This window comes from Bacillus cereus group sp. MYBK220-1 (assembly GCF_051916445.1).
Taxonomy (GTDB): Bacteria; Bacillota; Bacilli; order Bacillales; family Bacillaceae_G; genus Bacillus_A; species Bacillus_A cereus.
This window is the reverse complement of record NZ_JBQAGQ010000002.1, coordinates 518,222-575,892: the sequence shown is the minus strand read 5'-3', so window position 1 is coordinate 575,892 and position 57,671 is coordinate 518,222. Positions and strand designations below refer to the sequence as shown.

The following is a 57,671-nucleotide window of genomic DNA, read 5'->3' as shown; positions in this document are numbered from 1 at the left end:
AATGTACTTTACTGTAGCAACTTTAAGAAAAGAAACAACGATTTCTGATACACTACGTAACTGGGTTGCTTGTTATGCAGGTAACTTAGCCGGCGCGTTATTCTTTGCCTTACTATTTTACGCAACTGGAATTTTTGAAGCAATTGATCACGGTCACTTAATGAGTAAAGTCGTTGAAGGAAAGATGAACACACCTACAATGCAGTTATTCTTTAAAGCCATTTTATGTAACTGGCTCGTATGTCTTGCTTGTTTCTTACCTTCTCAGGTTAAAGGTGACACAGCAAAAATAATAGTCATGATGCTACTTGTTTTCACATTCTTCTTATCTGGTTACGAACATAGTATTGCAAACTTATCACTCTTTGCTTTATCTTTAGTTTCACCGCATCCTGAGACAATTTCTTTTTCAGGTGCTATTCATAACTTAATTCCTGTTACAATCGGTAACATTATTGGCGGATCAGTATTTGTCGGTATGGTATACCACTACTTAACAAAGAAAACACCTGAAGTTCAACAGGAAGAAACTGAAATCGCAGCAGCTCAACAAGAAGAGATTATTCCTTTACAAGCACATATGAAACATTAAAAACTCCAAAGTTTTACTTTGGAGTTTTTAGCTTCCCACGTATTTAACAACAAGGTGAGGATTAATTTCTCCTTCTTCTTTTCCCTTATCCATTCTCTGTTTCATCTTGTGCATACCGATGACATCATTCGTATGAAGGTGAATTTCATTCACATATAATCCCTCTGTACAAAAAGCTTCTACAAAATCTAGTCCATTTTTTGCTCTCCACCCCATATTAAAATCAAGGGAAAGAATATTCACATCATAATTCCGAACCATTTGCAAGGCACATTCTACCGTAGTTGCGGACACATACCCGAACGGGCAACTTCTTTGATCATCCATATATACGTTCATTTTTGACTCCCTCTCTAATTTGAATATGCGGCCAATACATAACACATTGCCCCAAGACTAATAAAAGGACCAAATGGAATTGGCTTTCCTACTTCTATACGTTTTAATACGATACCAATCCCGAAAAAACAAAGACTAAAACAAGATGCTAAAAATAAAACGATAAAAACTCCCTTCACTCCTACTATAAAACCAAGTAACGAAAGTAGTTTTATATCTCCTCCGCCAAGCCCTTCTGGATATATCTTTTGCATGCAATATAACAAAAGGAATATAACACCACTACCAACTATACTATCTGTCCAAGTAACTAATTGTACAAAAATACTTTCGAGAATGAGTAAAACGGCAAACGAAATTAAAATACAATCAGGAATTAACATATATAAGTAATCTGTAACTGAAATAATAAGAAGTAGCGAAAAAAGGGATAAAATGATAATAAGTTCTCGTTCTATTCCAATCATATACACGGTAAGAAGAAATATACTTCCTGTTATACATTCAAATGCTACATATATAATTGGAATTTTCCTCTTACAATTCGTACAACAGCCTCTTTGTATATAAAATGAAATGATGGGGATTAGTTCTTTTGGCCTTAGCACATATTTGCAATAATAACAATGTGAACGCGGGGTAATAATAGACGCACCTAATGGAACCCTCACCGCAACTAACATAAAAAAAGAACCAAACACCATCCCTGCTAACAGTGCATATAAATAAGTGAACATCCCTTCCTCTCCTTTCCAAAAAAACATAGCAAAAAAAGGAGAGAACTTCTACTTCATATTATCCTTTATTCTACTAAAAAAGCAGGCCATTTTCCGGCCTGCTTTCCCCTCTTTTATACGATGAAATATACTGCTTTTAATGGTCCATGTACTCCGACAACAAGATTCATCTCAATGTCAGCCGAGTTACTTGGCCCTGTAATAAAGTTAATACAAGATGCCGCTGTCTCCCCATTTTCTACGCGTGAGTTCATATCCTGAACTGCTTGTGTAATACGAGGCACAAGTGTTTCACGTGGAATAATAGCAAAATATACAGTCGGTAAAAAGTGTAAAGAACGTCCCTGCCCTTTATGACTTTGTACAACAATTGTACCAGATTCGGCTAATGTATAATCACTAAATGCAATACCAATATTCGCTTTTTCAGCTAAACGCATATTTTCGTCTTTTCTCTCTGGATCCCATACGTTTACTTCAACGTCTCGCTTTGGAAGTTCTTCTTTAAATAAAGATGTTAAACCATATGCATCAAAACGATCATCTGCTGATAATAAAATAGGTCCCCCGCCGTTTTCCATGATTACTTTTTGAAGGTCTTCACCTAAACGGTCATTTGTCGTTTCTACTACAGTTGTATGAATGTTTGTACATTGCTTTTTAAACACTTCTAGTAATTCTTCTTGTGAATAATCTTTTAACGTTTCTATATTCACATTACTTTTCCATACTGGACGCTCTACACCTTCTGTTTTACGTGCGCGCCCAAGTTCTTTTGCAATGTTATCTAGAAAGGCATCACGGTTTTGAATTAATCCTGTCATTATTTATCCCCGCCTTTCTTATGATCTTTATACCAATCACGGAATCGTTCTTTACTTGGAGCTGGGAATTCACGAATATCCGTCCAGTTTTTAAGTGGTCCAACACCTTTTGATACACGATTACCAGATGTAAATGGACTCATTGCCGCTGGTGCCATTTTTGAACCCATTTTATATAAAGCAGCTGAAGAAGCACCCATACTAAACATTTTCATCGCTAGTTTTTCTGCAAGTGGTGCACGACCTTCTTGCTCAACGATGACTTGACGATGTTTTAATAATAAATCATGCAATGGAATTTTTACTGGACAAGCTTCTGTACATGCTCCGCATAAACTAGATGCATAAGGAAGCTCTTTGTAATCATCATATCCACCTAGAAGCGGTGTTAATACCGCACCGATTGGTCCTGAGTAAATCGATCCATATGAATGTCCACCAACGTGACGATATACAGGACATACGTTAACACAAGCAGCGCAACGAATACATTGTAATACGGAGCGGAATTCAGATCCAAGAATTTGAGAGCGACCATTATCAACAACCACTAAATGGAATTCTTCAGGTCCATCAACTTCCTCTTCTTGAATTGGTCCTGCTACTGTTACATAACTTGTTAATTTTTGACCTACTGCACTACGACATAGTAAACCAACTAAAACATCTAATTCTTCCATTGTCGGAACCATACGTTCCATACCCATTACCGCAATTTGTGTTTTAGGAATTGACATAACAAGATCTGCATTACCTTCATTCGTTACTAAACAAAGAGATCCAGTATTTGCAACAGCAAAGTTACAACCAGTTACACCAATTTCTGCATCCATAAATTTCTCACGAAGTTGTTTACGAACAAACTTTGTCATTTCATATGGGTCATCAGAATTTTCATAGCCTAGCTTTTCTTTAAATACATCGCGAATTTGCGTTCTATTTTTATGAAGTGCAGGTGCAATAATATGTGAAGGTGGATCGTTATCTACTTGCAAGATATACTCTCCTAAGTCACTCTCTAACACTTCACAGCCAATCTCTTCAAGCGCATGGTTCATACTAATTTCTTCTGTTACCATCGACTTTGATTTTACTACTTTTTTCGCTTGTTTCTTTTTGGCAACGTCTTGAATATACTTTGCAGCTTCCTCTTTCGTCTTCGCAAAGTACACGTGTCCGCCTCTTTTTGATACATTTTCACTTAACTGCATTAAGTAATAATCCAGATTTTCTAACGTATGTTGACGAATTTGTTCACCTAGTTCACGCCACTCTTCCCAGTTTCCTAATTCATCTGCAGCTTTTAAGCGATTCGTATATAAACGCGTTTGTGCAGAAGATACTGCTCCGCGCATAAACGAATCTTGAATTCCATCACCAACGCGATCATTAAATTTTTTCTCACTGATTTTCATAGACATAGCTTATGTTCCCCCTTCATGAGCGACTATTCAGTACCTCAGCAATATGCATTACTTTTACTTCTTTTCCTAAACGCTCAATACGTCCGCCAATGTTTAACAAACACCCACAATCTGCACCGATTAAATAATCTGCACCTGTTTCCATGACACTATCTACTTTTTCGTCTACCATTTGCTCAGAAATTGGAGTCATCTTAACTGAAAACGTTCCCCCAAACCCGCAACAATTTTGCACGTTTGGCAAATCTCTCACAGTTAATCCTTTTACATTTGATAATAAAATTCCTGGTGCTTCTTTTACTCCAAGCATACGCGTCATATGACATGATTTATGAATAGTAGCTATCCCTGGTAAACTTGCACCAACATCTGTAACTTTTAAAACATCTACAATAAACTGTGTAAATTCATAAGTTTTATCAGCAACTTTTTGTGCACGTTTAGCCCACTTTGGATCATCTTTGAAAACATGCGGATACTCATGAAACATTGTCGCACAAGAACCAGATGGCGTAACAATATATTCTGCATCTTCGAAAGTTTCAATCATATGTTTCATCGCTTCTTTTGCTGCTTCTACATGGCCGCTATTATAAGCAGGCTGACCACAACAAACTTGTGCTTCTGGAAATTCAATTTCACAACCTAAACGCTCCAACACTTCAACTGTTGCTTTGCCGACATTTGTTTCAAACATATCGACTAAACAAGTAACAAATAAAGTAACTTTCATAACTATTACTCCCCCTTTTTACAACTTCACCAACAAACATATGGTCATCAGATGACTTAGTAGAGAAGAAATAGGCTCAACCATGGCCTATCCTCTCCCTCTTCTAAAGAAAACGCTTACTTAATCTTTCTCTATTTTATCAGAAAATTAAATTTTTAAAAGATTAAATTACGAATTTATATCGTTTTTACCTGTGACAATATGTTCTACATTTGTTAAATGATCTAGCATTGCTTGCTGCGCTAATTCTACATCTTGTTTTAACACCGCATCATATATAACTTGATGCTCTTCTATAAGTCGTTCTGATGTCGTTTGTTCACCATATAAAATAATGCGTCTTGATTCACCAATTGTTTCAGCAATCATCTCTGAAACATGATTCATGAGTTCAAGCAAAATGTTATTATGCGAAGACTCTGCAATTCCCATATGAAATTGAAAATCGGCTTTTTCGCCAGCCTTTTCATCTCCAATGCTCTTTGCCATTTCATCTAACCAATGTTTCATATTTTGTAAATTATCTTCCGTACGTTTTGCCGCCGCTACTCGAACTGCCCCCACTTCAAGCACCTTTCGTACTTCTAATAAATTCAAAATATCTTCTTTCTTCATTAATAATCTATTGTTTAATGATTTCGTTAATGAAGAAGAATCGAAGTTCTTCACATATGTACCTTCTCCTTGTTTCATCTCAATTAAGCCCATCGCTCTTAGCGCACTTAGCGCTTCACGAACAGCAGATCTGCCAACTTGAAACTGCTCAGCTAATTGATGCACAGGGAGTAGTTTGTCACCAGGTTTTAACGTACCATTTTTAATCATTGTTAAAATAGCTTCAGATACTTCTTCGTAAATTTTTTTCGGTTTAATAGATTTGTACTCCAGTTAAATCACCTCAGTATCTTCCAAACAACAATTGAAACGATTTATAAGAACTTTGCATCATAACTATTTTAGACCGAATTGATAAGAAGTACAAATGTTTTGTTCATAAAATAGTCAAATTTTCGATATTTATTACATATTAATTTATATTTTTACGTATAAAGTGAAACTTTAATCAGTGGGGGTTTTGTTCATCGCCCACTGATTATTAGCCCTCACGAATCGGACTTTTACGGGCAGCAGGGCCTCCACCTAACTTCTTTGCTTCCGTTGAATTTTGAGGTGAGGGTCTTACTGCCCGGCGAATAGCGGGATAAATATTTTCTTCAATATAAAGAACATGTCCTAAAAATTAGAACATGCTCCCCTCATCCTGTACATTCAGTTTAATAATAACCGTTGTTCCCTTATCTTTTTCACTTTCAATTTTCCACTGTCCACCATGTATATGAACAATTTGTTTCACAATAGCAAGGCCTAAACCTGTTCCACCATGTTGACGACTTCTCGCTTTATCAACTCGGTAAAAGCGTTCTCCAAGATTCTCCAAATGTTCTATATCAATACCAATTCCTGTATCTTTTATTTTTAATTCACAGTAATCATCGATTTGCTCTAAAGTTATAACGATATTTCCTTTTTGATTTGTATACCGTATCGCATTATCTAACACATTATGAAGCACTTGTTGCATACGATCTTCATCAATCATGACAATGACCTCTGGATTTAAATTAGTTGAAATATGAATTTCCTTTTCTATAAACTTAATCTCATACGTATCTAATACGTCTTCAATCAGCTGTGAAAAAACGATAGGTTGCTTCTTTAACGGAAAGTGCTCACCTTCTAATTGTGCTAAGTCTAACAAGTCATGAACGAGACGCTGCATACGACCTGCTTCTTTATGAATTAGCTGCGTTACTTTTTCCTGCTGCGGTCCCTTTGCAACACCATCTAAAATAGCCTCGCTATACCCTTTTATATAACTAAGTGGTGTTCTAAGTTCATGCGAAACATTTGCTAAAAATTCCTTACGCTTTACATCTTCTGTTTCTAATGAATTTGCCATTTTATTAAATGCTTTTCCTAATCGTCCAATTTCATCCTCTGAAGAAACTGTAATCCGCTCCGAAAAATCTCCCGTAGCCAAATGATTTGCAACCCGCTCCATTTGCGAAAGTGGCTTCGTAATTGCAATTATAATTTTCCTTCCAACCCATATCGTAATTAAAATCATAGCAATTGCTAACGGTGCTAAAATAAGACCCATATCATAGATTAAATCTTTTATACTTTTTAAAGGAATATACGAATAGACAATTCCGACTAATTTTTTATTTTCCAATACAGGGATGACAACCCCCATAATATTACGGTCAAAATGTTCTTCATATCCTATTTTTGTCACAGTTTTCCCGTCTAATAGCGTTTGCCTATCTCCTTCACTTATAAGAGAATGATGATGCACATCAAAAGGCAAACATGCGCTTAAATCACGCGGATTAGACACGAAAATAACGTCTGAACTAGATATTTGATCAAACGATCTTACTTTCTCTTCAAAAGTTGATATTCCTTCACGCTTATCATATTGAGCAGCAAGACTTTTTCCTTCCATTACTAACGAAGCTTTTAAATTATCAACGTATAATTTTTCATACGAGTATAAAGATACGAAATAAAGAAAGGACACTGTTACACATACTGCACATACTACTGTAAGCCAAAGTTTTTGTACCATCGTAAACATACGTTACACCTCAAATTTATAGCCTACACCCCAAACAGTTTGAATGTAGTTTCCACTTTCTCCAAGCTTCAAGCGCATCGTTTTCACATGCGTATCTACCGTTCTTGTACTTCCGGCATAATCATATCCCCATACCTTTTCAAGTAATTGCTCCCGGCTAAATACTTGTCCTGTATGTTGGCAAAGAAAATATAATAAATCAAACTCTTTTACAGTAAGAGAAATCGACTCACCATCCGCCTCTATTCGTCTACTTTTTTCATTGATAAGAATTGGTCCAAATTGAATCTCTTCTTGCTGTTCTTGCTTTGTATATCTTCTTAGCACAGCTTCCATACGGGCAACCAATTCACCAGGACTAAACGGTTTTACAATATAGTCATCTGCTCCCATACGTAAGCCGTTCACCCTATTCCACTCTTCACCTTTTGCCGTTAAAAATATAATCGGCACATCTGACGTTTTTCTAATTTCTTTACAAACTGAAAGTCCATCCATTTCTGGCATCATTATATCTAATACAACGAAATCATAATGATCCGTTTCTAGTTTTTTAAGAGCCTCTTTTCCATTCTCAGCTTCTCCCCACTCATATCCAAAGTTATCCAAATACATTCCAACAAGCTGTCTCATATCACTTTCATCATCTACAACTAGCACTCTATATTTATTCATTGTCCTTCCCTTCCCTCTCTATGAGTTGAAACGGTCCTTTTCCGACTTTAATTGTTTGTTTTATTTTCAAATTCTTCATATCTATAACGCACACTTCATCACTATCATAACTGGCTACATACCCTTCTGCTCCGCTCTCAAAAAATGCAAATGGATTCGACCCTACTTCTACAGAAGCTATTTCTTTATATGTTCTAATATCAAACTTTCTAAGTGTATTCGACCCATGACTGAGTGCATATACGTACTTACTATCCCTCGTTATATTCACAGGCATAAATGGAGCGTGTAAAGAACGCACCATTTCTCCACTCTGTAAAGAATACACTAACACTTTCTCATTTACTTGATTTCCATCACCATGTCCGCCAATCCATATTTCTTTCCCATCAGGACTAATCGTCGCTCCTGTTGATGCTGGCGGAATCATAAAGGATTGAATAACTTCTTTTTTCTTCGTATCAATTGTCGTTAGTTTCGTATCATAAAAGTTTAGTACAGATAACCGATTCTGATACTCTACCATCGTTATAGGCCCTTTTCCTGTTGAAACATTTCCTGTCTCTTTCCCATTTATCGTAAAGAACCTTACCTTTTGAACATTTTGATCAGCAGCAAATAATTGTTTTTTATCTGCTGATACGACCACATTTACAATGCCCTTTCCAGTTTTATATTTTCCCACTTGCCTTCCTTCCGCTAGTGAATATACATACATATATTCTAATTGCTTACCGTATACAAGTATTTCATCGCCATTTGGAAGCAGTGTGATTCCGGCCATTGGCTCATTTAGTTCCCATGTCGTAATTAACTTTTTATCTTTTTTATCAATAAAACTAATGCTGCCTTCTTTTATATTCGTAGTTATAATAACATTTTTATCTTTAGCAATTGGTGTATATGAACTTCCTTGACACCCTACTAGTAGAAATAAAAAACAGAGAAGAAAAACATACTTTCTCAAAAGATTCCCTCCATCTTCGGATGATTTCGTTATAATTGTAAAATAACAAATAAATGTGTGGAAAGTGTGAAATTTCCCTTTCTTACTCAATTTACATATATAATGTACAACAAATAGAATTTGAGGTGTGTCAATTATGCTATTTCCTGATTTAGCGAATAAAATTGTACGAGAAGTACGCAGACTAATTACAGAAAATATTATTATCATTAATATGGAAGGCGTTATTATCGCAAGTACAGATACAGAAAGAATTGGTCAATTTCATGAAGGTGCACTCCGCTGTGCCAAACAAAAGAAAACCGTCATCATTACAAAAGAAGATGAAAGGCGATTGCAAGGTGTAAAGGCTGGGATGAATCTTCCTTTATTATTTCATGATGAAGTAATTGGTGTCATTGGAATTACAGGAGAACCTGAAAATATTTCACGCTACGGAGAAATATTGCGTAAGATGACCGAATTATTAATTCATGAAAACTACTTTTTAGAGCAACTAGAACTTGAGCACCGTTCTTATGAAGCTTTTGTCTTTGATTGGCTTCAAAATACAGAGTGGTCTCCAAGTTTTCTTGATCGCGCCAAAACACTTGGCATTGATTTATATAAGAAAAAACAACTTATTTTGTTTTCTATTGGCAAAAATGACACGATGCTCCAGCGTAAAATATGGCAACACATACGTAATATTTTAACAAAAGAGCATCTATTTGTTCGCTGGGGAAATGATCGTTTTATTTTATTTACAGCGATGAGCTCCAAAGAACAAACTTATCAATTTTTAAAACGGTTAAAACAAGACTGCGAAACTTTATTTTCTATTCCTTTATATATAGGGATTGGACAAACAGTTACCCCAAACAATATGAGCATATGTTACGAACAAGCATTACGCGCTCTTTCTGTATCATTGGAGACGAAAAAAATTGTATTTAATGAAGATTTACGTTTAGAAATGTGTTTACAAGATATTTCTGTCGAAACGCGTGAACAATTTCTAGAGCGTACCATCGAAAACTTATTATCATTTCCTGAGCTTATGCAAACTTTACGCTTATTTATCGATTATAACCAATCTTATAAACAGACGGCTAAACAATTACATATACACATTAACACATTACATTACAGGCTAAAAAAGATTGAAGAACATACAGGACTTGATCCAAAACAATTCAAAGACTTAAACGTTTTGTACTTCGCACTTCTCCTATTAGATAATTACACAAAAAAGAATGATAAAACAGATTAATCTTTAGATGATTATACATAGAAAGAATCCCTCGACTTTTTTATCATTATAATGAAAGCACTGTTACCACGTTGTTTATTATAACTAAACACGTTAACAGTTTGAGGGGGATTTCCAATGTTAGAAAAACAAATTATTCATTCATTCGTATCTATTGTTGGCGAAGATAATGTAGATACATCCAATATGGGGCGTTTAACTTATAGTTATGATGCCACTCCAAACTTCCAAGCAATGCCTGATGCAGTCATTGCTCCTCGTAATACAAATGAAGTAGCTGAAGTGTTAAAAGTATGTAACACTCACAAAATCCCTGTGTATGTGCGCGGGTCTGGAACAAACCTTTGCGCAGGAACATGTCCACTTGAAGGCGGTATCGTCCTTATTTTCCGCCATATGAACAATATTTTAGAAATTGATGAAGAAAACTTAACAATTACTGTACAAGCTGGTGTCATTACACTTGATATTATTAAAGCGGTAGAAGAAAAAGGTTTATTTTATCCACCAGATCCAAGCTCGATGAAAATTTCTACAATCGGCGGTAATATTAATGAAAACTCAGGTGGATTACGCGGTTTGAAATATGGCGTAACACGTGATTATGTAATGGGGCTTGAACTTGTCTTACCAAATGGCGATATTATTCGCACTGGTGGTAAATTAGCAAAAGATGTAGCTGGTTACGATTTAACTCGTTTATTTATCGGTTCTGAAGGAACACTTGGCGTGGTAACAGAAGCTATATTAAAACTTGTTCCTATGCCTGAAACAAAGAAAACAATGCTTGCACTATATGAAGATATTAATGAAGCTGCACGTGCTGTTTCTTCTATTATTGCAAATAAAATCATTCCAGCAACACTGGAGTTTTTAGACCAACCGACAATTGAAGTAGTAGAAGCGTTTGCACAAATCGGTTTACCTACAGATGTAAAAGCAATTTTATTAATCGAACAAGACGGTCCGCCCGAAGTAGTCAATCGAGATATTGAAAAAATGGCTAACGTTTGTCACTCTATGAATGCGGTTGATGTTCGCGTTGCAAAAGGTGAAACAGAAGCAGGTGCGCTTCGTACCGCTCGCCGTAGTGCTCTATCAGCGCTCGCACGATTAAAACCTACTACAATATTAGAAGATGCGACTGTACCACGTTCACAAATCGCTCCGATGGTTGAAGCTATTAATGCCATTGCAAAAAAATATAATATTCCTATTTGTACGTTTGGACATGCTGGTGATGGTAATTTACATCCAACTTGTATGACAGACGCTCGTAATGCAGAAGAGATGCACCGAGCTGAGCAAGCTTTTGCTGAAATATTTGCGAAAGCAATTGAACTTGGTGGCACAATTACTGGTGAACATGGTGTTGGTGCAATGAAAGCTCCATATTTAGAAATGAAATTAGGTAAAGAAGGTATTGCAGCTATGCAAGGAATAAAGCAAGCTTTCGATCCAAATAACATTATGAATCCTGGAAAAATGTTCGCGAAAGACACTCGAAAAAGAGTGGTGGTTGAGCGATGACCACATTAAATAAAGAAAATATTCAAAAAGAATTTAAAGAACGATTAAGTGAAGATGAATTACTAAACTGTATGCGATGCGGTTTTTGTTTACCTACTTGTCCTACCTACATTCAATCCGGATATAAAGAGTCACATTCACCGCGCGGACGTATTGCATTAATGAAAGCAGTCGTTGATGGTTTAATCGAACCAGATGAAGATGTTGAAAATACATTAAACGTTTGTCTTGGTTGCCGTGCTTGTGAGCCTGTTTGTCCATCTGGTGTAAATTATGGACATTTATTAGAAGAAGCTCGTGATATTATTAATCAAAATAAAAAATTCTCAGTGCCAGTGAAAGCTGTTCGAAAAGTCGTTTTTGAAGGATTATTCCCCCATCAAAATCGAATGAGAACATTAACTGGACTAATCGGATTTTATCAACGTTCTGGTTTACAAACGCTAACACATAAAACAGGGATTATGAAGTTATTCCCTGAAACCCTTGCAACGATGGATCTCGTTTTACCAAAAGTCCCTAAAATGAAAGCGATGAAAGATCGTCCTTCATTTTTACCTGCAGAAAGTACAAAGAAAAAACAAGTTGCATTCTTTACAGGCTGCTTAATGGATACGATGTTTTTAGAAACAAATAATGCAACGATGAAACTTCTTCAATTAGCTGGTTGTGATATCGTTATTCCGAAAACACAAAGTTGCTGCGGTGCATTGCATGGACATGCTGGTGAAAAGAGTGGAGCAAAAGAATTAGCAAAGCGAAATATAAAAGCATTCGAAAATTTAAACATCGACTATATTATTACGAATGCAGGTGGTTGCGGGGCTTATCTTGTAGACTATGATTATCTTTTAAAGGATGATCCGGATTGGGCTGAACGTGCTAAGCAGTTTGTTTCTAAAATTAAAGATATTACTGCTATACTAGTAGAACTAGACTTCCATAAGCGAACTGACTTACGACTCACGCCGCAGGTTATTACGTATCAAGACTCTTGTCATTTACGCAATGTTATGCGCACATCTTCTGAACCTCGTATGTTACTAGAGGCTATCCAAGGTGCAACATATCGAGAAATGAAAGATGCCGACCGCTGCTGTGGCTCTGCTGGTATTTACAATATTGTTCATTCAGAGTTATCAATGGAATTTCTAGATTACAAAATGGACCGTGTGCATGAAACAGAAGCAGCAACCATTGTTACTGCAAATCCAGGTTGTTTATTACAAATGAAATTGGGCATTGAGCGAGAAGGGCTTTCTCATAAAATGAGAGGAATTCACATTGTGGATTTATTATTAGAAGCAATTGAAACTAACTCGTAATAACTCGTAACATACGTAATAATAGGAAAACGGCTATCTCCTTCGTCTATGTAAAGAGATAGCCGCTTTTTTGTCTGCTACAACATTAAAAATATGTTACTTTATTATAAAAAAGAACAACAGAAACATTACAGTTTTGTAAAAATCAATCCATTATATTCCTCGAAAAATCGTTCAAACCATTGATACAATAGGATTCTTCATTTTCTATTTAGGTAACTTTATCCAAAAATCCCCTCTTAAAACCAAGTATAAAAACACTATAAATTCCTTTTATACTCTATATTTCTCTTATTTTTACCCCCTTCTTCTCTTAGGATAAATTAGGTAATTTTAAAGTCTATGAATTTTTTTCCATCTTTTTTCTCGCAAATTGTATGCTACGATGAATTTGTCAGTCAGACAGGCTGTCAAAAACAAATCGTGTGAAAACAAATTAAAACTTTATATAGGGGGACACACATCATGAAAAAGCGTGTTTTATTATCTGTAGCTGCTGCAACAGCTCTTACTTTAGGAGTATCTTCTCTAGATGCACAAGCTGCAACAGTACAACCATCTAACGTAAAGGTTCAAAATATTCAGCATTCAAAAGTGATGATGAAACAAATGAGCCAACAAGAATTACAAGCATTCTTACAATCTATGGGAGTTGAATCATTAGCACAATGGCAACAAGGAAACTTCCAACCAAACTGCTTCATTCCTGGTCAACAACCTACTGAAAATGTTGTAACTGAGCAACCAACAGCTAAGCCAGAAACTCAAAAGCCAGTTGAGCAAAAACCTGCCGAGCAAAAGCCTGCTGAAGAAGTTCAAAAACCAGAAGCTCAAAAGCCTGCTGAAAACAACAATACTCAAAAACCAGCTGAGCAAAAACCAGCTGAGCAAAAGCCTGCTGAAGAAGCAAAATCTTTAAGCGAGTTTGAACAACGTGTTGTTGAATTAACAAACGCTGAGCGTGCAAAACAAGGCTTACCAGCACTAAAAATCGATACTGAATTAAGCAAAGTAGCACGTATTAAGTCTGAAGATATGCAAAAAAACAACTACTTTGATCATAACAGCCCTACATACGGGTCTCCGTTTGACATGATGAAGAAATTTGGTATTTCTTATACATCTGCAGGTGAAAACATCGCTCAAGGTCAACGTACACCTGAAGAAGTAGTACAAGCTTGGATGAACAGCGCTGGACACCGTGCAAACATCTTAAATAACGGCTTCACTCACATCGGTGTTGGTTATGTAGAAAGCGGCAACTACTGGACACAACAATTTATTACGAAGTAAATAGATTAAAAGAGTCTTCTCATAATGAGAAGACTCTTTTTTAAGTTTCATAGCTTTCTATTATGTATGAATAGAAAATATATAACATAAACAACATAGATCCACAGCTTATTACACTAAGCAATACATAAAATCCCCACTCTAAGTTCAAAAACAATGAAAACAATATGCCACATGCCATCACTTGAAAAATCCGTCTACTCACTAAACAAATTTTTTGTAATTTAATTGGATCTTTTTCTTTTTCTTTGCCTTTTATTTTCTTAAATTCTTTACTCAGCATAAAAAGAAACATACTAATCCCAATCGTTAATCCTGTTTGAAAGGATATCAAATCCCCAAAATTAATAAAGAGGATAAGCGTATGAATAAACAACATAAATAACGTAATTTTCTTTATAAATCCGCCTATAATACCATGCTCTCTTTCATTAAACTTAAATATATTATGTGAAATAATATACAAAAATCCATATGAAAAAATAATAAAACAGGGAATAAATGCTACAACGACTTGTTTACTCATAAACTCGTTTGGCTGACCATTTACATTCCAATGTACTGCCATACGATTTGGTAAATAGGGATAGAGAAATAGAGTAAGTAAAAGACAAGCGAAAAATATTCCCAGTACATACTTATATTTAATCAAGTGATTCTCACCTCTCTTTTCTCTTAACGGCTTCGCTTCTTTTAGAGAAATCCCTGCAAAAATCTACTTTTTTCAAGTTAAAACTTATACTTTACGCATTTTCTTTTTGAAATTCTTTTATTTTATTATTTAACTTTGTAGGAAACGGCACATCAACTTCAATCGCTTCTTTCGTAATTGGATGCAAGAAATTTATCTTCATCGCATGCAATGCCTGACTGGACATATATTTTGTTTGTCCACCATATAATACATCCCCAACTAATGGATTACCATTATGACTCATATGAACACGAATTTGATGTGTTCTACCCGTTTCTAATTGTAACGTTACGAAAGTCGTGTTTTGCTTCTTAAAATACTTTTCTACTTTATAATATGTGATAGCTTGGTCACCTTTTGGAGAAATACGACGCCTTGTAGCATGATGGCGATCCCTTCCGATAGCAGCATCAATCTTTCCTTTTTTCTTCTTTACTTTCCCTTCAACGAGCGCTGCGTACGTTCTTTTAATTTTTCTTTCCATTAATAAGCGATCCATAATTGAACCAGCAATTCTATGCTTAGCAAACACGACACCACCTGTCGTATCTTTATCTAAACGATGAATATGACGCACCTTCGTCTCTAAACCTTGCATTTGAAAATGAAAAGCAACAAGATTTGCAAGCGTCCCGGTTCCACCTTTTTCAGCAGGGTGCGTGTCCATTTGCTCTGGTTTATTTACGATAAGTACGTGATCATCTTCGTATACTACATGTAATTCACCATATTCTGGATCTACACCGTACTCTTCCTCCGCAAACATATGGACTTGTAACTTATCGTTCTCTTTTAAAAGCTCATTCCATCTTCTTTGTTCCCCGTTAACCGTAACACCTTTTTCCATACGAAGCTGATGTAATAGCTTTTTCGGTATTTCCCATTCTACTTTTAATACCGATTCAATACTTATACCATTCCATTTAGCTGGAACGGTAATTTCACACCATTCACCCTTTTTCTTTGTTTCCATACTGTTTATCACCTTATTTCTATTGATTCTCTCATTGTAACGGAAAACACACTTTGATGCACCGTCAAAAATAGAGGACAGTCTTATAATAGACTGCCCCTCAAGCTCTAAGTCTTTTCATTTCTAACAATACTTCTTCAGCTTTTTGTTCATACGATAAATCTTTAAAGAAATCCGCCAACCTTTTATAATCATTGTAAGCATCTAATAAATCGTCCATCTTTTCTATTTTCATCACTTGTTGTTTTTGTTTCATTTTTACTGGATAGCGATAACCTGATACTTCTTGTATTTTGTAATACTCATCCTCTACTTGAACGACCTTTACAAGTTCTTCCTCTTCTGCATCCATCGTATACCCGTCAAATTCTCTAAGTAGTTCATAAATGATATGAGTCCATTCATCTTTTGGATAAAACCCTTTTTCTAACCGATAACCGACAATGCGATACATATGCCCATCGTTCTCGGCAAACTGTACTGTATCATTTAACTTAAACTTAAAATAACGAAACATTGCCTTCACCTACTTATTATGTAATGTTCTTATCACATACTATTTGCAAAATGTAGGCTTTGCTATTCATAAAAAATGCTCATCATATTGATGAGCATTTTTTATGATGCTTTTTCTCTTTTTTTTCGAAATGGTAACCACCAGTTCCAGTCTCCAAATAACTTCATTAAGCTTGGTACGAGCATAAGACGAATAATTGTTGCATCAAGAAATATTGCTAATGCAACGCCAAGACCCATCTGCTTTACTGGTAAAATATCAGTAAATGCGAATGCACCAGTTACAACAATCATTATTAAAGCAGCTGATGTAATAATTCTACTTGTTGAAACGAGCCCTTCTAACGTTGCTTGATCGTTATCTCCTGTTTCTTCATAGAGCTCATGAATACGTGAAATAAGAAATACTTCATAATCCATACTAAGCCCAAATACGAGGCCAAAAATGAAGATTGGTAAGACAAACAGAACCGGACTTGCTTCTAAACCGAAATGACCACCTTCAAATAACCAAACAACAATTCCAATGGTTGCACTTAAACTAAGTATATTCATAACAATTGCCTTAATTGGAATGAGTATAGATCGGAATGCAAATAATAATATAACAAAGGTCGATCCAAATATAACAGACATACCAATTACAACTTTATCTTTAATTTCATCTTCTAATTCTTGTTGAAACGTCGTCATTCCGCCTAGATAATACGTAACATCCGTTTCTTTATAGTTCTTTTTAAAGTCACGTACCCACTGTTTTGCAGTCTCTGTACGTGGTTTTGTTTTCAAAAAGATTTCTATCGTCGTCTTATTCCCTTGCGTGTATGCTTCAAATACAGGAGTTAGTTTCGCTGATTCTGGCGACTGCAACATTCCAACAACTTGATCTGCTTTCATTCCAGTTAACCCGTCGTATAAACTTCTTACTTCATGTACTTTCTTATCATCTTTTAACTTTTGAACGACTTCTTCTATCTTTTGTAGACTTTCTTTTTCTTTCATATCTTTTTTCGTCTCTACAACTAATGTAACATCAGCGTGTGTTTTGACAGTTTCATTAAATGCTTCTTCATACTTTTCATATGCAATCCTTGTATCACTCTTTTCAGGTAAAGCTTCAACACCAGGGAACTGCAAATTAGCTGTACGTAACGGTAATAAGCAAATAACAATAAATGTTGTAACAACAATAATCATTGCAATTGGATGTTTCATCACAAATTGTGCAAATTTACGCCATGCTTTTGCCGGCGTATGTGCTACTTGATTCTTTTTTAATATTCTTTTACCGATTAACGATAATAGTGCTGGAAGAAGTGTGAGTGAGAATAAAATACTCATAATGACAACAATCATTCCGCTAATCGCGACAGATTGAATATAATCTATCTTAAAGAAAAACAAACCGGATAACCCAACAAATACGCATAATCCTGAAAATACAATCGCACGTCCTGCCGTTTGATATGTAATTGCTATCGCTTCTTTTACCGTTCGTTTAGCAACTTCCTCTCGAAAACGGTTCACAAATAATAGCGCAAAATCAATAGATAATGCAAGTCCAATCATCGGTGCAACGTTTAACACGAAAATAGATAGTTCTTTATCAACACCGATGAAATACAATATACCCATCGTACTAATAACACTAAGCGCCCCATTCAAAATCGGTAAAATTGATGCCAAAAGACTACCAAACGAAAATAGTAATACAAGAAACGCAATTGGTAATCCAATCATCTCTGCTACTTTTAAATCATTTTGCGTTCTTTCATTAATCTCTTTATTAATTTTCGGAAACCCTGTAGGTGTTACTTTTAATGCTATATTACTTTCTTTCTCAATCTCATCAGCAAATTGTAATGTCTTTTCCATTCGTTCCTTATTTGTTTTCCCGGAAAATAAAATTGTCGCATAGCCGATGTCATCTTGTAGCATTTCTTTATTTTGGATTGGGTGATGGAAAGATTCATAGTTCTCTTTCTCTTGAACATTCTTTACAATTTCATTTATTCGCTTTTTAAATTCCTCATGCGAAGCATCTTTATTTTTCTCAAAAACGAGCAGCAGCGTATCTTGAGACTTCTTAAAATCTTTATCTAAAATTTCTTTCGTTTTTTGATAGTCGCCTTCCGTTTGGAAACCGTCACCACCTAATACTCCCGGTAGCTTTGGAGCAAAAATCCCAAGTGCGATTGCGAGCAACAGTAACGCTACAATTACTGTATAACGAAACTGATACAAAAAGGCTCCTAACTTCCCCCACTTATCAACTTTATGTACATTTGTCTTCACACATTTTCACCTACTTTACATAATTCAATTGTCACTTATACTGTATCACATCTTGATATAAACAAAAAACGTCTGGAAAAACTATAATAATAGTTTTTCCAGACGTTTTTCTATCTCTCTTTATTAAGCCCTAATCTCTCAGTAAGTAAACGATGGTAGTAAATCGCGATAATTAACAAAATACCACCTACGCAGTAACCAGCTAAAATATCAGTTGGGTAATGTACATTTAAAATGACTCTACTTAATCCAATCGATAGAATTACTATACCCATCAAAATCGTTGTGACACATTTCCCAGCTACGCTTTTCAAATTAGCAGCAATGATATAAGTAAGAAATCCAAATGTCATAATCGATAACATTGCATGTCCACTAGGAAAACTATACCCAAGTGCATCTAGCGCTTCATTTAATGACGGACGTTCTCTCTTTACAATCTCTTTTATCCCTTTATTCACAAGATGTGTTATTAAAATTCCCATTGGATATACAATCATCGCAGCATAATAACGCTTCTTCCAAAAAACAAGCAAACTTATAACGAGCGTAGCGACTATCCCAATTGCTGATCCCAATTTTGTAAAGTACGAGAAAAATGTAAGCGAACTTTCCGTTTGTAGCCCTCTTACTAATCCACGGACATATGTATCCATCACTGTAACGCCACCTGCATGTACGCGCCAAGCAACAATACCAAATACAGCAAATAACAAACCGATACACATTACCTCATACTGATGTAACTTCTTCTTCAAACGATTTCCTCCTACTATGAAAAAATGCGATTTCTACTTTAGAAACCGCATTTCCTTGCTTATTTACCTTTTGTTTTTAGCTCTGTCCAGTAACGATCATAGTCTTTTAACTTATCGTCTACATCAACAAGCCATTCTGTACGATCTAACTCTTCTTTCGTTAAGAAAATCATGTGATTATCACGGTATTCTTTACTATGAAGAGGATGAGCTTTTTCATTTGGATTACTGTAACCAATTGACTCGTAGTTTTTCACACTTACTTTTTCATCTAGTAAGTAGTTCATAAATTTCTCAGCAAGCTCTTTATGTTTTGCACCTTTTGGAATTGCTAACGTATCAGCCCAAATTGTGCCGCCTTCTTTTGGTACAACATATTCTACATCTTTATTATCTTTTGCGATAAATGCTGCATCTCCAGACCAAACTGTTCCGATCCAAGCATCTTCTGTAATGAATTTTTGTTTAATGTTATCTGTATCAAATGCTAATAAGTTTGGAAGCAGCTTCTTTAAATCATCTGCTGCTGTCTTTAATTGTGCATCGTCTTTCGTACTGTTTGAGAACCCGTGCTTCTTAAGACCCACTCCTAATACTTCACGAGAATCGTTCAGTAACGTTACATGTCCTTTATATTTCTCATTCCATAAGTCCGCCCAGCTTGTAGGTGCTTCTTTCACATACTTTTTATTGTATGCAATCCCTGTTACACCCCAAGTGTACACTAAAGAATATTTATTCTCTGGATCAAACGCAGGTGTTTTAAAATTAGAAACCATATTTTCGATATTCGGGATATTCTTTTTATCTAACGGCGCTAATAAGTCCATTTTCGCCATTGTTTTAACCATGTAATCCGACGGCTGAATTAAGTCATACTTTGCGCCACCAGCTTGTAATTTCGCAAGCATTTCTTCATTACTTGCGTACTTGTCATAGTTAATTTTCACATTATACTTCTTTTCAAAATCTTTTAGCACTTGCTCATCAAAATTGTCAGCCCAACTATAAATATTTAATTCTTCTTTCTTTTCACCACAACCAGCAAGCACACCAGCAACAAGGCTAAAGCTAATTGCTGCGCCAGCTATTCTTTTCATTAATTTCATCGGTTTATTACCCCCTTGTACTTTCTATATCGTTCGTATTATAAAGGAAGGTGTCCTCCAGAGTTTTCTTCACCATCTGCACCTTTGTTCCGGAAGATTTCAGATAGAACCATTAATCCTACGATAGCAACAATTAAAATTGTAGAAAGAGCATTAATTTCTGGTGATACTCCGCGCTTAACCATACTGTAAATGTATAGTGGCAATGTTGTTGATCCTGGTCCTGATACGAAGAAACTAATTACAAAATCATCAATTGATAATGTGAATGTTAATAATGCTGCCGAAATAACTCCCGGTGCAATTGCTGGGAACGTTACATAACGAAACGTTTGCCAAGGTGTTGCTCCTAGATCATTTGCAGCTTCTTCTAAGTCACGTCCCATACTTGAAAGACGCGCAGCTAAAATAACAACAACAAACGAAATACTAAATGTAATATGTGCAATAATAATCGTTGTTTGTCCAAGTTCCATTCCTAACTGACTGAAAAGAATTAGTAAAGATAATCCCATTAAAATATCAGGAATTAAAATTGGTAAATATACAAGGCCATTAATAGCCCCTTCGAAACGATATTTATAACGATGTAAAGCAATTGCAAAGAATACACCAAGTACCGTTGTCACAATCGTTGTTATAACTGCAATCGTAATACTATTTACAAATGCATCAATAACATCTTGTTTTTGAAATAAATCTGTATACCAATGGAATGTAAAACCTTCCCACTCCGCATTAATGCGAGAGTCGTTGAAAGAATAGACCATTAAAACCATCATTGGAAAATACAAGAATAACAAAATTAACCAAGAATAAGAAACTAAAAACTTCTTCATCTTTGCCTATTCCCCTCCGTTCTCATTATATTTATATACTTTCGTTGCACGATAATATAAGTAAATTAACAGAACAGAGAATAGAACAACGATAATCGATAACGCAGATCCAAACGGCCAGTCACGTGCACCTAAGAATTGATTTTGAATAACGTTTCCGATTAATGCTACTTTCGATCCGCCCATCACGTCTGATACAACAAACATTCCGATAGAAGAAACGAATACTAAAATAGAACCAGTCGCAATTCCTGACATCGTCATCGGCACTGTTATATTCCAAAATGCCTTTATTGGTGTTGCTCCTAAATCATAAGCCGCTTCTAGCTTACGCTTATCCAGCTGCTCAATTGCTGCATACACTGGTAAAATCATAAATGGTAATAAAGAATAGACCATTCCGAGTATTACAGAAGGAGTATTATATAATAAATTTAACGGTTCACTAATAATGCCAAGCTTTAATAACAACGTATTCACAAGACCTTGTGAACGTAAAATAACAATCCATGCGTATGAACGAACAAGAAAGTTAATCCAAAACGGGATCGTTGCCAATAATAAAAGAATAGAGCGGTATTTGCGGTCAACAATTGTAATTGTATACGCAAACGGATAACCAATTAATAAACATATTACTGTTGTAATAACTGCGATCTTAACAGTTTCCCATAACGTTCCTAAGTACAATGGATCAAATACACGGGATATATTCTCCAGCGTAAATTGCATTTCTACTGTCCCGTAAGCTCCGCGCTGCATGAAGGCGAATCCTAATACGAATACGAGCGGGATTAGGAAGAAAATTAACAGCCACGCGACTGTAGGTAGTGCGAGTAATTTCCCTTTTTTCAATTTAAGGTCACCTCGTCCTCTTGCTCCCAGCCTACATATACATTATCTCCAATGCTCCACTGCGCTGCCTCTTCAGCAGTTTGATATGCCATTAGTAATTCTGATGTTTTCTCATCACGTACATAAAGCTTCTCCATATTTCCGACAAACTCAATATCTTCAATATGTCCAAGATGGTATTCTTTTAAAATTGGTTCTTCAACCGAACGTACTTTTACATTTTCAGGGCGAATTGCTACATAGCCTTCCCCGTTCTTCACAATATTATTTTCACCGATGAATGTCGCAACGAACAATGTTTTCGGCTTATTATAAATTTCTTTCGGCGTTCCGATTTGTTCGATATGTCCTTTATTCATAACGACAATACGATCGCTCATGCTCATTGCTTCTTCTTGATCGTGCGTTACGTATATGAACGTAATTCCTAAATTACGTTGTAAGTTTTTCAATTCACGTTGCAAGTCTTTTCGTAACTTAAAGTCAAGCGCTCCAAGTGGCTCATCTAATAGTAATACACGCGGATTATTTACAATCGCTCTTGCAATTGCAACACGCTGCTGTTGTCCACCAGAAAGCTTCGCAGGTTTACGATTACGGAACTCAAGTAACTGCGTTAAACGCATTGCCTCTTCAGCACGCTCTTTCTGCTCTGCTGCTGATACTTTCTGCATTTTCATACCAAAACAAATATTCTTCTCTACTGTCATATGTGGGAATAGTGCGTAATGTTGGAACACTAGGTTCATATGACGCTTATATGGCGGCAAATCGTTAATTCTTTCATCATCTAATAAAAGATTCCCTTTAGTTGGAGTTTCAAATCCTGCGATCATACGAAGTAAAGTCGTTTTCCCGCAGCCACTCGGCCCTAAAATTGTTAAAAACTCTCCCTCTTTAATATCTAAAGAAAGAGGTGGGATAATCACTTGATTTCCAAAATGTTTTTCAACTGCTTCAACTTTAATAATCTTTTTCATTTTCCCGTCCTATCTACCTTAAATTTTAAATTTTTATATTCATGAATAAATATTTATGTTCTATAGACTATTTTTTTGTTTCGATCCAAACAAAAATGGTTATTTAACAAGCGTTCGTTTCTATTCTTTATGTAGTATGTTTGATTCATTTTCGCATGATACATAACGTCGAACAGAAAAACCCCTTCCATTGCGAAGGGGCTATTATCATACGGCTACGCCTACTGATAAACACCATCATCATTTTAACAACTTTCGTATGAATTTTAAAGCACTTTTTGTAGAAGAGTAACGAATTTTCATGTCGAATGCTGTAGATTGGGCTAAAATGCTTTTATAATGTGAAAAAGTCCGAAAACTTTCTTTCCCATGATAACCCCCTAATCCACTACTTCCAACACCCCCAAAAGGTAAATATGGCGTGGCAAGATGATAGACAACATCATTAATACAGCCTCCACCATATGAAATATTACTCGTCACTTTCTTTTGTACTTCTTTATCTTCAGAAAATACATATAACGCTAACGGCTTCGGATGTTGCTGGATTGTGCCAATTACATCTTCTATGTTGTCGTACTCTATGATTGGTAAAATCGGACCAAAAATTTCATCTTCCATAACAGTATCTTTCCATGTAATATCCGCTAGTACTGTCGGTTCAATATGTAATGTATCTTTCTTATAGTTTCCACCAATTACGACTTGACCATCTTGTAAAAATCCACATAATCGTTCGAAATGGCGCTCACTTACAATACGCACATAATTTTCATTTTGCAAAGGTTCTTTACTATACTGCTCTATAATTTCATGTCGCAGTGCCTCAATTAGCTTTTCTTTCACGGAAGAATGCACATACATATAATCAGGCGCTACACACGTCTGCCCCGCATTTAAAAACTTACCCCAAACAATTCTTCTTGCTGTCATCTCTATCTTTGCATCTTTATGTACAATACAAGGACTTTTCCCGCCAAGTTCTAAAGTGAGCGGCGTCAACTGCTTCGCTGCTGCTTCCATTACAACTTTTCCAACGCCAACACTACCAGTAAAGAAAATATAATCAAACGGTTCCCTCAGCAAAGATGTACTCTCTTCAACGCCACCTTCTACTACCGCTACAAGCTCTTCTGGGAATAATTCATCTAACATTCTCTTAAGCACTTTTGAAACGCTTGGTGTTAACTCTGACGGCTTTAAAACGATTGTATTTCCAGCTGCCAGTGCTCCTACAAGTGGTGCAATTGCTAATTGAAAAGGATAGTTCCACGGTGCAATAATAAGCGTCACACCATACGGTTCTGGCACTACTTTTCCTTTTGATCCCAAATGAGTAAGTGCTGTTCGAACTCGTTTCGGTTTACTCCACGATGAAATATGTTTCAATTGAAAGGAAATTTCTTTTAATACATATCCAACTTCCGTTGTAAACGACTCGTGAACTGACTTATTTAAATCTAATTTCAATGCCTGAAATATTTCTTCTTCAAAATGCTGAATGCCTTCATAAAGCTTCTTCAAATTATTCTTTCGCATTTCGATGCTTCTCGTATGCCCTTTTAAAAAATATTCCTTTTGCCTACTTACAATAGAGGAAATACTCATTCACTCACCTTCTCCCACTATTTTTATCCAATTCTTTCATTATTTATATAGACTTCATATATAACAAATTTCTATTCTTAAGGTTACATTATATATGACTTTTTCAGCTATATAAAATTCATTGCTCACAAAAAAACTACCGAAAGAAAATCTCTCGGTAGTTTTACAGTATTAACGATATAAACGAACAGCACCTGCAGAATTATCATCAGCTTGTCCTACTACTTCAAACTTCAGACCAAGCTTCGGTAAAATACGTCCTGCATCTGGAATCTGTTGATTAATATACGTTTTAGAATCATCAAACTTCGGTACACCTGCTAAACCATCATACGTATACGTTCCACGCGTTGGAGATACAACTTTCCAAGCTGGCGTTTTATCGAATGAGAACGCCGCATCTGCGATTTGGAATCGCGTACTACTTTCCACTGTCGGTTTACCATTTAAAGTTCCTACAATTGCTTCTGGATGAGAATCAACTACACCTAGGAAACCGTGTCCTGGATGTACACCTACCCAGTTATCTGTGTAAGCTGAATCTGCATACCATACAACCATACCAGCGTTATATACTGGACCACGTGCAAATTTTAACGCGTTATCTGAACCAGCATAGTTTCTCCACTCAACATAGTAGTTATGGCTTTTCTTCTCTGTTCCGTTAGAAACAGCAAAACCATCTAATTTGAATTGTGGCGTACCTTCTGCGTCATCAGAGAATACTACTTTATCATCTACTGTTAATGAAGCATTATCAAGTAAGAAACCATTTAATGCTAAACCACCATCAGTAATGTAATCAAATGTTAATTTTACTTTCTTACCTTTGAACTGGCTTAAATCATATGATTTGTCAATCCATTTTCCATTTGTCGAATCTGCATTTCCACTATTTGCTTTCTCACCAAGTCTTTCAATTAACGTTTGTTGACCATCTTCCGTTACAGCGTGTACTTCAAGGAAATCATACTCTGCTTCAATTTCATATAATGATTTGAAGTCAAATTTTGCAGTCGTTGCATTTGTTAAATCGAACAGTGGTGTTTCCATCTTCGTATGAAGATCATCACCTTTTGTGCTGTAGTAATACTGTTTTCCGAATGCCGGCTCAATTGTTTTTATATCTTTGTCTGGTAAGTTAACACGAATCATACCTGGACGGTTAGATTTCGTAACACTTTGGTCTAAATATGTTGCTAGGCCGATACCTTTATTTAATTTCTCGTAATCTACTTCTACGATATTTGCCCAGTTACCACCGATTGTTTTTTGGAAAAACTCTTTATTTTGTGGTGATAAGCTCGTTGGTGTTGTACCTGCAATTTTACCAGCCCAGCTTCCGCCACTCATGATAGACCAAGCTTGAATTGGCTCACCAGCACCGCTATATTGTGTATCATACTCATCTGGTAAACCTAAATCATGACCATATTCATGCGCGAATACACCAACTGCTCCATCTTCTGGTTCAATTGTGTAGTCGAACGCTGCCATCTTTCCACCCCAATATGGAACTTTCGCTTGTGTACCTTCAATTGCGAATGGTTTTGGTCCAACTGTCCAGCGATGTGACCAAATTGCATCATCACCTAATTTACCACCACCTGCTTCTTGTCCAACACCTGCATGAATAATCATTAAGTGATCAATTAAACCATCCGGTTGATTTTTATTTCCATCACCATTTACATCATATTGATCAAATTGATCAAACTCTGATAGATCAAGACCGCTATCTACAGCTGCTTTTAATGCATCTTTTACTAAATCACGTGGGCCTTTTGGTCCTTTATTATCATGACCGCCGCTAGCAGCATCTGCACCGTAATCAGCAGCTTTACCAGGAACTGTTAACCATTTTGTAACTGTTCCGTCCACTGTGTAACTACCACCAGATTGCTCTTCGTAATATTGTTTAAACGTTTCAATTTTACTTCCATCATCTAATGTAAACGGCTCGTTGCCGAATAACATTTTTTCATAATGTTCTTTATTAAAATCGTTAGAATACATATATCCAGGCTCTTTGTCGATATTATTATGTTTAAAGTCAGCGTACTCTACAAGTAAAACGAGTACTTTATCTTTACGTACATCACCGTTATAGTCTTTTTGTTTCGCTGGAGAAGTTGGTACTTTACCATTTAGACCGCCTTTAACTGGGCCTGTCGCTGCAGGTGTTCCTGTTGCAGGGTTATCTAATTTTTCTTTCGTGTCTGCTTTCGCATCTTTCACTTTCTTTAAAAAATCAGATGCTTCTTTCGTAAGTTGATCCCCATTTGGTACTTCTTTCCCAGGATTTTCACCCTTTTTGTTCTCTACATACTTTTCGACAGCTTTCTTTGTTTCTTTCTCTGAAGCTGACGAATCAATTACCCCACGTTTTTTTAGCGCATCTGCTAAACGTTCTTCCGGAATTAAGTGATCATCAACTGGGCTCGTAGCTGTTTTATTCGCAGGCGTTTCAGCATATGCAGATTGAGTGCCAGCTCCGAATGAAAGGCCTAATACAGCTGTTAAAGCGATTGATGACAAAACTTTGAACGGTTTCTTGTTCATCCCTTATTTCCTCCCCTAATAAATAATATGTATTACAAATTGAATTTTATTAAAAATTCAATATTTTTTCAATATTTAGTCATATTATGTAATATTTTTAATATATTTGTAAAAATTTCATAGTTAGCATACGAATATATCACAATTCAACAATGTTTTCTGAAAATATTGAAAGTTTTTATCGAACAATTTATAATTTCCATAGAGGGAGTTTAATGGGGATTTTATCTTTGTTTCATCTACACAATATTTGATAATTCACTATATAAAACACAAAATCCGATTGCATTATCATGTATTCTGTAGCAGCAATTATGACCGATAATTAGGGAGGAATTACATTTGTACAAAGATAAGACAGACGCACTGGATCAAGAATGGATTGATTTAATACTTGAAGCTCTAGATGCCGGTATCGCCATGCAAGACATCGAGCAATTTTTCCAACGTATGAAGCCATCCAGTCAGGCTCAATAGGTTTGTTCTTTTTAACGAAGTTTATGTTATAATAATGACATCATAAGACAACTACATATTGATAGAAAGGTGCGCAAATATGATTGGAGAACGTATAAAACGCCTTCGTTTACAAAAAGGGATTTCATTAACTGAACTTGCCGAAAAAGCTGGCGTTGCTAAATCTTACATTAGTTCTATAGAACGAAATTTACAAAAAAACCCTTCCATTCAGTTTCTTGAAAAGATCGCAGCAGTTCTACAAATTCCAGTTGATACTTTACTTCATGATGAAACAACAAAGGAAACTAACCTAGACTCCGAATGGACACAACTCGTTAAAGATGCAATGAACTCTGGTGTCTCCAAAGAACAATTTCGTGAATTTCTTGAATTTACAAAGTGGAAGCAAAATAATAAATAGAAAGAAGTGCTTACAAGTAGCACTTCTTTTTCTTTATAAAAAAAGCGGGGGATACCCGCTTTTTTATTATTTTTCTTCCCCAGCTTCTTGGTTAGCATTGAATGTCCATTCTAAATTCAATGTATCACCTTGGAAGATATTTTGATCTTTTCCATTATCTACAAATTCAAATTGTACCCATAGATAATCCTCTGTACCAGCTGCTAATCCACCCTTTTCTCCCCACTCAGGAGCAAAGATGTCTTTAGCTAAAAGATCTGGATCAACTTTTTGTAAGTCTGCTAAAGTTGTTTCGTATACAGGCTCACTTTGTTTATCCCAGTTCCAAAGGAATTTTACTTTAACGTGCTTACCAAAGTCTTCACCAGCATTATCACCTTTTGCATCTTTAACAGTATACTTTGTTGCTAATTTAACATCTTTAATAGTTAACGAACCGCTGTTTTGTAATAAGAACTCTTTCTTAACAGAATCCCCTGGTTTTAAATCTTTAATATCTACAAGCGTCTTAGGGTTTAATGTAAGGTCTAACGTCCCAGCTGCAAATGTATTGTTTGATACTTCTTTATCGCTAAAGAATGCAAATGTTCCTCCACCAATTAAAGCTAACCCCAATGCTGCTGATGCAACTCCCATACCTAATTTCTTTTTCAGACTCACAATCAATTCCCCCTAGCTTTTTTTTATATTTTTATCACTTATTTTTCAATAAGAGATGTAAAGAAAACTATATTAGCTTAGCTAATATGTGTTCTTTTTTAAAAACCTTATGTTCATTATAACGAACAACCCTATATAAACACAACACATATTTATTAATATTTTCAGTTATTTTTATTTCTCAATATTATTTAGACTTTTCAGAAAAAAATGATGATAATTTATAACTTTTTTCACACTCAAATCATTTAATACTATAAGAAAAAAGAAAAACAAAGAGGTGAGGGCTAACGTTCCCTCACACTCGTATAAATATTACTAGTCTTGCTTATTCGTTCACTCTCTCTTACACCACATTCTTGTTTTCTAGCTGTTTCACTAAAGCAGTTCCTCCGCTTTCTTTTGCTCTTCTACTTTTTTCTGTTCTTCTACTTTTTTCTGTTCTTCTACTTTTTTCTGTTCTTCTACTTTCTTCTGTTCTTCTACTTTCTTCTGTTCTTCTACTTTCTTCTGTTCTTCGGCTTTCTTTTGTTCTTCTACTTTCTTTTGTTCTTCGGCTTTCTTTTGTTCTTCTACTTTCTTTTGTTCTTCGGCTTTCTTTTGTTCTTCTACTTTCTTTTGTCCTTCCGCTTCAATTGCAACGTTTAATTGTTGCTGAAGAGCCTGAATTTGCTCATCAATAGCTTTCAAGCTAATTTCTTTCTCAATATAGTCACGCTTCTCTTTGATACTGCGAAAGCCTTCATTTACATATATGGACACTTGCTGCATCGACTCATCTTTATTTACCTTTAATTCTTCTTGTATTTGATTGTAAGGAGCTTCTATTTCAGTATATACATTTTGCAGAGCTTCCTTCTCAGCAACAATTTTCTCACGCCCTTGTTGCCATACAGAAATCGCCTGTTTTATTTCTTCAATAGAAGTTGCTTTCAATTTCCCCTTCATCGTTCCATACTCACGCTCAATAAACTGTTTATGTTTCTCAGATTGCTCTTTTAACGTATTAACTGTTTTCGGAAATATAATTGCTGTAGAAAGCGTCGCTTCTACTTTCGTTTCATGAATGAACGCCGCTTCTGTATGCGTCATAATTTGAGATCCTAAATAAAACGTAATAGAACACATACACGGCAATATAAGCATCTTTTTAAAATTACGCGGTCTTTTCAGCATCTTAATCTCTCCCATCGAACATTACGTTCTTTATACAGAACATTATCTATATTATAGTAAAGAACTATTAAAATTGATAGACAAATACTAGAAAAATAGAAAAAGGGCTATCCATGTGATAGCCCTTTTTATTATTATCTTTCTTCACCTGCTGTTTGTTGTGCATCAAACGTCCAATTTAATTGTAACTTATCGCCTTGGAATTGATTTTGATCTTTTCCATTATCAACGAACTCAAATTTCACTTTGAATTTATCAGATTTACCTGCTGAAATACCTTTTTCATCCCAGAACCAAGCCGATAAATCATTATCTACAGCTGTAAGTGTGTCACCTTTTAATTTATCTAAAGTAGTTTGTTTCACAATTGTCTCATGCTTATCTACATTTTTTAAGAATGTTACTTTAATATGTTTACCAAAATCATCTTTATTATCTTTCTTTACATCTTCTACATTATAATCTGTTTTCAGTAGAACCTTTTTAATATCTAAAGAACCTTTATTTTCTAGTTTAAATTCTTTTTCAATTGTATCCCCAGGTTTTAAATTCGATACGTTAACAACTGTTGATGGATTTAATGCTAAATCCAGTGTTCCAGCCGCAAATGTATTGTTTGACACTTCTTTATCACTGAAAAATGCAAATGTTCCTCCACCAACTAAAGCTGCTCCTAATACTGCTGATGTAATACCCATTCCTAATTTTTTCTTTAAAGTCATGTCCATATCCCCTTAATATATATTTGTTAACTTCCTAAACGGAAAGTATAACCAAACGAACTAGACGGATTGTTCTACTTTTTTATCTTTCTTTTCTCCGTCAATGCTACGAATAGCACCAAAAATAGAAATAGCGGAATAACCAAGCAAAAAGACTCCTGGAATAATAAGAAGCAATGCTGCTCCCGCTTTTGAATTCGCATAATTCAGTAAATAACCAACATACGGAACTGTAATATCTGCATACTTTCCAACTACATTTTCTGCAAGTACTGGCTCTAAATCTGGTCCATTGTTGTTATCCCCTTTTGTTTCATACATTACTTTTCCATTTGTATCTTTCACACCGATAATACGGTGAGTGATAATTTTTTGATCTTTCTCTTTAAAGGTAATAACATCACCTTTTTGATATTTAGAACCATCTTTGTTTGGTTCTATTGCAATGATTGATCCTGTTAAAAACGTCGGCTCCATTGATCCTGAAAGAACGCTCTTAAATTGATATCCCATCACTGTCGGATCACCACCGCTTGCTTTTGAAGAAATAACTACAAAAGCTAAAAAAACCATCAATGCAAATAAAACAAATGAGATCGCGTTGCTAATTATCTTCCATATTAATTTCATCGTCTCTCTCCCTCTCCGTTGTTTTATATTATTTGAAGTATGCAATATCCACTTTGTTCTTTAACAAGAACACAAGTAAATGATATAACGAACTTTAAGTTATTGCAATAAGAAAATTTACAATTATTAGTTATTTAAGATATATAAAAAAGACTGTGCCAAAATTTTACACAGTCTTTTTATTAGTAATTTATTTACCTTCTGATTTCATTCCTTTTGTATTTCGGCGCAACACTACATATAAAATTGCTCCAAATAATATAATCGCACCTATCCCAACACTTATTACTTTCACATTTGAGTCTTTTACTTCAGGCATAGTTGTATCTTTTTTAGGCATCGTAAAAGTGACATCTTCTGTTGAAAGAACATTTACCGTCGCAATTGTTTGATTATTTTTCGTAATATCAACTGCACCAACTACCTCACCACGATGTATTCCTTTATGATATAAAGATTCTTTATCTAATGAAGCCGCCCGGAAAATAGTTTTCACATTTTTCCCTTCATCTTTCTTAAGCATAAGCTCCGCACTTTGTTCCAACTCAGAATTAACATCTTTATTTAAATATGTTGTTTTTTGATGCCAATTATGTTTATCAAGCACCATTTGCTTCGTAAATTGACCGAAAGAATATTCCGCCATCTGCTTCAAATCTTCATAAATTTCAGGTCTTTGAGAAGCCATTACTACGCTTATAATACGATTTCCATCTTTCTCATTTAATAAAACAAGTGTATTACGTGCTTCATTCGTAAACCCTGTCTTACCGCCAATGCTATATGGATTTTCAAAAAAATTAGATTTATTAAAAATAGACACCGTCTGCCTAGACGTCGTAACTGTCGTTCTTTTCGTATTCATCGCTTGTAAAATTTCAGGATACTTTTGCACACCCTTCGTAATCATAGCCATATCATACGGCGTCGTATAATGGTTCGGATCATGCAATCCATTCGGTGTTACAAAGTGGCTATCTTTCGCTCCTAATTGCTTCGCTTTCTCATTCATCATATTAGCGAAATTCTCAACACTCCCGCCAATCCGCTCCGCAATCGCATACGACACATCATTCGCACTCAGCACCATTAAAATCATAAGCGCAGTATTTCTATTAATTGTCTCTCCAGGTTGAAACTCAATTTGATAATTACTCTTCTCTTGATCTAATGCTAATTGTGAAAATGTAAATTGATCCTCTGGCTTTGTATGCTCCATGAGTAAAATCGCTGTTAACACCTTCGTCGTACTAGCAGGATATGCTCGGTGATATGCGTTTTTATCATACAAAACATCTCCTGTTTTCGCATCAATTGTCGTTGCAAACTGACTAAAAACATTCGGTCCTTCCGCAGGTGGTGGTGCAACTTGTTCTGGATTTACTCCAATATTCGTCTCAGCACGCAATGTTATGGGCGTCAAAAAAAACGAACAAATAACTGTAATAAAAACCAAAATTTTCTTAAAATTTACCATATGACTCTCCCTTTTCCATTTACTCCTTAACAAAATAATAAATCTACCAATCATATGTAATTTGTATTATATTGGAAGAAATTTCACTATTTTTTACTATATCATACTTTTACGATAAAGAACATAAATATACAATAAAAATAAGAAGGAATTACTCTTTCTTATCCTTCTCATCAATCAACGAATCTATTAACTTTTGACTAGCTTCCTCGGGCGTAATCTCATCTGTTATTCCCATAAACGACCAACCTTTAGAATCGACCCACTCAACAAACTCTTGTAAAAATTCATCATGTGTAACATCCACATCAAGAATCGATCCATTAATCGAAATCGTTCTATTTTTAGACACGCGCATCTTGAACGTTTTTCTTACCATTACAACTTTTCTCCCTCTACTTCTGAATATTTATAAAGTGAAACTTTCATCAACCCTCACGAATCGGACTTTTACGGGCATTCCGACCCGAACCTAACTTCTTTACTTTTGCTGAATTTCGAGGTAAGGGATCTTACTGCCCGCAAATAGCGAGATAAAATAATCATGTATCTCTGTTATACATGATTTTCAGTAAATTGTAAAAAGGATATATTGGCCAATTTAAATAGCAAAAATGAAAATCTCTTACCTACGTAAACGTAATACGACATACAATCGCTCATAAATTATTAAATAAATCCATAAAAATATACACTTTAAAACATAATTGAGTAAGCCATTCTAGTCTTTTGGAAGATATTATCTAAAATAGTATACTAAACGGATAAAGGATATTTGAATAAAGAAACTGAGGCCCTCTATTTAGCTGGATTCTTAAGTTGTAGACTTAAAGACTGATGCCTGAATTCATATTTAATTTCTATTTCTGTACATCATATCGTAAGAAAGAAGGTAGTACTGTGAAAACAACAGAAAATTTTACTGACAGGGCCGATATATATGCAAAATATCGCCCTAGTTATCCTAATGAATATATTGATTACTTGCTTTCAGCTAACCAACTGAAAGGGAATCGGATTGTGGCTGATATTGGTTCAGGTACGGGGATATTTAGCCACCAGCTGCTTGAAAGTGGTTTACATGTTATTGGAGTTGAGCCAAATGATGATATGAGAAAGATGGCTGAGCAATCATTAAAACTATATTCTCGTTTTCAATCCATAAAAGCAACTGCTGAAAATACCACTTTAAAAGAAAATAGTGTAGATTTAGTAACTGTTGCCCAAGCATTTCATTGGTTTGATAAAGAGGCTTTCAAAATCGAATGCCAACGAATTTTAAAACAAAAAGCAAATGTTGCACTTGTTTGGAATAGTAGAGATTTAACTAGTCCACTTATTAAAGAGAATGCAGAAATTTGCCAGAAAACCTGTCCAAACTTTAAAGGCTTTAGCGGTGGAATAGATGAAACTCCAGAAGTATTTAACAACTTTTTTAAAGATGGAAAGTATGATTTTAAAGAATATCAAAATGATTTACTTTTTGATTATGAAGGGTTTTTGGGAAGGAATTTATCAGCATCTTATGCTCCGAAAGAAAATGACGAACAGTATAAAAACTTTATTTTTCTCCTATCAGAGCTATTCGAAAAATACAGTAAAGATGGAAAAATTATTCTCCCGAATTTAACACGAAGCTATCTAGGCAATGTATAAACAGCCTGATACAAAGAGACATTGAACGGAATTAAAACAAGCTTAACCCCTCCCTGAATGTAGAACGAGGTTAGGCTTGTTTTGCATTTTACCACATCAAATTCAAATGACTTTCGTACAATAAAGTAGAATATATTAGAAAACACCTTAAACTGAGGAGGAACTCAATGGCGCGTTGTACGTATTGTAAAACGAAGTGGAAAGTAAAAGATGTATGGTCAATACTCGTGACATTTGAAAAAGATTGTCCGTATTGTTTTGGGAGGCAATATATGTCTAATGATACTTTTCATCAAGCTAACGCCGCTTTACCACTGTTATTTTTATGCCCTTTAATTGTTGATTTAAGCGATGAAAATCCTTTAGATAAATACCGGAAATAATATAACAGCTACATTCAAAAACTACTTTTTACTGAATTTTCTTCTTATCATTATCCCTCCATTACTAGCATAATCGCTTATACTTTCCCTTTTGAAGATTCTGTAGCTCAGCAGGAAGAGCGTCCCCTGGACAAGGTTTATCAATTATGACTTTAATAAACGATGATATATGTATACTGTTAAGCATAAAAAATTAGCATTAAGTTCCACTCAAATATTAATTGAAACCCAACACTACTTGTATTCTGTAATTCAGAATACAAGTAGTGTTTTTTATTATGCATTTTTGCATACAGTATTGTTTTCTCTTGTAAATAGATAATAATGGTATATAATAAAATCAACGTTTTACCAATAAAAGGTAATAAAGAGTAGTGGGATAAGCAAATAACCAAAACGTATTAACAGATTTGCTCTATGTAAATCATGATACATATATGGAATCAAAACTATGAAATTATATGTAGAGGTTAGATTACTACAAGATGAAAGATTCATAGCGAATACACTCGAGAAAAAAAGCGTTCGATTAGATTAATGTTATAAAACTACTTAATGTGATATCTATGGAACGAATTGAGAATATACTTAGGGGGAATTTCAAGTGAAAACATTTAGTAAAGTATTATTAACAGGAGCTTTAGCTTTAGGCGGTTTAACGGTTATGAACATTGAAACACCAAAAGCACATGCTGACGAATGGGATGGTTGTCATTACATTTGTGGTCCTGGTGAAACGGTGAACGGTGTTACAGTTCAGGTACACTCTACACAAGTTACTTTTGGTAACAGCGTAATTGCAAGAATTACAAATGACCGAGCTGAAGAAATTCATTACAATGTCAGCCTTGAAAAGAAATATGGCGATAGATGGGGAGAATTTGAAACCAACTTCCGTTGGCAAAATCAATGGGTCCCAGCTGGAAGCAATGATGAAATTGCAACTTTCACAGGATATGGCGATGATATTTATGAGGATGGAACATATCGTTATAAAGTCGAAATAAAAGGCGCTGACGGTTCTATTGATACAATTTACACAGCAGGAATGACAGTTACAGGACGATAGCTTATGAACAAGCTCCATTATTTATGATTGTATTTTTGAAAATATCATTGATAATTGCGTTGATATTATTATTAAAATAAGCTCTTCGGGGCTTATTTTTTTATACAAAAATTAGAATATAAATATTCAGAAAATTACATCTTTACACCATTAAAGTTTGTTGCTATTATAGGAATACATCAAATGTTACAATACCCAACAAATTGTACAAATCCTCCGATTACACGAATGAAATGAAAATACATTGCTGATGGTAACATTTATAGTTGGGATCCCGTAGCTCAGCAGGGAGAGCGCCACCTTGACAGGGTGGAGGTCGTGAGTTCGAGCCTCTCCGGGGTCATATAAAAAAGAGACACCATATCAACCTTCTACGTGATATAGTGTCTCTTTTTTATCTCATTCAATTACTTCCCACCAAACATCTTCTCCAAAGACTTTGCATTGGCAAACAATACTTCTTTCAAGTTATCGTCAGCAACGATTTTATAGTCGCCATCTTTGTCTTTCTTTAAGTTCAATGTAACTTCGCGAGTTGCCATTGCTGCATCTTTATCCGTTAAGTTTTTGATGATAGTTGAGGTCATTGTTTTTTCGATCGCTTTTTCAGATTGTTCTTTGTCTTCGCTAAATGCGCTAGCGAAGGCCATTGGCATAACTTCTCCCACTGCTTTTGTTACAGCAACGGATAGATCAGCAGATGTAATTTTCACTTTCACTTCTGCTTTGTCATCCTTTTTCGATACTTCTTCTAGCTTTTCAAATTTAAAGTTCTTTGTAATTGCACTTAGCATTGCTTTTGCCTCAGCATCATCTGTTTTTTCATTTAGTTTATTAAATTCCTTGTCACTCTCAACAAATGTACGAGCTTTTTCTATATCACCTTTTTGTATCGCTGTTAAAAATTCTTCTGTAGTATCTTTCGGATTTGCACACCCTGCTAAAACACCTGCTGTTAATCCTACTACCATCATTAATAGCAATAATTTCTTTATCTTTTGCACGCTCATTCTCCTCTTATCTTTTCTAGTAAGTCAGCATCATACAATATTATGAAACTGACATTACAAACATTTTTTAGTATAGCATTTATATGATTCGTTTTCTATTAATTCCCAAAAGATAAAGGGCCTTGCAGCATTCCTACAAGGCCCTCTTCTATCAATCTGTATCCGTAGCACAAATGAACCACATTTTCTGTTCCCTACTATCTAACACCATCCAAGTAACATCCCACGCAACATCGTAAAACCAATCTGTCCAAGGGCGATAGCTTTCGAACACTTTAATATCTTCGTATCGATCTTGGAACATATATTGACATACATTGACTGCTAATTGTTTTGCGATAACTGGTCGTTCCTTAAACCCTTCATATGCTCCGCCCCACAAAATTTGCGCAGCAATGCTACCATCAAGCATAACTGCCAGCTGCTCTTTAAAACGAAACTTATATTTGTCTGATGTATGTATTTTTAACTCTTCTAAGTTATTGATTATGTCTAAAGAGTTGAAGATTCTTCTAAAGAAGTGCTCATGTCCATCTTTCGAATGTGGTATTTCTTTAAAAAAATTTTCGTTATGCACTTTAAAACAGCTTATTATTGTTCCACCAATTAAGTTTTGTTCCTTAAACGTGTTTATAAGTTGCTCAACAGATGAGTCATTCGTGTCTATTTTTTCAAACGTTCCCTCTTTCCATCTCATAACGCCCACTACTCTCTATTAAAAATTTGTTTCTTCATTATAAATAGCAAAATAAAAACCAGCAACTTTAAGGTTGCTGGCTTAGCTCTTATTCATATTCGAAAAAACAATAACAACTGCTCCAAACAAATAATGCCCTACTACCATCCACATACTCCAATCAAAAATCATAAACGATAACCAAAGCGATATATTAATAGCAGTAAATAATAAATATAAAATGAAATCTCTCTTTTGCATTGCTCCTCTATTCATCAAAATGTAAACGGCACCGATAGGAGGAAAAGACAAATATTTTTCTTAACGACCACGAATACTAAATTACTGTCTACAAAAGATTCTCCTTTTCATCACAATACCTGCTTCGACATCGGCCTCACTACCCTATATTCATCACTATAAGCTTCCTTTATGATTAAAGGCGGATATTCACTTTTTTCTTCCTCAATCATTGTGAATACTTCTGTTTTCTCTTGTAATGTATTAGATTCTCTATTTTTAGTAGGTTTTTTACTTGTTTTAATTTCCCTTGTTACTTCGCCAAGTTTTCGCCCAACTTCTTCTACTTTGGCAGGTTCATTCGTAACATAATATTCTTGTTCGTCCCATACTAATATAGGTGGCACTTGTTCTCTTTTGTTACATATTATATAAGGAGTACTAGCTACAAGTAGTAGACAAGTTAATAAATAGAAGATAGTTTTTTTATTCATATACTACACTCCTTATCTATCATTTCATTGGATTATATAACATAAGTTATTTACAACAAATGGATTTAATGGTATTTTTTAGGTTGAATAATAAAGAAAAACCTTACCGAAGTAAGGTTCCGTTTTTACATTCTATAGTGACTGACTTATTAAAACGATCATTACAATAATCGCTATAAGCATAACAACTAAACAGGCGATTAATTTATAAAATCCTCGTTTCGTTAACGTCCCGCCTTGAACGTCTTTACGAATAAATAAGAATACAGCTAAAAATAATACAAGCCCAATGCCAAAAGCATACATCATTTGCATATGTTAATCTTCCTTTCTCTCTTCCATCTTAATATCTTTTTGATAAAACAACAAATGAGATAAAAACTGTACTCATTGTAAGTGCCATAAGTATATTTAATAATTCAGTAGCAGAAAGTGTAAGTATTTTTAAGTTTAAGCCGATAGAGAAAAGAAGATAATATGCCGTTAATGCAAAAAAGGTTACAAACATTCCCTTATAACGAATAAGTTTCATTCGCTCGTCTTTTTCTTTAAATTGCGGGTGCAAGTAGCTTAGACAGAAACTCATAATCATAATCCCAAGCAATGGATACGTTATGGTTGGCGGTGCAGAATGCGTCATTATACCTGTTAATATCATAAATCCACTCATAAATAGAAAAATAATCCCCATAATTACAAAGTACTTTTGTGAATAATTCATCCCTATTCCCCCTCTTCTTTTCCTTCATAAATAAATACATGTTCTATCGTTGTCTGAAATGTTTTCGCTATTTCAAATGCTAGCGGAAGTGATGGATCGTATTTCCCTTTTTCAATTGAGATAATGGTTTGTCTGGAAACTCCAAGTTTCTCAGCCAACTTTTCTTGAGATAGTCCAAATTTTTTTCGGTATTCGACCATTTTATTTTCCAAGGAAATTTCTCCCTCCTTCCATATACCGAGTATATATGTAAAGGAAACTTTACGTCAAGTTCCCTTTACATATATTTTGATTATTATTCACGCTATTTATATAGAAGAAACTTTTTTCAATTTCAGCACGTCTATTTTGAAGCGAAACACGGAACACTGTAAATAACTGTTACTATATCTCCTCACTTCTTTTTTTAAAATTTAATATCTCCATATTTGTTTTATCCTTTTAAAATATTTCATTTATTTCTTTATTTCACGAAATACGTTATTTGTTTTACGGTGTTTTTCGTCATATTTATAGAAACTAACTGTTTATGGAGCATTTTTTATGTTTAGCAACTTTTTTTGTAGAAATCCTTCACTTTCCTTTCAATATTTAACACTATCTAAATAAAGTTTACGATAAATTCATAATTTTTTATTTTTTATACTATATTCCGTTATATTGTTGTATAATATCTATGAAAGCGCTTATTATTTCAATATACATAATTCAAACTGATTTTATCGAAACATTCTAACTATTATACCTATATTTAAATGCAACAATTATAGCTATTAGTATAGGCATACCAAATATATCCACCCCATTTTTCTGTAAAATTACTTTATAACATGAAAGATTAACTTGGGTGATAAGTTATTGTGAATGTTTTTTTACAAAACAGATAAGTAATAGTGTTTGGTATTATGTAAATTATTGTAATAACATAAGAGTAAAGAAAACATTTACATTGATTATTGATTCATTACTTATTGAAAAAGAGCAAAATGCACCTTTGTATGGAAAAGGATTATATGCATTGGGAGGTTTAAACAAATGACGAGGAAGAATACAACGACAAACCCTTGGGCCAAGTTCCACGGTCCGAACCTTGGTTATGTTATTGAACAGTATGATCTTTACGTAACTGGAGCAGGTTCTGTTGATCCGGAATTACAAGAGCTTTTTGAAATTTTTGGAGCTCCTTCGTTTCAAGATGATGTCGTAACAGGGGACAACACAGCAACACATTTTTCTCCTCAAAACACAGGTAACATTGAAAAAATTCTTAAAGTCGTTCAACTAGTTGAGCAGATTCGTTCTTTCGGGCACACGTTGGCTCACATCAACCCGATGGAAGATGCTGCAAATGGACAATCTCTTCTTGAGAAAGCAATGAGCGAACTGAGCGATGCTGACTTGAAAGCGATTCCAGCGAAAACAGTATGGCAAGATGCACCAGAAGGTATTCACACTGCACTTGATGTAATTCATAGATTAAAAGACGTTTATACAAAATCTTTAGCTTATGAATTTTCTCATATACAAGATAGTGAAGAACGCGCGTGGTTGCATCAAATGGTGGAATCAAATTCATTGCGTCAACCACTATCAAATAAAAAACGAACTGCTCTTTTAAAACGTTTAACAGCTGTTGAAGGTTTCGAGCAATTCTTGCATAAAACATTCGTTGGGCAAAAACGTTTCTCTATCGAGGGCGTTGATATGCTTGTACCTGTTTTAGATGAAATTGTTCTAGAAGGTGCTAAAAACGGCGTTGAGGATGTCATGATTGGTATGGCTCACCGCGGTCGCCTAAGCGTACTTGCTCACGTATTAGAAAAACCATATAGCCACATGTTTGCTGAGTTCAAACATGCAAAAATAGAAGGCGCAGTGGCTAATTCTGGCTGGACTGGCGATGTGAAATACCACCTAGGTAGAGAACAAGTCGTTAGTAACGAAGAAGTTAGCACTCGCGTGACATTAGCAAATAACCCGAGTCATCTTGAGTTCGTGAATCCTGTAGTAGAAGGTTTCGCACGTGCTGCTCAAGAGAATCGTAAAAAATCTGGTCTTCCAGATCAAGATACTTCAAAATCATTCGTAATTTTAGTTCATGGTGATGCTGCATTCCCTGGTCAAGGTATTGTATCTGAGACACTCAACTTAAGCAGATTGAACGCGTATCAAACAGGCGGAACGATTCATGTTATCGCAAACAATGCAGTTGGTTTTACAACTGATAGCTATGATTCTCGTTCTACGAAATATTCTAGTGACCTTGCAAAAGGTTTCGATATTCCGATTGTTCACGTGAACGCTGATGATCCGGAAGCTTGTCTTGCAGCTGCTAACCTTGCAATTCAATATCGCATGTTGTTCAAAAAAGATTTCTTAATCGATTTAATTGGTTACCGCCGCTACGGTCATAACGAAATGGATGATCCAGCAGTTACGCAACCACAAGTGTACAAAAAAATTAAAAACCATCCAACTGTAAGAGCAATTTATGCAGATCAATTACAAGCTGCTGGTGTTCTAAATGCAGATGAGGTTGAAACAATTACACAGTTTACACAAGAACAATTAAAATCTGACTATGCACAAGTACCACCAGCTGATACGAGCGATGCAACAATTCACGTTAAAGTGCCAGATGTTGTTGCAAAAGGTATTCAGTCAATTGATACTGGTGTTGAGATTGACTCACTTCGTGCAATTAATGAAGGTCTACTATCTTGGCCGGAAGGATTTAACGTATATCCGAAAGTGAAGAAAATTCTTGAGCGCCGTAAAGATGCTCTTGAAGAAAATGGTAAAATTGAATGGGCACTTGCTGAATCGTTAGCATTCGCTTCTATTTTACAAGAAGGTACGCCAATTCGTTTAACTGGTCAAGATTCACAGCGTGGTACATTCGCACACCGTCATATCGTATTACACGATACTGATACAAACGAAACATATTCACCATTGCATCGCTTACCAAACATTAATGCATCGTTCTCTGTTCATAACAGTCCGTTATCAGAGGCTGCTGTTGTTGGTTACGAATATGGTTATAACGTATTCGCTCCAGAAACTCTTGTTATGTGGGAAGCGCAATATGGTGACTTCTCAAATACTGCGCAAGCATTATTTGATCAATATGTTTCAGCTGGAAGAGCAAAATGGGGTCAAAAATCTGGCTTAGTTCTTCTATTACCACACGGTTATGAAGGTCAAGGACCAGAGCACTCTAGTGCACGTCCAGAGCGTTTCTTACAGCTAGCTGCTGAGAATAACTGGACAGTTGCAAACTTAACGAGTGCGGCACAATACTTCCATATCCTGCGTCGTCAAGCATCTATCTTAGGAACAGAAGCTGTTCGACCATTAGTATTGATGACGCCGAAGAGTTTATTACGTCACCCACTTACGCTTTCAACTGCTAGTCAGTTAAGCGAAGGACGTTTCCAACCTGCTTTAGAACAAGAAAACCTTGGCATGAAACCAAATAAAGTAAAACGTCTTGTTTTAAGCACAGGTAAAATGGCGATTGACTTAGCAGCAGAAATCGAGTCTGGTAAACATGAGTACAACTTAGACGAAGTTCATGTCGTTCGTATTGAGCAATTGTACCCATTCCCTGCTGAGAAAGTTCAATCTATTATTAAACGCTTTAAAAACTTAGAAGAAATCATTTGGGTTCAAGAAGAACCTCGTAATATGGGTGCATGGCATTACATGGCTCCAATTCTGTTCGAACTTGCTGGAGATAAAGTGAAAACAGGCTACATTGGACGTCCTGATCGCTCTAGTCCATCTGGCGGCGATCCATTCGCTCACAAAGCTGAGCAAGAACTAATTGTTGCACATGCTTTAGATGTGAAGTATAACTTCCGTCAAGATAAACAAGAAATTGAAGTTTACAGCAACTAAAAAGTAACAATGAAGGTTTCTAGCTTGTTCCTTGGGCAGATATTCTGCCCAAGGCCAGGCTAACAAATGGAGATTACCGAAGACAAAAGAAGAAAAAACACACCGTTAGGCAAATAAGGGGAGGACATTTAAAATGATCGAAATTAAAGTACCTGAGCTTGCAGAATCTATTACTGAAGGAACTATTTCACAATGGCTTATCAACGTAGGCGACAAAGTTGAGAAAGGTGGCAGCGTTGTTGAGCTTGAAACTGATAAAGTCAATGTAGAAATCATTGCAGAAGATTCAGGTATTGTATCGAAGTTACTAGGCGAACCTGGGGATACAGTTGAAGTTGGCGCAACTATCGCAATTTTAGATGCTAATGGAGCACCAGTTGCAGTAAGTACACCTGCACCAGTGGCTGAGCAACCAAAACAAGAAACAGCTGAAGCACCGAAAGCTGCGGCACCAAGTGCTGAGCAAACTGCAACACTACAAGGGTTACCAAATACAAACCGTCCTATCGCATCACCAGCTGCTAGAAAGATGGCTCGTGAATTAGGAATCGACTTAAACGACGTACGTAGTACAGATCCACTTGGACGCGTGAGACCACATGATGTACAAGCTCATGCTGCAGCACCAAAAGAAGCACCAGCTGCTCCAAAGAGTCCAGCTCCTGCTCCAGTTGCAAAAACGGAATTCGAAAAACCAGTTGAGCGCGTGAAAATGTCCCGCCGCCGTCAAACAATTGCAAAACGTCTTGTAGAAGTTCAACAAACATCTGCAATGTTAACAACATTTAACGAAGTTGATATGAGTGCGATCATGGAATTACGTAAAGAACGCAAAGATGCTTTCGAGAAAAAACATGATGTACGTCTTGGCTTCATGTCATTCTTCACAAAAGCAGTTGTTGCAGCATTAAAACAATTCCCATTATTAAATGCTGAAATTCAAGGTGACGAGCTTATCATTAAAAAATTCTATGATATCGGTATTGCAGTAGCAGCTCCAGATGGATTAGTTGTTCCAGTTGTACGCGATGCTAACCAATTAAACTTCGCTGAAATCGAAAGCGAAATTCGTGAATTAGGTAAAAAAGCACGCGATAACAAACTTTCATTAAAAGAACTACAAGGTGGTACATTTACAATTACAAACGGTGGTGTATTCGGTTCTCTAATGTCAACACCGATCCTAAATAGCCCTCAAGTTGGTATTTTAGGAATGCATAAAATCCAAGTACGCCCAGTTGCAATTGATAACGAGCGTATGGAAAACCGCCCAATGATGTACATTGCTTTATCTTACGATCACCGCATTGTTGATGGTAAAGAAGCAGTTAGCTTCCTTGTTGCTGTTAAAGATATGCTTGAAGATCCAAAGTCATTATTATTAGAAGGTTGATAGATTAAAAATCTATTAAAGGCTGTAGAATGATTCATTCTACAGCCTTTTTTTATTGTGTTCATACGGGACAAATTTCATGACATAAGGTAATAATGTATGCCTAAACGTAAGGAGGATTAAAATGAATAACCTTCCAATTCATGCAAAACTTAAAGTAAATAAGGATACTTTCTTCCTCCCCGATTCAAACGGGGGTGTCTATTTTCGAAATAACGCCAGTTCATTTCGTATGGACGGTGATGGAATTTATGACTGGATTGAAAAATTAATGCCAATGTTTAACGGGAATTATTCTTTAGCCGAAATAACCGATGGCCTCCCTCTCCCCTATCAAAACCGTGTATTTGAAATTGGAGAGATTTTATATGAAAATGGTTTCGTTCGTGATGCAAATCAAGATGCACCTCATGAATTAAACAGTACATTACTCGACAGATATGCTTCGCAAATTGAATTTTTAGAAGCCGATTCTCATTCAGGTGCTTTAAAATTCGAAACGTACCGCGGAGCAAATGTCCTTGTACTTGGTTCTGGGGATATGCTCACTTCCTTAGTTTCTTCTTTATTAGAATCTGGTTTACCTACATTTTATTACCTCGTTACAGATCGGGATGAAACAAACTATGACAGAATACATGAGCTAATAGAACGTGCATATGAAGTTGATAACAGTGTACTCCTTCAAGAAATCGATACTACAATTGACCGTCCCTTGCATGAAGTATTCGAACCTTTTGATTGGATTTTATATGTTTCTCAAAACGGAGACATTGACGGTTTAAAAACAGTTCACACTATTTGTAGAGAAACGAAAAAGAATTTTATACCAGCTATTTGTTTATCAACACTCGGTATAGCTGGACCTGTCGTAATGGAAAACCGTGATGAATGCTGGGAATCCGCATGGCATCGACTACATGAAACGACTTTGCAAAATGAAAATTCATCGGATTCCTTCTCACAAATTACATCTGCCATGTTAGCAAATGTAATCGTTTTTGAATTGTTTAAACATGTCGCGGATGATTCATATCGTGAAAAAGAATCACAATTCTTTTTATTAAACTATGAAACACTTGAAGGAACGTGGCATCCTTTTATAAAACACCCTCTTGCAACTGATGAAAGTTTTACAATTGATACGATAGAAAATCTTTCTGAAAAACTTGAGCATCGGTCGAACCAACATACTTCAACTGATGTATTCCGCTTTTTCGACTCATTAACTTCTAAAGAAGCCGGTATATTCCATGTATGGGATGAACAAGATTCATATCAATTACCGTTATCACAGTGCTATATTCAAGTAGCCACTCCACTATCAGATGGCCCAGCTCCCCTTCTGCCTCTTATGACTTGCAGTGGATTGACTCATAATGAAGCACGCCGAGAAGCCGGTTTAACAGGAATTGAAACATATGTAGCAGAAATCATTCACCGCCTTATTCCTGAACATAACGATATCGGTATCGGTGCTGGAGAAACGATGACAGAAGGATTTTACCGGGCACTACAACAACATTTAAACAATAAACTGTATGAGCGACAGTCACATATGCTAGAAGAACTTACAACGATTGATTTAACTGATATTCACGATAAACATTGTAGATTTTATTACGATGCTCTTGCTACAATTCATGAAACACCTAAAATTGCAATGAGTGAAGAGATTCTCAGTTTTCCAGTCATTTGGATTGGTATAAATGATAGATGGTACGGTGCATCTAATATTAATATGACGTTAGCGTTACGAAGCGCACTACAACTATCACTGCTACACATTCAAAGTGAAGAGACTCCTTACAGAGCTAATATCTTGCCTGAATCATCTATTATTTTATATGACACGGATTCTTTTAGAGTGGAAATACAAGCGGAAGAAGAAATTCCAAGTGTGCAATCTTTACAGCTTGCCTTACAGCATTTAGAAGAACATAATTTTTATCCCTTCGTGTTTGATTTAGCAATCGAACCATTTTTGAAAGAAAACTTAGACGGTGTGTATGGGGTATTAATTGCAAAGGAGGACGGTCTATGACTCAAAATATATTACTTATAGGGGATGGCCTTCTTGCAGACTATGTACATGATCAATTATGCAAACAATATTCCATCATTCGTCAGCATACCCTTACAGAAGAACTTCCTGAAAATATTCATCTCGCTCTCGTATTACATGACGGATCTCCTTCTACTATTCATCATGACGCTGAGCTAATTTTTCGGTCAAATCATATTCCGTGGTTACGTGGTTTTACTTCATTTGGCGAAGGTATTATCGGTCCTTACATTCATCCTCTTACGCCCGGATGTTCCCATTGTTCTGATGGACGCCGTTTTATCGCTGGCTTTGATCAAAAAGAAATGTGGGAACTACAGCGGAAATATGCCTTTAAAGCAGATAATGTAACGAGGCGTGATGTACGTGCCACCCAAAATGGAATGTTACAAATGTGCCATCTTATTTGCGCAGAAACAGAAAAAATATTAACTCATAACCATTCTTCTTTAGAAAATGAACTTATTTTACTAAACTTACAAACATTACAATGTACGCGGCATTCTTTTCTTCCAGATCCTCTCTGTCCTGTATGTAGTAATTTACCTGATGATACTGCGGATGCGGCGGAAGTTTCTTTACAACCGAGTTTAAAAGTAAGCACCGAAACGTATCGCTGCCGTTCCATTCATGAATTAAACACATTTTTAACGAGAGACTATTTAGATTATCGGGTCGGTATGTTGAACGGCAAAATGCAGCATTCTGTATTACCATTCGCTGACGTCATTATAAACATGCCATTGATGTTTGGAAATGAAGGTGTTGCAGGCCGAACCCATTCATTTGCAGTGAGTGAAGCAACTGCTATTTTAGAAGGTTTAGAACGATATTGCGGTATGTCGCCTCGCGGGAAAAAGACAAATGTGCATGGTAGTTTTCATGATTTAGAGGAACATGCACTAAATCCCCTCTCGCTCGGTGTACATACAAATGAACATTACAATCGTGATAATTTTCCATTTAAACCGTTTGATCCTGATTATGAGCAAAACTGGGTATGGGGATATTCTTTATCACAAAACAGACCGCTTTTAGTTCCTGAATCAATTGCTTATTATAGCCTCGGTCATCGAGACGCTTTCGTGTATGAAACATCAAATGGATGTGCAATTGGCGGTAGTTTAGAAGAAGCGATTTTTCACGGCATTTTAGAAATTGTAGAGCGTGATGCCTTCTTACTCACTTGGTATGCCGAATTACCTCTTCCCCGCCTTGATCTTAATTCAGCAAATGATACAGAATTACAATTAATGATCCAGCGGTTACGTACGATTACCGGGTATGAATTACACGCTTTTAATGCGACGATGGAACACGGCATCCCGAGCTTATGGATAATTGCAAAAAATACGCGTGAAAATGGAATGAACGTTGTTTGTGCGGGAGGCGCTCATTTAGATCCTATTCGAGCCTTAAAAAGCGCCATTCAAGAAATAGCAGGCATGTTACTAATAACAGACGATGAGCTCGAGCACAAAAGAGAATACTACGAAAAGTGCTTACAAGATCCTTATTTCGTTAATAAAATGGAAGACCATAGTATGCTGTACGGATTGAAAGAAACGGAAGAACGTCTTCACTTCCTTTTACGAGAAGATGCACCGGTGCAAACGTTCCAAGAAATAAATGTATCACAATCATTTGATATGGATTTAACATCCGATCTCCACCAACTTTTAAATCGTTTGCATCAATCTGACCTTGAAGTAATCGTTGTAGATCAAACCGTTCCCCTTATAGAAAAGAACGGACTACACTGTGTAAAAGTTATTATTCCAGGTATGTTACCGATGACGTTCGGACACCATCTTACTCGGGTTACAGGACTGGACCGGGTATATACCGTACCGATGACACTTGGATATACAGACGAACCTTTAACAAATGAAAGATTAAATCCACATCCACATCCGTTTCCATAGTAAAGGAGGGATTTCATGCAGCTAGATACTTTTTTACATCATCTCCATTTCTCTATCGATGAAATTATGCCAAATCATGAGGTGGACTGGAAAGACGCACCGCTTCCTTATAAATTATATCGAAATGTACCTACCATCCCGCTCTCCTTAGAAATCCCGTTATCTTTATCGAACTCTTCTACTACACCTACTCTAAATGAGATTGGTCACTACCTTTGGTATTCATTTGGTGTAACACAATTATGTCAGCTAAATAGCGAGAGAAATGTATTACGTAGATCCATTCCTTCAGGCGGTGCCTTATACCCGAATGAATTGTATATCTATTTAAAGATTGACGATTATCCAGACGGCATTTACCATTATGACGCCGCGCATCACCGACTTATTTTACTTCGCGAAGGAAATTTCGATTCTTATTTAGCAGACGCACTCGGTAATCGCTGTAACATACAGGATTGTTTCGGTGCTGCATTCGTATCCACTATGTTTTGGAAAAACTTCTTTAAATACAATAACTTTTCATATCGACTTCAAGGATTAGATAGCGGGGTTCTCATTGGACAATTACTAGAATGTGCAAATCAGTTCGGTTATACGAACGGCGTATACTTTCAATTTCTAGACCGTGCACTGAACCATTTACTCGGATTGTCAGAAGGTGAAGAAAGTGTGTATGCCGTTATTCCTTTAAGTACAGAGCCAGAAACTAATTGGTTTCACAATGATTACCGTGAAAATAAAACAGTTACTTCTCATGAGTTGTTGCAACAAATTCCGCCGCTCGCACATGAACATTTCGTTCGCTCAAAACATGTAGATGAATATCCGATGATAACAAAAATAAATGAAGCTTCTATGATCGAATCGACAGCACACTTCCAAACACTAGCTCATGAAGAGCACTATCAACATCATGAGTATGCTGTACAACTGCCGAAAGTAGAGCGTTTATCTTATGATTTCTTGCAACTTTGCAGAAAACGGTATTCCCCTGATGCTGACTTTACTTTAACGAAATGGGATGCAGCTGAGCTCGCTACTTTACTACAAGAAGCGAGCCTCTCCTTCCCCTATTACAACGACCTTGATGGTAAGTATACAAATAAAAATACACGCGTCTCCTTATATGGATGTTTTTATAACGTGAAAAATATTGAAAACGGAGCTTACGCTTATAACAGTAAAACACATTCCATACAACCAATTCGATATGGAGACCTTCGCTACCCACTTCAGTCTAGTATGACGATGGATAACGTAAACCTTTTTCAAGTACCACTTTGCCTACATGTAGTCGGAAAGAAAGATTATTATACAAATGCATTAGGCTATAGAGGGTACCGTATCCATCAAATGGAAGCAGGTATACTCGTTCATAAACTCGTTTTTGCAGCGACCGCGATGGGGATGGGCGGGCATCCTTTACTTAGTTTTGATACAAATTCATGTGATCAATTGTACGGAATAGATGCTGGGAATGAAACATCTCTTATTCAAGTTCCAGTTGGGGCATATCGAGCGCGGAATTGGTTAAAAGGGGCTTTGCATTGTTAGAAGCACGCCGTCTATCGGCGTGCTTTTTTACTAGATTAACTTAAAAATACTCTTAATTTGTCTAGCAAATAACCAATTTTTCGTACCGTAGTTATCATTTAAACTATCTAAATTGATAGATTGTCCGTTAGCAAACTTTAATTCTAACGTAGTATTTTTGTCATTTGTTTTTAAGTTACTATTTGTAATGTCATCATACTTTAATTTTTCAATCTCAATATATTCGTCTTTTTCTTGTCCAATCACGACATGGTCTTGGAAGAAGAAAAATACTTCTACTTTTTTACCGAAACAAAATACATTTTTCGTATAAATTAATGTCGCGTTATCAAGTCCGACACATACTTCTTTCATTTCTTCCACAACGTGTCCAAAGTCTTCTTCATGTCTTGCATTTGATTCAGCAATCCATTCTTCGATTGTTTTCATGTTAATTGCCATACTGCGCCCCCTGGTTCATTCATTGCTTCGTTTAAAAAATAAATACTATATGAAAATATAAGCGATACGTAATATGTTTTCAAGGGGAAAGGGTATATTCAAAATAAAGTGAAACTTTATTTACTCCCTCATTGTAAAAAAAATAGCACTTTAAAAAGTGCTATTCCGCTCTCCTTGCCGCTTGCTGAATTGGGTCCCAAACGCTGTTATATGGTGGTGCATAACTTAAGTCGACATCTTCTAAATCGTGAATACTCATTTTATTGAAAAGTGCCATTGCAATCACATCAATCCGTTTATCTACGCCTTCTTCTCCAATTACTTGCCCGCCCAATAATTGTTTCGTATCGGATCGATATAATAATTTCAAGTAAAGTGGTTTTGCATTTGGATAATAGCCCGCCATATTTGTAGAATCTACTTTAACTGTTTTATACGGGATGTGTAGCCCTTTCGCTTCTTTTTCATTTAATCCTGTTCTTGCAAGCGTCAAATCCATAAATTTAATAATACCTGTACCTAACGTACCTTTAAAGGCTCTTCGTTTATCCAGCATGTTCAGTCCAGCAAGTCGCCCTTGTTTATTGGCAGTCGTTCCGAGCGGGATATGATCATGAATTTCCTTTATAACGTGGTAATGTGTTGCGCAATCACCAGCTGCATATACGTCTTGCACATTCGTTTGCATATATGCATTTACTTCAATTGCCCCTTTATGATTCTTACGTATATTTGTCCCTTCAAGAAAATCAGTATTTGGCTTCACTCCGACAGATACTAAAACAAGATCCGCTTTATACGTACCTTTATCCGTTTCAACTGCTTCTACTCGTTCATTCCCTTTGAATGCTTTTACATTTTCATTCGTTAAAATTTCAATATGATGTTTATCTGCTTCTTTATGTATGTACTCTGCCATATCTGCATCATAAATCGTACCGATATGATCATTTCGCTCAATCATTCTTACTTTCTTACCAAGTTCGACGAATGTTTCTGCCATCTCAAGTCCAATGGCACCACCGCCAATAATCGTTACATCTTCAACTTTATTCGTTTCTAGCGTTTTTAATATGCGCTCAGCATCAGGAATTGTTTTTAAAAGATGAACGCCTTGTAATTCCCGTCCTTCCCATTCTGGCATAACAGGACGCACTCCAGTCGCAATTAATAATCGATCGTACGGAAATTCAAAGACATCTTTCGTCTTCGTATGCTCTGCGTACACCATTTTCTTTTCCGTATCTACTTTCGTTACTTCATGACGCACTTTCGCATCAATTCCATATTTCTCACGAAACGTCTTTACGTTACGCGCGATTAACTTTTCAGTTGAAGCGATAGCACCACTAATGACATACGGTAATCCACACTGAGCGTATGAATAAATTTCACCTTTTTCTAAAGTTACAACATTTGTATTTTCATCGTTTCTAACAATTTGCATCGCTGCACTCATACCAGCTGCATCTCCGCCAATAATGACATAGTTCACTTTACCACTCCTTCTTTTTTTACATACTCTTTACGTTTTCCATATTTTATAGAAATAACACCTACTTCCATTGTAAAGAAAGAGAATTCCATCTTCAAATTTTGTGCACAAACCTATGCTTGAATAGGTAACTGTCGTGTCTTATAAACAATATGTTTAATATGCTATAACAGTAACAATTGAAAGTAGGTGAAACATACATGTGCGCCGGCCTTCTCGCTCAAACTCCAGAGGAACCGAAAGAACCAAAACCCGCCTTGTCGCTTGATCAAGAATTCTCTATTAACGCAACCATCTATAGTGCTCGTGCTTGGTTATCTAATGATGAGACTTTCCCACAAACGATTTGGAAAGGCTCTCGCTTCGCTTCAGCATCACACGCTGGCAAGTCCATCTTACCAATCGGCACTGTAAAAATTTTGAACTTATCTGATGATACAATAACAGTTACTGCATCATCAGAATCAGATGATAATCTCAAAATAGTCGTACCCCCTCATTCTGAAGGTGTTTTAACATCTAATGGTTTATCTGATGTGCAAGCAAGTACATCAGGAGGAGCAAGTAAAGTCACATTTCTCTTTCATATCTTTTTCTCAAGGGATCCTGGTTCAGATAAAAAACCATAAAAAGGTACAGTTATGCACTGTACCTTTTTTCCTGTGTTCTATTCTCTTGATTTGATTAGTTCAATATTATAAGTTTCGATATCTGTTAACTTTCCTTTAAAATAAGGATTTTCTCTATACCAAGACTGTTTTGCAAAATACGCTTGCATATCTTTCGTTTGAAAAATATGTCCATGCCTTGCATATATTTCATTTCTAGCAATTTTCAACTGCTCTTTCGATAAATATGTTAAATCTGCGCTCGTTAATTTTCGAATATCACTATCAGGAAAGATGAAACCATTATATACATACCCAGTCGCGGGCGTTGGAGTAACATTATAAACAACTGTTTTTTCTGTACTTTTCTTTTGGAATGGAAGATTATAAGACGAAAGTGCCGTTACCGTCTCTACTTGTGTCGTTTCCCGTCCGCTTTCTCCATTTCGTTCTAAATAAATCGTCGCACTTCCATCAGTCGCTACTGGCCCCCATGTAATTTCTTCTCCTGCCAGCGCTGTAACCGGTTTTTGATTTACGTACAATGTTGCACCCGGCGCGTTCGTTTGAACTGTAATATATTGACCTTGCAACGTTAAATCTATCGTTACGTTATTTTGGCTCTGTTTCATAAGTACAACCTTTTCCTCACGAGATAATTTTACATAGTCATTTTTATAATCTGATTGAAACACTTGATTTCCCGGAAGAAATGGCCCATATTGCTTCTCAAACCTTTTGTCATCTGTCTTATCAATTTCTTTTCCGTTCATTTTTAACGATACGCCTTTTTCATTTGTAAGCAAAGTTGTATAGTACGTCTTCGCTTTCAATTTATATCGATCAAATATAAAGAAATACTTTCCGTCTTTCGTTAATGAAAAGTCAGCTCTTTCTATTCCGTCCCGTTGTTTTTCACCTTGTCTCAAATATCCTTTTAATTCATTTACGTAAGATGGATTTTCTTTTATATATGAAAATAGGGGCTTTACACTCTCTCTCGTTATCATAACCGATGGATCATCTGCCGTAACGATCTCAGCTAATTTCTCTCCGTCCCTCTCTTGTAAAATCGTAATCATCCGGTCTACTTGTGCCACCTGCGTATAATACGATGCTCCGTACAAATACAAGCCAATAATCACTATAACAAATAGTGCTAACAGTGTAATGCCAACTTTTGTACCGCCGCTCATGTTCTTCTTTACTACAGGACGTCCCCTCTTCGACCCGCAGTTTTGACAAAATTGCACACCATCTTCAAACTGAGCTCCGCACTTTGTACATACATTCATTCAGTCAACCACCTTTTCATTAGAAGCCAGTTATTCCCTTTGTTAAGGCTTGAATTATCGTGCTAATGTAAGACCAAAGTACAATGAACGTTGCAATTCCAATTAAAACATTTGCAATAATAAGTGTGTAAACGAGATCTAATCCGCCATTGTCTAGCTTTAATACGGCTACAGTTATACTAATTCCTATATAAGTTGCAGCTACGGATAATAATATAGGTAAGAAAAAGATTAATAAGAAACTAAAAAGAAAAGAAAGGACTAATATGACAATAGCCGGCGTCGCTATCGTTCCCCATATACCAAATACTTCAAGAAACGAAAAAGATGATTTCATCATCTTGCCACTTACAAAAATAATAAATCCGACAAATAAAGTTAAAATTAATAAAAAGAAAAAGACCGTTATAGATTCTCCAAAAAACGTGGGAGTAGATATATCTGGTGCAAATGTTCTCGTAACTGCTGATGCTGCACTCATCATTCTATAAAAAATACATGCTCCTAAAAAACAAATAAGAACAAGACTTACAATTCCATTTCGCACTTCAATAGCGCCGCTTTTCATAATCGCTGTCGGTGCTTGTAATGCATGTTTAAAAAATTGAAAATAGCCGCTCGCGAACCGCTTCGCTTGCTCTACCGTTTCATTTGGCCGAGCTTCCTTTGCTTGTGCCGCACGTGCTTGTTCCGGCCCTTCTTCTTGGCCACTACTTGCCACTACTTCTTCCGTTAACGAATGTCCACAATTCCCGCAAAACTTTGCCTCCGCTGCATTTTCTGTATGACATGACGGACATTTCATTCTCTTATCCCTCCTTAAGCATATACCATATAGGGTGTTACAAGTTCAATATATGACTTTGGACATAAAACATGACTACAAGAAAAAGATTCTGAAATCCTTCTTCCGAAAGAAAATATATGTGCTAGTAATCTTGAAAAAAAATGCTATTATGAAACAGAATAAATAATATTTTTAACAGATTGGATGACTGGCAATGGAATTGGTAAACTCAATTTTTCAAATACTCCTTACAAGCGTAATCCAATTATTATCTTTAATTGGCGTTATCATTGTAATTGGATTTCTATTAGGCTATTTAGAATCTCTCACACGCATGTATTGGTCGAGAGCTTTTGGAAGAAAAGGATTCCTATTAACGGCTTGGATCGGTGTTCCGATTCACGAACTTGGACATGCCATTATGTGCGTACTGTTCCGTCATAAAATTGTGACGACTCAGTTCTTCCCAACAGATACAAGCCAAGGCGCTTTAGGCTACGTACAACATCAATACAATCAAAAAAGTGTGTATCAACGAATTGGGAATTTCTTCATCGGCATTGGGCCTATTATTTCTGGTATTACTGCACTAATCCTTTTAATGCGCTATTTCGTACCAGAATCATATTTTTTATTTAATACAACTCTCGAAAAAACGATTGCTTCTACTTCTATTAATATAGAAATGATCCAAAACATGCTCTTGTCGACGTTTGTATTATTGAAAAGCTTATTTACAATCGGTAATTTATTGAATCCTTCCTTTTGGTTATTTTTATTTATCGCCATTTGCATTTCCGCACATATCGCTTTAAGTAAACCAGACATTAAAGGATCAATAGACGGGGTTATCGTCATGTTTATCGTTTTATTTTTATTCAACATCATAGCGGGACTGTTCCAATACGATAGTAACCAACTAATTAGCAAAGTGATGAAATATAATATGTATCTCATTGCGTTTTCTAGTGTAGCACTGCTTTTCTCTTGTATTTCTACACTTGTAAGTTTTGGGTTTTATAAAATAAGAGGAGGGCGTTCGTTTTGAACGCCCTCTTCTTATTAATTATTCCCCTTATAATCACAATGCTCAACAGGCACACGAGCATGCCCTTCTTCATCGGTACACCATGACTGTGATTGGAATGCCAGAAAGATACCAATCCATTCTTCTTCCTTCTCGAAGTGAATGAGTATTCCTCCGTCTTGCCATATGCCATTATCAGCTTTCCATTTCTCTACATTCCCTTGATTCATGTGAATATCATGTATACCGTTTCCTGGTTTGAAATGAAAATAGGAATCTGGTGTATTTTCTTCTGGTCCCCATCTTTCGCCAAACGCGTAAATAATTGCTTTTTCTTCTATCGCTCGCTTTATATAACGTTCTATTTTTTCATTTAAATCATTATCTGCTCCTGCTTTTTCGGGAGGTAAAGGAATCATTTGATTTGAGTCAAATAGATTTCCTCTTATATAATCTAAAGCTACTTTCGGTTCATTGTTTTTTATTTCTGTAAAACCGAATGGTAATGTCGGTAAAATATGAATCGCCTCTGACTTAATATTGTTACTCGCAAAATATAAAACTTCTGATGGATAACTTTGTGACTTTACGTTAATTGCAATACGATAATCTACTCCTGTCTCGCCCTGTAAATGAACTTGATAATGAGGTGTTTTCCCTTTTCCAATCTTTGATTGTATAACTGTACCTTTTAACACACCGTAGTTTTTTAGGGGCATACATTTCATCTCCTATTCATTTAGTAGAAGCTATTCATATTTAAATCATTATCCATTCATAAAAAAAATCCTCCTATGTTAGGAGGATTTTTAATTTCTCAACATATACCAAACAATAACCTCTACCACTACAAGCAAAACCGCACCAAAGATCATTAACGTCGTCTTCTTTAATAGTTCATTTTCACGGTAAGGGATATTACATAAGTAAGCACCTAGTGTAATCCGTGATGGACAAGCGATTGTCGCTACTGATGATGCGGTATTTTGAAGTGTTGTGACATATTGCCACGGGAGTGCTACGTTTTGTGCGGTTTGCATTTGTAGTTTTATAAACATTGCATTTGATCCTGCGTTACTACCTGTTAAAAATCCACCAATAGCGCCAATAAACGGCGCAACGAAAACGAAAAATGTTCCAAATGTATCACCAGCTGTCTTTGCGAGTAATGAATGCATGCCTGATGCACCCATTAGTTCTGAAATGGCGATAAACATTGTCGTCGTAATCGCAAAAGGAATCCATTGTTTGATCGTTTGTGAGAGTGATTGTTTAATAATATGAGACGGGATGCGGAAGAAAATAATAGTAAATAAGCAAGTCATACCGAGCCAAAATCCTGGTGAATACAGCATTTCTAATTTGTAAGAGTATGATTTCAAATCAAGGACTGCATATGATCTGAACAAGTCATGTAATGCAGGAACGAGGCGAGAAAGTAAAATACAAACTGTTAGAAATATATAAGGGCTAATAATTTTTATAATGGATACTTCTCTCTCCGTTGCAGCCGCATGTTCTGTTATAAGATTTTGCCCACTTTTTCCTTTTAATTTAATGATAAGAAAGCCAAATGTAATCGTAACGATAGAACTTAATATCCCGGCTAGTTCAACACTTACGTACGCATTAGAAAGATAGATTCCGAGAGAAAATAATAGAAAGAATCCTACTCCTTCTTTCCACTTTTCTATAACCGCTTGCCAACCGCCAACAACATGTAAAGAAAGAATGACGAAATAAGCAAACATCGGGATACTTAATAGCGCTGTATTTGTACCAAGTATTGTAAGCGGCATATTGATAAGCTGGGAACCGATAATCGTACCCGTTGCCATTGCCCCCCATGAACTAGCTAAT

At 35.9% G+C, this 57,671-nt stretch carries 55 protein-coding genes, 1 tRNA gene and 1 pseudogene (2 of these 57 running past the window's edge); 18 read left to right on the top strand and 39 right to left on the bottom strand.

The genetic code is table 11. The features are described 5' to 3' along the window. Positions 1-592, top strand: partial view of a formate/nitrite transporter family protein gene (locus tag ACTFRU_RS09825; protein WP_000893026.1) — the 3' portion only. The gene continues 260 nt to the left of window position 1, outside the view; only the last 592 of its 852 coding nucleotides appear in the window; the start codon falls outside the window, past its left edge; the stop codon is at positions 590-592. Positions 593-619: 27 nt separating this feature from the next. Here ACTFRU_RS09825 and ACTFRU_RS09820 read toward each other — a convergent pair whose 3' ends face one another. From ACTFRU_RS09820 to ACTFRU_RS09780, 9 genes are all read right to left on the bottom strand, one after another. Further along, positions 620-931 carry a cyclic-phosphate processing receiver domain-containing protein gene (locus ACTFRU_RS09820; protein ID WP_001103771.1) on the bottom strand — a complete coding sequence of 104 codons (312 nt, stop codon included), beginning with the start codon at positions 929-931 and terminating at the stop codon, positions 620-622. Positions 932-945: 14 nt separating this feature from the next. Beyond that, entirely contained in the window at positions 946-1,668 is a 723-nt protein-coding gene (locus ACTFRU_RS09815; protein WP_000495725.1) for a prepilin peptidase, read from the bottom strand. A gap of 113 nt (positions 1,669-1,781) precedes the next feature. Beyond that, entirely contained in the window at positions 1,782-2,492 is a 711-nt protein-coding gene (locus ACTFRU_RS09810) for a LutC/YkgG family protein (RefSeq protein ID WP_000147187.1), read from the bottom strand. Beyond that, positions 2,492-3,913, bottom strand: coding sequence for a LutB/LldF family L-lactate oxidation iron-sulfur protein (locus tag ACTFRU_RS09805; RefSeq protein ID WP_000061930.1), 1,422 nt, complete (start codon positions 3,911-3,913; stop codon positions 2,492-2,494). Before ACTFRU_RS09805 ends, ACTFRU_RS09810 begins: the two co-directional genes overlap by 1 nt. A 16-nt stretch (positions 3,914-3,929) precedes the next feature. Then, positions 3,930-4,649: a (Fe-S)-binding protein gene (locus tag ACTFRU_RS09800; RefSeq protein WP_000869148.1), complete on the bottom strand. Its 720-nt coding sequence runs from the start codon at positions 4,647-4,649 to the stop codon at positions 3,930-3,932. Between the two features lie 168 nt (positions 4,650-4,817). Beyond that, positions 4,818-5,507: a FadR/GntR family transcriptional regulator gene (locus ACTFRU_RS09795; protein ID WP_254904515.1), complete on the bottom strand. Its 690-nt coding sequence runs from the start codon at positions 5,505-5,507 to the stop codon at positions 4,818-4,820. 382 nt (positions 5,508-5,889) lie between these two features. Next, positions 5,890-7,290, bottom strand: a complete 1,401-nt coding sequence (locus ACTFRU_RS09790) for a sensor histidine kinase (protein ID WP_000494796.1) — start codon at positions 7,288-7,290, stop codon at positions 5,890-5,892. Positions 7,291-7,293: 3 nt separating this feature from the next. Further along, positions 7,294-7,965, bottom strand: coding sequence for a response regulator transcription factor (locus ACTFRU_RS09785; protein WP_001046397.1), 672 nt, complete (start codon positions 7,963-7,965; stop codon positions 7,294-7,296). Next, complete coding sequence (locus ACTFRU_RS09780; protein ID WP_001234152.1) at positions 7,958-8,932, bottom strand: YncE family protein; 975 nt, start codon at positions 8,930-8,932, stop codon at positions 7,958-7,960. Before ACTFRU_RS09780 ends, ACTFRU_RS09785 begins: the two co-directional genes overlap by 8 nt. Positions 8,933-9,059: 127 nt before the next feature. Here ACTFRU_RS09780 and ACTFRU_RS09775 point away from each other — a divergent pair, with 127 nt between their 5' ends. The 4 genes from ACTFRU_RS09775 to ACTFRU_RS09760 all read left to right on the top strand — a co-directional run bounded on the left by ACTFRU_RS09775 (position 9,060) and on the right by ACTFRU_RS09760 (position 14,332). Further along, positions 9,060-10,184 carry a CdaR family transcriptional regulator gene (locus tag ACTFRU_RS09775; protein WP_139849163.1) on the top strand — a complete coding sequence of 375 codons (1,125 nt, stop codon included), beginning with the start codon at positions 9,060-9,062 and terminating at the stop codon, positions 10,182-10,184. A 117-nt stretch (positions 10,185-10,301) separates the two neighbouring features. Continuing rightward, positions 10,302-11,714 (top strand): glycolate oxidase subunit GlcD, encoded by a 1,413-nt coding sequence (glcD, locus tag ACTFRU_RS09770; RefSeq protein ID WP_440037623.1) that lies wholly within the window; start codon positions 10,302-10,304, stop codon positions 11,712-11,714. Then, the gene (locus ACTFRU_RS09765; protein ID WP_006917711.1) at positions 11,711-13,039 is read left to right on the top strand and encodes a (Fe-S)-binding protein; all 1,329 of its coding nucleotides are present in this window, start codon (positions 11,711-11,713) and stop codon (positions 13,037-13,039) included. Before glcD ends, ACTFRU_RS09765 begins: the two co-directional genes overlap by 4 nt. 465 nt (positions 13,040-13,504) lie before the next feature. Then, positions 13,505-14,332: a CAP domain-containing protein gene (locus ACTFRU_RS09760; protein ID WP_000747596.1), complete on the top strand. Its 828-nt coding sequence runs from the start codon at positions 13,505-13,507 to the stop codon at positions 14,330-14,332. Between the two features lie 40 nt (positions 14,333-14,372). Here ACTFRU_RS09760 and ACTFRU_RS09755 read toward each other — a convergent pair whose 3' ends face one another. The 11 genes from ACTFRU_RS09755 to inhA1 all read right to left on the bottom strand — a co-directional run bounded on the left by ACTFRU_RS09755 (position 14,373) and on the right by inhA1 (position 27,521). Further along, complete coding sequence (locus tag ACTFRU_RS09755) at positions 14,373-14,984, bottom strand: DUF1648 domain-containing protein (protein WP_006917704.1); 612 nt, start codon at positions 14,982-14,984, stop codon at positions 14,373-14,375. Positions 14,985-15,075: 91 nt separating this feature from the next. Continuing rightward, positions 15,076-15,999 (bottom strand): RluA family pseudouridine synthase, encoded by a 924-nt coding sequence (locus tag ACTFRU_RS09750; RefSeq protein ID WP_000448349.1) that lies wholly within the window; start codon positions 15,997-15,999, stop codon positions 15,076-15,078. A 100-nt stretch (positions 16,000-16,099) separates the two neighbouring features. Beyond that, positions 16,100-16,516 carry a hypothetical protein gene (locus ACTFRU_RS09745; protein ID WP_000490301.1) on the bottom strand — a complete coding sequence of 139 codons (417 nt, stop codon included), beginning with the start codon at positions 16,514-16,516 and terminating at the stop codon, positions 16,100-16,102. A 101-nt stretch (positions 16,517-16,617) separates the two neighbouring features. Then, positions 16,618-18,810, bottom strand: a complete 2,193-nt coding sequence (locus ACTFRU_RS09740) for an MMPL family transporter (protein ID WP_000856409.1) — start codon at positions 18,808-18,810, stop codon at positions 16,618-16,620. A 110-nt stretch (positions 18,811-18,920) separates the two neighbouring features. Continuing rightward, entirely contained in the window at positions 18,921-19,568 is a 648-nt protein-coding gene (locus ACTFRU_RS09735; RefSeq protein ID WP_000727792.1) for a phosphatase PAP2 family protein, read from the bottom strand. 59 nt (positions 19,569-19,627) lie between these two features. After that, positions 19,628-20,677 (bottom strand): spermidine/putrescine ABC transporter substrate-binding protein PotD, encoded by a 1,050-nt coding sequence (gene potD, locus ACTFRU_RS09730; protein WP_000772485.1) that lies wholly within the window; start codon positions 20,675-20,677, stop codon positions 19,628-19,630. A 38-nt stretch (positions 20,678-20,715) separates the two neighbouring features. Continuing rightward, positions 20,716-21,516: a spermidine/putrescine ABC transporter permease PotC gene (gene potC, locus ACTFRU_RS09725; RefSeq protein ID WP_000714192.1), complete on the bottom strand. Its 801-nt coding sequence runs from the start codon at positions 21,514-21,516 to the stop codon at positions 20,716-20,718. 6 nt (positions 21,517-21,522) lie between these two features. Further along, positions 21,523-22,371 carry a spermidine/putrescine ABC transporter permease PotB gene (gene potB / locus ACTFRU_RS09720; RefSeq protein WP_000715500.1) on the bottom strand — a complete coding sequence of 283 codons (849 nt, stop codon included), beginning with the start codon at positions 22,369-22,371 and terminating at the stop codon, positions 21,523-21,525. Continuing rightward, complete coding sequence (gene potA, locus ACTFRU_RS09715; protein ID WP_000720333.1) at positions 22,368-23,351, bottom strand: spermidine/putrescine ABC transporter ATP-binding protein PotA; 984 nt, start codon at positions 23,349-23,351, stop codon at positions 22,368-22,370. Before potA ends, potB begins: the two co-directional genes overlap by 4 nt. Before the next feature lie 240 nt (positions 23,352-23,591). Continuing rightward, complete coding sequence (locus tag ACTFRU_RS09710; protein WP_000028370.1) at positions 23,592-24,959, bottom strand: aldehyde dehydrogenase; 1,368 nt, start codon at positions 24,957-24,959, stop codon at positions 23,592-23,594. A 171-nt stretch (positions 24,960-25,130) separates the two neighbouring features. Beyond that, positions 25,131-27,521, bottom strand: coding sequence for a M6 family metalloprotease immune inhibitor InhA1 (inhA1, locus tag ACTFRU_RS09705; RefSeq protein WP_001035936.1), 2,391 nt, complete (start codon positions 27,519-27,521; stop codon positions 25,131-25,133). Between the two features lie 342 nt (positions 27,522-27,863). Here inhA1 and ACTFRU_RS09700 point away from each other — a divergent pair, with 342 nt between their 5' ends. Beyond that, positions 27,864-27,998: an anti-repressor SinI family protein gene (locus ACTFRU_RS09700; protein ID WP_000276219.1), complete on the top strand. Its 135-nt coding sequence runs from the start codon at positions 27,864-27,866 to the stop codon at positions 27,996-27,998. 79 nt (positions 27,999-28,077) lie between these two features. After that, complete coding sequence (locus ACTFRU_RS09695) at positions 28,078-28,401, top strand: helix-turn-helix domain-containing protein (protein WP_000578884.1); 324 nt, start codon at positions 28,078-28,080, stop codon at positions 28,399-28,401. A gap of 66 nt (positions 28,402-28,467) precedes the next feature. On the opposite strand, the gene calY is transcribed toward ACTFRU_RS09695, so the two are convergent. The 6 genes from calY to ACTFRU_RS09665 form a co-directional block, all read right to left on the bottom strand. Then, positions 28,468-29,061, bottom strand: coding sequence for a biofilm matrix protein CalY (gene calY, locus ACTFRU_RS09690; RefSeq protein ID WP_000053714.1), 594 nt, complete (start codon positions 29,059-29,061; stop codon positions 28,468-28,470). A gap of 378 nt (positions 29,062-29,439) precedes the next feature. Next, the gene (locus ACTFRU_RS09685) at positions 29,440-30,237 is read right to left on the bottom strand and encodes a DUF4047 domain-containing protein (RefSeq protein WP_440037622.1); all 798 of its coding nucleotides are present in this window, start codon (positions 30,235-30,237) and stop codon (positions 29,440-29,442) included. Between the two features lie 134 nt (positions 30,238-30,371). Next, entirely contained in the window at positions 30,372-30,959 is a 588-nt protein-coding gene (locus tag ACTFRU_RS09680; protein ID WP_000172852.1) for a CalY family protein, read from the bottom strand. 60 nt (positions 30,960-31,019) lie between these two features. After that, positions 31,020-31,589 (bottom strand): signal peptidase I SipW, encoded by a 570-nt coding sequence (gene sipW, locus ACTFRU_RS09675; protein ID WP_000767792.1) that lies wholly within the window; start codon positions 31,587-31,589, stop codon positions 31,020-31,022. A gap of 190 nt (positions 31,590-31,779) precedes the next feature. Further along, positions 31,780-33,066, bottom strand: coding sequence for a D-alanyl-D-alanine carboxypeptidase family protein (locus ACTFRU_RS09670; protein ID WP_000247031.1), 1,287 nt, complete (start codon positions 33,064-33,066; stop codon positions 31,780-31,782). A gap of 151 nt (positions 33,067-33,217) precedes the next feature. After that, complete coding sequence (locus tag ACTFRU_RS09665; RefSeq protein ID WP_000251856.1) at positions 33,218-33,445, bottom strand: hypothetical protein; 228 nt, start codon at positions 33,443-33,445, stop codon at positions 33,218-33,220. A gap of 521 nt (positions 33,446-33,966) precedes the next feature. On the opposite strand from ACTFRU_RS09665, the gene ACTFRU_RS09660 reads away from it, so the two are divergent. From ACTFRU_RS09660 to ACTFRU_RS09645, 4 genes are all read left to right on the top strand, one after another. Further along, entirely contained in the window at positions 33,967-34,722 is a 756-nt protein-coding gene (locus tag ACTFRU_RS09660; protein WP_000858661.1) for a class I SAM-dependent methyltransferase, read from the top strand. 167 nt (positions 34,723-34,889) lie between these two features. Further along, entirely contained in the window at positions 34,890-35,105 is a 216-nt protein-coding gene (locus ACTFRU_RS09655; RefSeq protein WP_000090222.1) for a hypothetical protein, read from the top strand. 604 nt (positions 35,106-35,709) lie between these two features. Further along, positions 35,710-36,174, top strand: coding sequence for a hypothetical protein (locus ACTFRU_RS09650; protein WP_000847516.1), 465 nt, complete (start codon positions 35,710-35,712; stop codon positions 36,172-36,174). A 270-nt stretch (positions 36,175-36,444) separates the two neighbouring features. After that, positions 36,445-36,517 (top strand) — tRNA-Val (locus ACTFRU_RS09645). 64 nt (positions 36,518-36,581) lie between these two features. Here the strand turns inward: ACTFRU_RS09645 and ACTFRU_RS09640 are convergent. The 7 genes and pseudogenes from ACTFRU_RS09640 to ACTFRU_RS09610 all read right to left on the bottom strand — a co-directional run bounded on the left by ACTFRU_RS09640 (position 36,582) and on the right by ACTFRU_RS09610 (position 39,527). Then, positions 36,582-37,178, bottom strand: coding sequence for a hypothetical protein (locus tag ACTFRU_RS09640; protein WP_001169480.1), 597 nt, complete (start codon positions 37,176-37,178; stop codon positions 36,582-36,584). Positions 37,179-37,335: 157 nt separating this feature from the next. Next, positions 37,336-37,881 carry a hypothetical protein gene (locus tag ACTFRU_RS09635; RefSeq protein WP_001267333.1) on the bottom strand — a complete coding sequence of 182 codons (546 nt, stop codon included), beginning with the start codon at positions 37,879-37,881 and terminating at the stop codon, positions 37,336-37,338. A gap of 81 nt (positions 37,882-37,962) precedes the next feature. Beyond that, a pseudogene (locus tag ACTFRU_RS09630) lies at positions 37,963-38,176 on the bottom strand (hypothetical protein). A 55-nt stretch (positions 38,177-38,231) separates the two neighbouring features. After that, positions 38,232-38,594 (bottom strand): hypothetical protein, encoded by a 363-nt coding sequence (locus ACTFRU_RS09625; RefSeq protein ID WP_001036579.1) that lies wholly within the window; start codon positions 38,592-38,594, stop codon positions 38,232-38,234. Between the two features lie 132 nt (positions 38,595-38,726). Then, entirely contained in the window at positions 38,727-38,909 is a 183-nt protein-coding gene (locus ACTFRU_RS09620) for a DUF3976 domain-containing protein (protein WP_001178291.1), read from the bottom strand. 28 nt (positions 38,910-38,937) lie between these two features. Beyond that, on the bottom strand, positions 38,938-39,315 hold the full coding sequence (locus ACTFRU_RS09615) for a hypothetical protein (RefSeq protein ID WP_006916750.1): 378 nt from the start codon (positions 39,313-39,315) through the stop codon (positions 38,938-38,940). 2 nt (positions 39,316-39,317) lie between these two features. Further along, positions 39,318-39,527: a helix-turn-helix transcriptional regulator gene (locus ACTFRU_RS09610; protein ID WP_000428506.1), complete on the bottom strand. Its 210-nt coding sequence runs from the start codon at positions 39,525-39,527 to the stop codon at positions 39,318-39,320. 823 nt (positions 39,528-40,350) lie between these two features. Between ACTFRU_RS09610 and odhA the strand changes: the two genes are divergently transcribed. The 5 genes from odhA (at position 40,351) to ACTFRU_RS09585 (ending at position 50,158) form a co-directional block, all read left to right on the top strand. Beyond that, complete coding sequence (gene odhA / locus ACTFRU_RS09605; RefSeq protein WP_000197161.1) at positions 40,351-43,218, top strand: 2-oxoglutarate dehydrogenase E1 component; 2,868 nt, start codon at positions 40,351-40,353, stop codon at positions 43,216-43,218. A gap of 133 nt (positions 43,219-43,351) precedes the next feature. Next, a complete protein-coding gene (gene odhB, locus ACTFRU_RS09600; RefSeq protein ID WP_000569922.1) occupies positions 43,352-44,611 on the top strand; it encodes a 2-oxoglutarate dehydrogenase complex dihydrolipoyllysine-residue succinyltransferase in 1,260 nt (419 codons plus the stop codon). 124 nt (positions 44,612-44,735) lie between these two features. Next, a complete protein-coding gene (locus tag ACTFRU_RS09595) occupies positions 44,736-46,655 on the top strand; it encodes a putative thiazole-containing bacteriocin maturation protein (RefSeq protein ID WP_001061566.1) in 1,920 nt (639 codons plus the stop codon). Then, entirely contained in the window at positions 46,652-48,601 is a 1,950-nt protein-coding gene (locus ACTFRU_RS09590; protein ID WP_440037621.1) for a TOMM precursor leader peptide-binding protein, read from the top strand. The genes ACTFRU_RS09595 and ACTFRU_RS09590 overlap by 4 nt, the downstream gene beginning before the upstream one ends. A 15-nt stretch (positions 48,602-48,616) precedes the next feature. After that, on the top strand, positions 48,617-50,158 hold the full coding sequence (locus tag ACTFRU_RS09585; RefSeq protein ID WP_001175550.1) for a SagB family peptide dehydrogenase: 1,542 nt from the start codon (positions 48,617-48,619) through the stop codon (positions 50,156-50,158). 30 nt (positions 50,159-50,188) lie between these two features. On the opposite strand, the gene ACTFRU_RS09580 is transcribed toward ACTFRU_RS09585, so the two are convergent. Together ACTFRU_RS09580 and ACTFRU_RS09575 are read right to left on the bottom strand one after the other, a co-directional pair. Beyond that, positions 50,189-50,599 carry a DUF3908 family protein gene (locus tag ACTFRU_RS09580; RefSeq protein ID WP_000996781.1) on the bottom strand — a complete coding sequence of 137 codons (411 nt, stop codon included), beginning with the start codon at positions 50,597-50,599 and terminating at the stop codon, positions 50,189-50,191. A 160-nt stretch (positions 50,600-50,759) separates the two neighbouring features. Further along, complete coding sequence (locus tag ACTFRU_RS09575; RefSeq protein ID WP_440037620.1) at positions 50,760-52,094, bottom strand: CoA-disulfide reductase; 1,335 nt, start codon at positions 52,092-52,094, stop codon at positions 50,760-50,762. 200 nt (positions 52,095-52,294) lie between these two features. Between ACTFRU_RS09575 and ACTFRU_RS09570 the strand changes: the two genes are divergently transcribed. Next, the gene (locus ACTFRU_RS09570) at positions 52,295-52,723 is read left to right on the top strand and encodes a hypothetical protein (RefSeq protein ID WP_000332414.1); all 429 of its coding nucleotides are present in this window, start codon (positions 52,295-52,297) and stop codon (positions 52,721-52,723) included. A gap of 38 nt (positions 52,724-52,761) precedes the next feature. On the opposite strand, the gene ACTFRU_RS09565 is transcribed toward ACTFRU_RS09570, so the two are convergent. Both ACTFRU_RS09565 and ACTFRU_RS09560 read right to left on the bottom strand, forming a co-directional pair. Continuing rightward, positions 52,762-53,997 (bottom strand): TcaA 3rd/4th domain-containing protein, encoded by a 1,236-nt coding sequence (locus ACTFRU_RS09565; RefSeq protein ID WP_440037619.1) that lies wholly within the window; start codon positions 53,995-53,997, stop codon positions 52,762-52,764. Positions 53,998-54,016: 19 nt separating this feature from the next. Next, positions 54,017-54,802, bottom strand: a complete 786-nt coding sequence (locus tag ACTFRU_RS09560; RefSeq protein WP_325863543.1) for a zinc ribbon domain-containing protein — start codon at positions 54,800-54,802, stop codon at positions 54,017-54,019. A 196-nt stretch (positions 54,803-54,998) separates the two neighbouring features. Here ACTFRU_RS09560 and ACTFRU_RS09555 point away from each other — a divergent pair, with 196 nt between their 5' ends. Continuing rightward, positions 54,999-55,832 (top strand): hypothetical protein, encoded by an 834-nt coding sequence (locus tag ACTFRU_RS09555; protein ID WP_016122116.1) that lies wholly within the window; start codon positions 54,999-55,001, stop codon positions 55,830-55,832. A gap of 14 nt (positions 55,833-55,846) precedes the next feature. On the opposite strand, the gene ACTFRU_RS09550 is transcribed toward ACTFRU_RS09555, so the two are convergent. Together ACTFRU_RS09550 and ACTFRU_RS09545 are read right to left on the bottom strand one after the other, a co-directional pair. After that, positions 55,847-56,530 (bottom strand): DUF2278 family protein, encoded by a 684-nt coding sequence (locus ACTFRU_RS09550; protein ID WP_016122115.1) that lies wholly within the window; start codon positions 56,528-56,530, stop codon positions 55,847-55,849. A 90-nt stretch (positions 56,531-56,620) separates the two neighbouring features. Next, positions 56,621-57,671: the 3' portion of an L-lactate permease gene (locus ACTFRU_RS09545; RefSeq protein WP_440037618.1), read on the bottom strand. Its footprint extends 449 nt past the window's final position; the window shows 1,051 of its 1,500 coding nt (coding positions 450-1,500); its start codon lies beyond the right edge, outside the window; it ends in the stop codon at positions 56,621-56,623.

Excerpts from the sequence above, each read along its gene's own strand:
- ACTFRU_RS09820 (WP_001103771.1), bottom strand. The coding sequence starts at position 931 with ATGAACGTATATATGGATGATCAAAGAAGTTGCCCGTTCGGGTATGTG.
- ACTFRU_RS09815 (WP_000495725.1), bottom strand. The coding sequence starts at position 1,668 with ATGTTCACTTATTTATATGCACTGTTAGCAGGGATGGTGTTTGGTTCT.
- ACTFRU_RS09810 (WP_000147187.1), bottom strand. The coding sequence starts at position 2,492 with ATGACAGGATTAATTCAAAACCGTGATGCCTTTCTAGATAACATTGCA.
- ACTFRU_RS09805 (WP_000061930.1), bottom strand. The coding sequence starts at position 3,913 with ATGTCTATGAAAATCAGTGAGAAAAAATTTAATGATCGCGTTGGTGAT.
- ACTFRU_RS09800 (WP_000869148.1), bottom strand. The coding sequence starts at position 4,649 with ATGAAAGTTACTTTATTTGTTACTTGTTTAGTCGATATGTTTGAAACA.
- ACTFRU_RS09790 (WP_000494796.1), bottom strand. The coding sequence starts at position 7,290 with ATGTTTACGATGGTACAAAAACTTTGGCTTACAGTAGTATGTGCAGTA.
- ACTFRU_RS09785 (WP_001046397.1), bottom strand. The coding sequence starts at position 7,965 with ATGAATAAATATAGAGTGCTAGTTGTAGATGATGAAAGTGATATGAGA.
- glcD (WP_440037623.1), top strand. The coding sequence starts at position 10,302 with ATGTTAGAAAAACAAATTATTCATTCATTCGTATCTATTGTTGGCGAA.
- ACTFRU_RS09765 (WP_006917711.1), top strand. The coding sequence starts at position 11,711 with ATGACCACATTAAATAAAGAAAATATTCAAAAAGAATTTAAAGAACGA.
- ACTFRU_RS09760 (WP_000747596.1), top strand. The coding sequence starts at position 13,505 with ATGAAAAAGCGTGTTTTATTATCTGTAGCTGCTGCAACAGCTCTTACT.
- ACTFRU_RS09750 (WP_000448349.1), bottom strand. The coding sequence starts at position 15,999 with ATGGAAACAAAGAAAAAGGGTGAATGGTGTGAAATTACCGTTCCAGCT.
- ACTFRU_RS09745 (WP_000490301.1), bottom strand. The coding sequence starts at position 16,516 with ATGTTTCGTTATTTTAAGTTTAAGTTAAATGATACAGTACAGTTTGCC.
- potD (WP_000772485.1), bottom strand. The coding sequence starts at position 20,677 with ATGAAATTAATGAAAAGAATAGCTGGCGCAGCAATTAGCTTTAGCCTT.
- potC (WP_000714192.1), bottom strand. The coding sequence starts at position 21,516 with ATGAAGAAGTTTTTAGTTTCTTATTCTTGGTTAATTTTGTTATTCTTG.
- potA (WP_000720333.1), bottom strand. The coding sequence starts at position 23,351 with ATGAAAAAGATTATTAAAGTTGAAGCAGTTGAAAAACATTTTGGAAAT.
- ACTFRU_RS09710 (WP_000028370.1), bottom strand. The coding sequence starts at position 24,959 with ATGAGTATTTCCTCTATTGTAAGTAGGCAAAAGGAATATTTTTTAAAA.
- inhA1 (WP_001035936.1), bottom strand. The coding sequence starts at position 27,521 with ATGAACAAGAAACCGTTCAAAGTTTTGTCATCAATCGCTTTAACAGCT.
- ACTFRU_RS09695 (WP_000578884.1), top strand. The coding sequence starts at position 28,078 with ATGATTGGAGAACGTATAAAACGCCTTCGTTTACAAAAAGGGATTTCA.
- ACTFRU_RS09685 (WP_440037622.1), bottom strand. The coding sequence starts at position 30,237 with ATGCTGAAAAGACCGCGTAATTTTAAAAAGATGCTTATATTGCCGTGT.
- ACTFRU_RS09680 (WP_000172852.1), bottom strand. The coding sequence starts at position 30,959 with ATGACTTTAAAGAAAAAATTAGGAATGGGTATTACATCAGCAGTATTA.
- sipW (WP_000767792.1), bottom strand. The coding sequence starts at position 31,589 with ATGAAATTAATATGGAAGATAATTAGCAACGCGATCTCATTTGTTTTA.
- ACTFRU_RS09670 (WP_000247031.1), bottom strand. The coding sequence starts at position 33,066 with ATGGTAAATTTTAAGAAAATTTTGGTTTTTATTACAGTTATTTGTTCG.
- ACTFRU_RS09665 (WP_000251856.1), bottom strand. The coding sequence starts at position 33,445 with ATGGTAAGAAAAACGTTCAAGATGCGCGTGTCTAAAAATAGAACGATT.
- ACTFRU_RS09655 (WP_000090222.1), top strand. The coding sequence starts at position 34,890 with ATGGCGCGTTGTACGTATTGTAAAACGAAGTGGAAAGTAAAAGATGTA.
- ACTFRU_RS09635 (WP_001267333.1), bottom strand. The coding sequence starts at position 37,881 with ATGAGATGGAAAGAGGGAACGTTTGAAAAAATAGACACGAATGACTCA.
- ACTFRU_RS09625 (WP_001036579.1), bottom strand. The coding sequence starts at position 38,594 with ATGAATAAAAAAACTATCTTCTATTTATTAACTTGTCTACTACTTGTA.
- ACTFRU_RS09620 (WP_001178291.1), bottom strand. The coding sequence starts at position 38,909 with ATGCAAATGATGTATGCTTTTGGCATTGGGCTTGTATTATTTTTAGCT.
- ACTFRU_RS09615 (WP_006916750.1), bottom strand. The coding sequence starts at position 39,315 with ATGAATTATTCACAAAAGTACTTTGTAATTATGGGGATTATTTTTCTA.
- odhA (WP_000197161.1), top strand. The coding sequence starts at position 40,351 with ATGACGAGGAAGAATACAACGACAAACCCTTGGGCCAAGTTCCACGGT.
- odhB (WP_000569922.1), top strand. The coding sequence starts at position 43,352 with ATGATCGAAATTAAAGTACCTGAGCTTGCAGAATCTATTACTGAAGGA.
- ACTFRU_RS09595 (WP_001061566.1), top strand. The coding sequence starts at position 44,736 with ATGAATAACCTTCCAATTCATGCAAAACTTAAAGTAAATAAGGATACT.
- ACTFRU_RS09590 (WP_440037621.1), top strand. The coding sequence starts at position 46,652 with ATGACTCAAAATATATTACTTATAGGGGATGGCCTTCTTGCAGACTAT.
- ACTFRU_RS09585 (WP_001175550.1), top strand. The coding sequence starts at position 48,617 with ATGCAGCTAGATACTTTTTTACATCATCTCCATTTCTCTATCGATGAA.
- ACTFRU_RS09580 (WP_000996781.1), bottom strand. The coding sequence starts at position 50,599 with ATGGCAATTAACATGAAAACAATCGAAGAATGGATTGCTGAATCAAAT.
- ACTFRU_RS09570 (WP_000332414.1), top strand. The coding sequence starts at position 52,295 with ATGTGCGCCGGCCTTCTCGCTCAAACTCCAGAGGAACCGAAAGAACCA.
- ACTFRU_RS09565 (WP_440037619.1), bottom strand. The coding sequence starts at position 53,997 with ATGAATGTATGTACAAAGTGCGGAGCTCAGTTTGAAGATGGTGTGCAA.
- ACTFRU_RS09560 (WP_325863543.1), bottom strand. The coding sequence starts at position 54,802 with ATGAAATGTCCGTCATGTCATACAGAAAATGCAGCGGAGGCAAAGTTT.
- ACTFRU_RS09555 (WP_016122116.1), top strand. The coding sequence starts at position 54,999 with ATGGAATTGGTAAACTCAATTTTTCAAATACTCCTTACAAGCGTAATC.
- ACTFRU_RS09550 (WP_016122115.1), bottom strand. The coding sequence starts at position 56,530 with ATGCCCCTAAAAAACTACGGTGTGTTAAAAGGTACAGTTATACAATCA.